The 55785-nt window shown below is 71.6% G+C and carries 50 protein-coding genes and 6 pseudogenes (1 of these 56 running past the window's edge); 29 read left to right on the top strand and 27 right to left on the bottom strand.

All coding sequences use genetic code 11. From position 1 onward, the window contains the following. Both ACEXOX_RS06700 and ACEXOX_RS06695 read left to right on the top strand, forming a co-directional pair. A pseudogene (locus tag ACEXOX_RS06700) lies at positions 1-1336 on the top strand (CDP-glycerol glycerophosphotransferase family protein); it begins 1516 nt to the left of the window's first position. After that, on the top strand, positions 1336-2553 hold the full coding sequence (locus tag ACEXOX_RS06695) for a glycosyltransferase (RefSeq protein WP_406519527.1): 1218 nt from the start codon (positions 1336-1338) through the stop codon (positions 2551-2553). The pseudogene ACEXOX_RS06700 and the gene ACEXOX_RS06695 overlap by 1 nt, the downstream one beginning before the upstream one ends. Before the next feature lie 127 nt (positions 2554-2680). Here ACEXOX_RS06695 and ACEXOX_RS06690 read toward each other — a convergent pair whose 3' ends face one another. Continuing rightward, the gene (locus tag ACEXOX_RS06690) at positions 2681-2959 is read right to left on the bottom strand and encodes a DUF6355 family natural product biosynthesis protein (RefSeq protein WP_030018699.1); all 279 of its coding nucleotides are present in this window, start codon (positions 2957-2959) and stop codon (positions 2681-2683) included. 314 nt (positions 2960-3273) lie between these two features. On the opposite strand from ACEXOX_RS06690, the gene ACEXOX_RS06685 reads away from it, so the two are divergent. Together ACEXOX_RS06685 and ACEXOX_RS06680 are read left to right on the top strand one after the other, a co-directional pair. Beyond that, positions 3274-3702 carry a nuclear transport factor 2 family protein gene (locus ACEXOX_RS06685; RefSeq protein WP_406519526.1) on the top strand — a complete coding sequence of 143 codons (429 nt, stop codon included), beginning with the start codon at positions 3274-3276 and terminating at the stop codon, positions 3700-3702. A gap of 210 nt (positions 3703-3912) precedes the next feature. Continuing rightward, positions 3913-5287 (top strand): annotated as a pseudogene (locus ACEXOX_RS06680) (S1 family peptidase). A 236-nt stretch (positions 5288-5523) separates the two neighbouring features. On the opposite strand, the gene ACEXOX_RS06675 reads toward ACEXOX_RS06680, so the two are convergent. The 6 genes from ACEXOX_RS06675 to ACEXOX_RS06650 all read right to left on the bottom strand — a co-directional run bounded on the left by ACEXOX_RS06675 (position 5524) and on the right by ACEXOX_RS06650 (position 11552). Next, the gene (locus ACEXOX_RS06675) at positions 5524-6504 is read right to left on the bottom strand and encodes a M20 family metallopeptidase (protein ID WP_406526250.1); all 981 of its coding nucleotides are present in this window, start codon (positions 6502-6504) and stop codon (positions 5524-5526) included. Between the two features lie 68 nt (positions 6505-6572). Further along, entirely contained in the window at positions 6573-6878 is a 306-nt protein-coding gene (locus ACEXOX_RS06670; protein WP_406526684.1) for a hypothetical protein, read from the bottom strand. 135 nt (positions 6879-7013) lie between these two features. Next, a complete protein-coding gene (locus tag ACEXOX_RS06665; RefSeq protein ID WP_406519525.1) occupies positions 7014-8312 on the bottom strand; it encodes a benzoate/H(+) symporter BenE family transporter in 1299 nt (432 codons plus the stop codon). Next, on the bottom strand, positions 8309-8464 hold the full coding sequence (locus ACEXOX_RS06660) for a hypothetical protein (RefSeq protein ID WP_406519524.1): 156 nt from the start codon (positions 8462-8464) through the stop codon (positions 8309-8311). Before ACEXOX_RS06660 ends, ACEXOX_RS06665 begins: the two co-directional genes overlap by 4 nt. A gap of 277 nt (positions 8465-8741) precedes the next feature. Further along, positions 8742-11009 (bottom strand): ATP-binding protein, encoded by a 2268-nt coding sequence (locus tag ACEXOX_RS06655; protein ID WP_406519523.1) that lies wholly within the window; start codon positions 11007-11009, stop codon positions 8742-8744. Between the two features lie 159 nt (positions 11010-11168). Continuing rightward, positions 11169-11552: a hypothetical protein gene (locus tag ACEXOX_RS06650; RefSeq protein ID WP_406519522.1), complete on the bottom strand. Its 384-nt coding sequence runs from the start codon at positions 11550-11552 to the stop codon at positions 11169-11171. A gap of 125 nt (positions 11553-11677) precedes the next feature. Here ACEXOX_RS06650 and ACEXOX_RS06645 point away from each other — a divergent pair, with 125 nt between their 5' ends. Next, positions 11678-12562, top strand: a complete 885-nt coding sequence (locus ACEXOX_RS06645; RefSeq protein WP_406519521.1) for an aminoglycoside phosphotransferase family protein — start codon at positions 11678-11680, stop codon at positions 12560-12562. A 132-nt stretch (positions 12563-12694) separates the two neighbouring features. Then, positions 12695-12985 (top strand): hypothetical protein, encoded by a 291-nt coding sequence (locus ACEXOX_RS06640; RefSeq protein ID WP_406519520.1) that lies wholly within the window; start codon positions 12695-12697, stop codon positions 12983-12985. A 93-nt stretch (positions 12986-13078) separates the two neighbouring features. On the opposite strand, the gene ACEXOX_RS06635 is transcribed toward ACEXOX_RS06640, so the two are convergent. From ACEXOX_RS06635 to ACEXOX_RS06615, 5 genes are all read right to left on the bottom strand, one after another. Then, positions 13079-13987 carry a glycoside hydrolase family 19 protein gene (locus tag ACEXOX_RS06635; RefSeq protein ID WP_406519519.1) on the bottom strand — a complete coding sequence of 303 codons (909 nt, stop codon included), beginning with the start codon at positions 13985-13987 and terminating at the stop codon, positions 13079-13081. 232 nt (positions 13988-14219) lie between these two features. After that, positions 14220-14483, bottom strand: coding sequence for a hypothetical protein (locus tag ACEXOX_RS06630; protein WP_406519518.1), 264 nt, complete (start codon positions 14481-14483; stop codon positions 14220-14222). 104 nt (positions 14484-14587) lie between these two features. Next, complete coding sequence (locus ACEXOX_RS06625) at positions 14588-15286, bottom strand: TNT domain-containing protein (RefSeq protein WP_406519517.1); 699 nt, start codon at positions 15284-15286, stop codon at positions 14588-14590. Between the two features lie 160 nt (positions 15287-15446). Continuing rightward, on the bottom strand, positions 15447-16073 hold the full coding sequence (locus ACEXOX_RS06620; protein WP_406519516.1) for a DUF5947 family protein: 627 nt from the start codon (positions 16071-16073) through the stop codon (positions 15447-15449). A 77-nt stretch (positions 16074-16150) separates the two neighbouring features. After that, complete coding sequence (locus ACEXOX_RS06615; protein WP_406519515.1) at positions 16151-18307, bottom strand: SpoIIE family protein phosphatase; 2157 nt, start codon at positions 18305-18307, stop codon at positions 16151-16153. 437 nt (positions 18308-18744) lie between these two features. On the opposite strand from ACEXOX_RS06615, the gene ACEXOX_RS06610 reads away from it, so the two are divergent. Together ACEXOX_RS06610 and ACEXOX_RS06605 are read left to right on the top strand one after the other, a co-directional pair. Next, a complete protein-coding gene (locus tag ACEXOX_RS06610; RefSeq protein WP_406519514.1) occupies positions 18745-19797 on the top strand; it encodes an NAD(P)-dependent alcohol dehydrogenase in 1053 nt (350 codons plus the stop codon). A 30-nt stretch (positions 19798-19827) separates the two neighbouring features. Then, complete coding sequence (locus tag ACEXOX_RS06605; protein ID WP_406519513.1) at positions 19828-20637, top strand: DeoR/GlpR family DNA-binding transcription regulator; 810 nt, start codon at positions 19828-19830, stop codon at positions 20635-20637. A 13-nt stretch (positions 20638-20650) separates the two neighbouring features. On the opposite strand, the gene ACEXOX_RS06600 is transcribed toward ACEXOX_RS06605, so the two are convergent. After that, complete coding sequence (locus tag ACEXOX_RS06600; protein WP_030018681.1) at positions 20651-20989, bottom strand: hypothetical protein; 339 nt, start codon at positions 20987-20989, stop codon at positions 20651-20653. Positions 20990-21207: 218 nt separating this feature from the next. On the opposite strand from ACEXOX_RS06600, the gene ACEXOX_RS06595 reads away from it, so the two are divergent. After that, entirely contained in the window at positions 21208-21348 is a 141-nt protein-coding gene (locus ACEXOX_RS06595; protein ID WP_406519512.1) for a lasso RiPP family leader peptide-containing protein, read from the top strand. A gap of 6 nt (positions 21349-21354) precedes the next feature. Continuing rightward, positions 21355-23181 (top strand): asparagine synthase-related protein, encoded by a 1827-nt coding sequence (locus tag ACEXOX_RS06590; protein ID WP_406519511.1) that lies wholly within the window; start codon positions 21355-21357, stop codon positions 23179-23181. A gap of 39 nt (positions 23182-23220) precedes the next feature. Here the strand turns inward: ACEXOX_RS06590 and ACEXOX_RS06585 are convergent, their stop codons facing one another. Beyond that, positions 23221-24132: a trypsin-like peptidase domain-containing protein gene (locus ACEXOX_RS06585; protein WP_406519510.1), complete on the bottom strand. Its 912-nt coding sequence runs from the start codon at positions 24130-24132 to the stop codon at positions 23221-23223. Positions 24133-24719: 587 nt separating this feature from the next. Between ACEXOX_RS06585 and ACEXOX_RS06580 the strand changes: the two genes are divergently transcribed. From ACEXOX_RS06580 to ACEXOX_RS06570, 3 genes are all read left to right on the top strand, one after another. Continuing rightward, positions 24720-25868 carry an acyltransferase family protein gene (locus ACEXOX_RS06580; protein ID WP_406519509.1) on the top strand — a complete coding sequence of 383 codons (1149 nt, stop codon included), beginning with the start codon at positions 24720-24722 and terminating at the stop codon, positions 25866-25868. Between the two features lie 211 nt (positions 25869-26079). After that, positions 26080-26406 (top strand): YkvA family protein, encoded by a 327-nt coding sequence (locus tag ACEXOX_RS06575; protein WP_406519508.1) that lies wholly within the window; start codon positions 26080-26082, stop codon positions 26404-26406. Between the two features lie 201 nt (positions 26407-26607). Next, a complete protein-coding gene (locus ACEXOX_RS06570; protein ID WP_406519507.1) occupies positions 26608-27462 on the top strand; it encodes a helix-turn-helix domain-containing protein in 855 nt (284 codons plus the stop codon). A gap of 57 nt (positions 27463-27519) precedes the next feature. On the opposite strand, the gene ACEXOX_RS06565 is transcribed toward ACEXOX_RS06570, so the two are convergent. Together ACEXOX_RS06565 and ACEXOX_RS06560 are read right to left on the bottom strand one after the other, a co-directional pair. Further along, positions 27520-27777, bottom strand: coding sequence for a substrate-binding domain-containing protein (locus tag ACEXOX_RS06565; protein WP_406519506.1), 258 nt, complete (start codon positions 27775-27777; stop codon positions 27520-27522). Beyond that, positions 27723-28592: a LacI family DNA-binding transcriptional regulator gene (locus ACEXOX_RS06560; protein WP_406519505.1), complete on the bottom strand. Its 870-nt coding sequence runs from the start codon at positions 28590-28592 to the stop codon at positions 27723-27725. Before ACEXOX_RS06560 ends, ACEXOX_RS06565 begins: the two co-directional genes overlap by 55 nt. 159 nt (positions 28593-28751) lie before the next feature. On the opposite strand from ACEXOX_RS06560, the gene ACEXOX_RS06555 reads away from it, so the two are divergent. The 8 genes and pseudogenes from ACEXOX_RS06555 to ACEXOX_RS06520 all read left to right on the top strand — a co-directional run bounded on the left by ACEXOX_RS06555 (position 28752) and on the right by ACEXOX_RS06520 (position 38302). After that, entirely contained in the window at positions 28752-29780 is a 1029-nt protein-coding gene (locus ACEXOX_RS06555) for an SIS domain-containing protein (protein ID WP_406519504.1), read from the top strand. An 85-nt stretch (positions 29781-29865) separates the two neighbouring features. After that, positions 29866-30699 carry a PfkB family carbohydrate kinase gene (locus tag ACEXOX_RS06550; RefSeq protein WP_406519503.1) on the top strand — a complete coding sequence of 278 codons (834 nt, stop codon included), beginning with the start codon at positions 29866-29868 and terminating at the stop codon, positions 30697-30699. A 35-nt stretch (positions 30700-30734) separates the two neighbouring features. Further along, positions 30735-32075, top strand: a complete 1341-nt coding sequence (locus tag ACEXOX_RS06545) for an ABC transporter substrate-binding protein (protein ID WP_406519502.1) — start codon at positions 30735-30737, stop codon at positions 32073-32075. 85 nt (positions 32076-32160) lie between these two features. Continuing rightward, positions 32161-33042 carry a carbohydrate ABC transporter permease gene (locus ACEXOX_RS06540; protein WP_406519501.1) on the top strand — a complete coding sequence of 294 codons (882 nt, stop codon included), beginning with the start codon at positions 32161-32163 and terminating at the stop codon, positions 33040-33042. Continuing rightward, positions 33039-33905: pseudogene (locus ACEXOX_RS06535) on the top strand (carbohydrate ABC transporter permease); the annotation flags it as partial. The gene ACEXOX_RS06540 and the pseudogene ACEXOX_RS06535, both read left to right, overlap by 4 nt. A gap of 104 nt (positions 33906-34009) precedes the next feature. Continuing rightward, positions 34010-35623, top strand: coding sequence for an ATP-dependent DNA ligase (locus tag ACEXOX_RS06530; RefSeq protein WP_406519500.1), 1614 nt, complete (start codon positions 34010-34012; stop codon positions 35621-35623). Positions 35624-35919: 296 nt separating this feature from the next. Then, complete coding sequence (locus ACEXOX_RS06525; protein WP_406519499.1) at positions 35920-36867, top strand: nucleoside hydrolase; 948 nt, start codon at positions 35920-35922, stop codon at positions 36865-36867. After that, positions 36864-38302, top strand: a pseudogene (locus ACEXOX_RS06520) (MFS transporter). Before ACEXOX_RS06525 ends, ACEXOX_RS06520 begins: the two are co-directional and overlap by 4 nt. 276 nt (positions 38303-38578) lie before the next feature. Here ACEXOX_RS06520 and ACEXOX_RS06515 read toward each other — a convergent pair. The 3 genes from ACEXOX_RS06515 to ACEXOX_RS06505 all read right to left on the bottom strand — a co-directional run bounded on the left by ACEXOX_RS06515 (position 38579) and on the right by ACEXOX_RS06505 (position 42412). Continuing rightward, entirely contained in the window at positions 38579-39682 is a 1104-nt protein-coding gene (locus tag ACEXOX_RS06515) for an alpha/beta hydrolase (RefSeq protein WP_406519498.1), read from the bottom strand. Positions 39683-39939: 257 nt separating this feature from the next. Beyond that, complete coding sequence (locus ACEXOX_RS06510) at positions 39940-40788, bottom strand: aminoglycoside adenylyltransferase domain-containing protein (RefSeq protein ID WP_406519497.1); 849 nt, start codon at positions 40786-40788, stop codon at positions 39940-39942. 133 nt (positions 40789-40921) lie between these two features. After that, entirely contained in the window at positions 40922-42412 is a 1491-nt protein-coding gene (locus ACEXOX_RS06505) for a selenium-binding protein SBP56-related protein (RefSeq protein WP_406519496.1), read from the bottom strand. A 371-nt stretch (positions 42413-42783) separates the two neighbouring features. Here ACEXOX_RS06505 and ACEXOX_RS06500 point away from each other — a divergent pair, with 371 nt between their 5' ends. Both ACEXOX_RS06500 and ACEXOX_RS06495 read left to right on the top strand, forming a co-directional pair. Continuing rightward, positions 42784-43368 (top strand): hypothetical protein, encoded by a 585-nt coding sequence (locus ACEXOX_RS06500; protein WP_406519495.1) that lies wholly within the window; start codon positions 42784-42786, stop codon positions 43366-43368. 232 nt (positions 43369-43600) lie between these two features. Next, complete coding sequence (locus ACEXOX_RS06495; RefSeq protein WP_406519494.1) at positions 43601-44185, top strand: dihydrofolate reductase family protein; 585 nt, start codon at positions 43601-43603, stop codon at positions 44183-44185. 400 nt (positions 44186-44585) lie between these two features. On the opposite strand, the pseudogene ACEXOX_RS06490 reads toward ACEXOX_RS06495, so the two are convergent. From ACEXOX_RS06490 to ACEXOX_RS06475, 4 genes and pseudogenes are all read right to left on the bottom strand, one after another. After that, positions 44586-45530, bottom strand: a pseudogene (locus ACEXOX_RS06490) (cytochrome c oxidase assembly protein); the annotation flags it as partial. A gap of 199 nt (positions 45531-45729) precedes the next feature. Continuing rightward, positions 45730-46755: a 6-phosphofructokinase gene (locus ACEXOX_RS06485; RefSeq protein ID WP_406519493.1), complete on the bottom strand. Its 1026-nt coding sequence runs from the start codon at positions 46753-46755 to the stop codon at positions 45730-45732. Positions 46756-46954: 199 nt separating this feature from the next. Further along, on the bottom strand, positions 46955-47683 hold the full coding sequence (locus ACEXOX_RS06480) for a type 1 glutamine amidotransferase (protein ID WP_030018655.1): 729 nt from the start codon (positions 47681-47683) through the stop codon (positions 46955-46957). 37 nt (positions 47684-47720) lie between these two features. Continuing rightward, entirely contained in the window at positions 47721-48959 is a 1239-nt protein-coding gene (locus ACEXOX_RS06475; RefSeq protein WP_030018654.1) for a MurT ligase domain-containing protein, read from the bottom strand. A gap of 211 nt (positions 48960-49170) precedes the next feature. On the opposite strand from ACEXOX_RS06475, the gene def reads away from it, so the two are divergent. Next, a complete protein-coding gene (def, locus tag ACEXOX_RS06470; protein ID WP_406519492.1) occupies positions 49171-49731 on the top strand; it encodes a peptide deformylase in 561 nt (186 codons plus the stop codon). A 13-nt stretch (positions 49732-49744) separates the two neighbouring features. On the opposite strand, the gene ACEXOX_RS06465 is transcribed toward def, so the two are convergent. Further along, a complete protein-coding gene (locus ACEXOX_RS06465; protein ID WP_406519491.1) occupies positions 49745-50473 on the bottom strand; it encodes a TetR family transcriptional regulator in 729 nt (242 codons plus the stop codon). Between the two features lie 186 nt (positions 50474-50659). Here ACEXOX_RS06465 and ACEXOX_RS06460 point away from each other — a divergent pair. Continuing rightward, positions 50660-51887: pseudogene (locus tag ACEXOX_RS06460) on the top strand (acyl-CoA dehydrogenase family protein). Between the two features lie 248 nt (positions 51888-52135). On the opposite strand, the gene ACEXOX_RS06455 reads toward ACEXOX_RS06460, so the two are convergent. The 3 genes from ACEXOX_RS06455 to ACEXOX_RS06445 all read right to left on the bottom strand — a co-directional run bounded on the left by ACEXOX_RS06455 (position 52136) and on the right by ACEXOX_RS06445 (position 54198). Next, on the bottom strand, positions 52136-53269 hold the full coding sequence (locus tag ACEXOX_RS06455; protein WP_406519490.1) for a tyrosine-type recombinase/integrase: 1134 nt from the start codon (positions 53267-53269) through the stop codon (positions 52136-52138). A 77-nt stretch (positions 53270-53346) separates the two neighbouring features. Then, positions 53347-53562, bottom strand: coding sequence for a hypothetical protein (locus ACEXOX_RS06450; protein ID WP_406519489.1), 216 nt, complete (start codon positions 53560-53562; stop codon positions 53347-53349). 105 nt (positions 53563-53667) lie between these two features. Next, entirely contained in the window at positions 53668-54198 is a 531-nt protein-coding gene (locus ACEXOX_RS06445; protein WP_406519488.1) for a helix-turn-helix domain-containing protein, read from the bottom strand. 257 nt (positions 54199-54455) lie between these two features. Between ACEXOX_RS06445 and ACEXOX_RS06440 the strand changes: the two genes are divergently transcribed. From ACEXOX_RS06440 to ACEXOX_RS06425, 4 genes are all read left to right on the top strand, one after another. Next, entirely contained in the window at positions 54456-54680 is a 225-nt protein-coding gene (locus tag ACEXOX_RS06440; protein ID WP_406519487.1) for a helix-turn-helix domain-containing protein, read from the top strand. Next, positions 54658-54996 carry a hypothetical protein gene (locus ACEXOX_RS06435; RefSeq protein WP_406519486.1) on the top strand — a complete coding sequence of 113 codons (339 nt, stop codon included), beginning with the start codon at positions 54658-54660 and terminating at the stop codon, positions 54994-54996. Before ACEXOX_RS06440 ends, ACEXOX_RS06435 begins: the two co-directional genes overlap by 23 nt. Positions 54997-55085: 89 nt before the next feature. After that, positions 55086-55310: a hypothetical protein gene (locus ACEXOX_RS06430; RefSeq protein WP_406519485.1), complete on the top strand. Its 225-nt coding sequence runs from the start codon at positions 55086-55088 to the stop codon at positions 55308-55310. Further along, positions 55307-55741 (top strand): HNH endonuclease signature motif containing protein, encoded by a 435-nt coding sequence (locus ACEXOX_RS06425; RefSeq protein ID WP_406519484.1) that lies wholly within the window; start codon positions 55307-55309, stop codon positions 55739-55741. The genes ACEXOX_RS06430 and ACEXOX_RS06425 overlap by 4 nt, the downstream gene beginning before the upstream one ends. Positions 55742-55785 lie beyond the last annotated feature (44 nt).

Raw genomic sequence — 55785 nt, 5'->3', positions numbered from 1 at the left:
TCGCCGACCATGTGCGCCCGCACGTGTCGGCCAGGGGGCATCTGGCGTTCGAGCTGGTGGGCGAGGATGCGGGCCGGGAGCGGGCCCGGGAGCTGATCGGCAAGTCGGTCGCGGGCCGGCCGGGGGCGCTGGCGAAGTCCGGCTACCGCCGGGCGCGGGCGCTGCGCCGGACGCTGACGTCGGGGGAGACCCGGCTGCGGGCCTATCGGGAGGTGTTTTCGCGGCTGCCGGTCAAAAAGCGCACGGTGGTCTTCGAAAGTCATCTGGGGCGTCAGTACAGTGACAGTCCGCGGGCGCTGTATGAGGAGATGCGCCGCCAGGGCCTGGAGTTCGAGGCGTACTGGTCCTACAGCGGGGATCCGGGGGCGTTTCCGGCCGAGGCGACGCTGGTGCGGCGCTGGTCGCTGCCGTATCTCAAGGCGCTGGCGCAGGCGGAGTTCTGGGTGGACAACCAGTCTTTCCCGCTGAAGCTGGACAAGCGCCCGGAGACCACCTATCTGCAGACCTGGCACGGGTCGGCGCTGAAGAAGATGGGCTTCGACCAGCCGGCGCAGAAGATGCTGACGCGGGCGCAGCAGGCCGAGCAGCAGCGGGCGCTGGACCGCTTCGACCGGTTCCTGGTGCGCTCGGAGCATGATGTGCGCACGCTGGCCAGGGCGTTTCGGCTGCCGGAGCGGGCCCTGCTGCGGGTGGGCTATCCGCGCAACGACGCGCTGGTGCAGGCCCGCAAGGCCGAGGAGGCCGGCGGGGCGCGGGTGCGCGGCCCGCTCGCCGCCGAGCTGGGCATCGCCGCGGACAAGCAGATCATCTTGTATGCGCCGACGTTCCGCACCAGCGGGGGCGCTCGCACCGCTTCGAGCTGCCCTTCGATGTGGAGCGGTTCGCCGAGCGGTTCGCCGACCGCTATGTGCTGCTGGTGCGCTCGCACTACCTCAACCATGTGACGCTGCCGCCGACGGTGGCGGGCTCGGTCATCGATGTCTCGGCGCACCATGACGTGGCGCCGTTCTTGGAGCTGGCCGATGTGCTGGTGACCGACTACTCGTCGGTGATGTTCGACTATGCGCTGCTGGACCGGCCGATGGTGTTCTTCACCTACGACTACCAGGCGTATGTGCACGAGCAGCGCGGCACCTACTTCGATCTGCGCGAGCATGCGCCGGGGCCGCTGGTGGAGAGCGAAGAGGCGTTCTTCGCGGCGCTTGAGGACCTGGGCACGGGCGGCCCGGAGTTCGCCGCGGCCCGCAAGCGCTTTGTCGCCCACTTCGGCGAGTACGAGCACGGCAACGCCGCCCGCACCCTCGTCGAGCAGTTCTTCTCCCACTGGAGCCGTTGATGACCGCCACCCCCACACCCGCAGACACCCACCCGGCCCCCGACACCGCCAGCACCTCCCAGGCCGATCCGGTGCGCGATGTCTTCTTCGTCTCCAACAGCGTCAACGAGCTGGGCGGCATCACCAGCTGGTCGCACCAGATGGCCGGGCTGTTCGCGGCCCGCGGCCACCGGGTGCACCTGATCGGCATCACCCCGCCGCCGCCCGGCCGCGCCCGCACCCTGGCCGACGACCTGCCGTATGCCACCACCACCCTGTATGACGAGCACCCGCCGCAGGTCCGCCCGGTGCGCACGCTCAAAGACCGGGCGAACTGGGCCGAGCACCGGCGCCGGGCGGCCCGCGAGGCCGGCATGCGCGCCCAGGCCGCCAAACTCACCCAGCTGTTCACCGCCGCCCGCCCGGGCGCGGTCATCATCGTCACCCAAATCTGGGCGATGGAATGGGTGGCGCTGGCCGGCACCGGCGGGCACACCGTGATCGGCATGAGCCACGAGTCCTTCGAGACCTGCCGCAAATCCTCCCGCTTCCAGCGCGTGAAGACCTACTACCGGGACGTCGACCGGATGCTGGCGCTGACCCGCGAGGACGCCGACGCCTGGATCCGCCAGCGCATGGACAACGTCGGCTTCATGCCCAACCCCCTGCCCTTCTACCCCGAGGTGCCCTCACCGCGCACCCACAAGGTGGTCGCCAGCATCGGGCGCCTGCACGAGGAAAAGGGCGTCGACCTGCTGCTGGAGGCCTGGGCCCAGCTCGCCGCCCGCCACCCGCACTGGACCCTGCGCCTGTACGGCGCCGGCGAGGAGGAAGAAGCACTGCGCAAGCAGAGCGCCCAGCTGGGCATCGCCGACAGCGTCACCTTCATGGGCCGCACCCACGACGTGCCCGGCGCGCTGCGCCAGGCCTCGGTGTTCGTGCTCAGCTCCCGCGGCGAGGGCTTCCCGCTGGCGCCGATGGAGGCGATGGCCACCGCCGTGCCGTGCGTGGCCTTCGACGTCGCCCCCGGCGTCCGCGAAATCATCCGCCACGGCGAGGACGGCCTGCTCGCCCCGCCCGGCAACACCAGCGAACTCGCCCGCCACCTGGAGGCCCTCATCAGCGACCAGACCCTGCGCGACCGCATGGGCGAGACCGCCCGCACCAACATCCAGCGCTACGCCACCGACGCAATCGTCCAGCGCTGGGAGAACCTCTTCACCTTCCTCCAACGATGAAGCGGTGAAGCACGCCAAAGGCTGATCAAAGGATGAACCGTCCCTCCTGGCAGCGGCCACCAGCCTGTCTTCGCGGTGGTCGCTGCCAGGGGCTCATCGGACCGTGCCGGTGGCCACTATGGACGGGTCAGCAGGTGCGCCCCACGTAGTGCGCGCCGTCGATCTTCCCGGAAGAGCCGAGCCAGGTGACCCCGGGGCCCACACAGCGCTCGTAGTTGGGACCGAACACCTCCACTTCGATGATCACGCGTGAGCCGTCGCTCGTGCAGTGGTGGTAGTACGCGTCCCTCGAAGTCTCGTAGAAGCCGCAGGGGTTGGCGGAGGCGCCGGGAGCGCCCGCGACGGACATGCCGAGCGCGAGGGCCGTGGCGCCGAGAGTCGCCAGCAGAGAACGGCGAAGGCTCATGTGCATGACTCCTTGTCGAGGTAGGAAGATGTCGACCTTCCGGTGCCGGGCGGGAGTCGCCTCGGCACGTGGAGAGCGTCGCTTCGGCCACCCGGGACCGTCAGGTCGTCTCACTCGTACGGGGATCGGAAACCACCGGTTCGAGTGCTGAGGCGGACCACGTGAGTTCGACGGGGCGGTGGCCGATGACTCAAGGGCGGCCCCCTCTATTCCGTACTAATCAAGCTTGACTAGTCGCTTCGTCGGGCGTACTTTCCTTCTGTGCGGCCACGTGGGGTGGGCGCGCGTCCGAGATCGATCGAGGGGAACCGCGCGTGACCTTTCTGCCCGACACCGGCTACATACCGACCGACGAGGACCGTGCGAGCCTGGACGCCTGGTTCGCGGAGTACGACGCCCGGAGCGCGAAGCGCGATGTCGCGCGCATGGCCGACATGGCCGTGTTCCCGCTCAACCTGGTGAGTGACGACTCGGCCGGCGACGGCCGTTCGGCGCAGTGGGACCGGGAGCAGTACGTCGCGACGATGACCCAGGTGATGGGCGAGGGGAACGAGGACATCACCTTCACCTCCACCCGGACGCCGGTCTTCCTCTCGCCCGCGATGGCCGTGGTCTTCACGGACTCGACCATGACCCAGGAGGGCCGGAGCCAGCAGCTGCGGTACGCCGACATCCTGATCCGACGGGACGGGCGGTGGGCGTTCCAGACCATGGTCCAGGGCGGCTGGGGCGACAACCTCTGAACCCGGCGCGGTCGCCGGTACGGCGCGCGAGCGGGGCAGTGTAAGGGGGCGGCGCACCGGGCGGGCGGAAATCATCGCGTTGCGCGGAGCGCTGAGTCGGTGCCTCTGTGCCCTCCGTAGAACTGGGTGACCACCGTGCACGGGGGCCACTGCGCCATCACGGCGTACGTCCCCGTGTGCTCCCCCGTGGCCCAGTTAGAGGTCGGAGAAGTGAGCCACCGATACGTGAGCGAGAGTCATCGGCATGTGAACAAGCGGACCGGCGTCCTCGTCGGCGGCGCGGCAACAGCCCTCGTGGCGGCGGCGATCGTGCTGCCGCAGGCCAACGCGAGCGCGGAACGGCCAGGCCCACCGCGCACCTTCTCCTCCGAGTCGGCCGCGCGGGTCGCCTCGTCCCTGAAGGCGGACCTCGGCGACGGCCGGACGGCGGGCTGGTACCTCGATGCCGGGCAGGGGCGGCTCGTGATGAACGTCCTGTCGGCGGACGACGCCGGGAAGGTCGAGGCGGAGGGCGCCGTGGCGCGCGTCGTACGCAACAGTACGAGCGAACTGCGCGCGGCAACGCGCGCCTTGCGTGACACCGCGGCCATCCCCGGGACCGCGTGGTCCATCGACCCCAGGACCAACCAGGTCTCGGTCGTCGCCGACCGTACGGTCACCGGTGCGAAACTCGCCGCTCTCACCGAAGCCGTCGAGAAGGCGGGCGGCGGTGGCATGGCGAGGATCGAGCGGACGGCGGGGGAGTTCCGGCGGTATCACGGCGGGGGAGCGCCGCGGGGGCGGCGATGGACGCCGGCGGTTCGGATGGCTCGGATGACTCCGGTGGTAGTTCGGACGGCTCGGGTGGCTCCGGTGGTGGTTCGGGCGGTTCCGGTGGCTCCGATGGTGGATCGGACGGCTCCGGCGGGTCCGGTGGCTCCGGTGGCGACGCGGCCGGAGAGGGCGGCGGAGGTACAGGAGCGCTGCCGGTCGGAGGCAGCGCCATCTTCGGGGGAACGCGCGCTGTTCGCTCGGCTTCAACGTCACCGTTCAAGGCGCTCCGGCCTTCCTGACCGCGGGGCACTGCGGCAAGGGCAGCGCGACCTGGACGGCCGATCAGGCGGGGGCGCAGCCGCTGGGTACGGTGGCCGACGCCCAGTTCCCCGAGAGCGACTTCGCCCTGGTGAGGTACGACGATCCGGCCGCCCGCCCGGACAGCGCGGTCGACCTGCGGAACGGCGGCACTCAGCGGATATCCCGGGTGGCGGAGGCCGCCGTAGGGATGCCGGTGCAGCGGTCCGGCAGCACGACGGGACTCTCGGAGGGGACCGTCACCGGCCTGGACGCCACGGTGAACTACGGCAACGGCGACATCGTCAACGGGCTGATACAGACGGACGTGTGCGCCGAGCCCGGGGACAGCGGCGGTTCGATGTTCTCCGGCGACGCGGCCGTGGGGCTGACCTCCGGCGGCAGCGGCGACTGCACGCAGGGCGGCGAGACTTTCTTCCAGCCGGTCACCACGGCACTCGAAGCGACCGGCGCCGAGATAGGAGCAGCCGACGGCGGCAGCAAGGCTGGCAGCGGCAGCGGCGTGGGGCGTTAGGCAGGACGGTAGTTCACCGCTCGTCTTGGCCGCCCGGTGCCGGGTGCCTGGTCCGGAACCTCGGCTCGTCCGTCCGAGCCTCGGGGGACCTCATCGCCGCGGCCGTCCGCGCGGAGCTGGAGCCGCCCGCCCCACCGGGCCGCCCCGGCCGTACCCGCCCCGGCGGAATGACCGGCCGTGACCGGCACCACCGCCGCACCAGGCCCGTACGGTGGAAGGCCACAGCCGTACCCCAGCTACGCCGTGAGGTAGGACAGGGCCACCGCGCCGTGCACGGCGGCGCCGACGGCGAGAGCCTGTTCGTCGTGCACGACCCGGCTGGAATGGTTGTCGGGCGCTTGGCCCGGGGTCTGCCCCGGCGGGCAGGCGCCGAGGAACGCCATGGCGCCGGGCACCCGTTCCAGGACGAAGGCGAAGTCCTCGGCGGCCATGATCGGGTGGGGCAGCAGCTGGACCTGCCCGGGGCCGAGGAGTTCCGTCGCCGCACGGGTGACCAGACCGGTGAAGCCGGGATCGTTGGCCACCACCGGCGTGACGTCCGGCAGTTCCACGTCGGCGGTCAGACCGTGCGCCGCCGCCACACCGTCCACCACCCGGACGATGCCGTCGCGGACCTTCTTGCGGGTGGCGTCGGACAGGGTGCGGAAGGTGCCGGCGATCTCCGCCGTGTCGGGGATGATGTTGGTCGCCGTACCGGCGGTGACGCGGGTGACGGTGAGGACCGCCGGTTCGAAGACATCGACCGTACGGGTCACCATCGTCTGCAGCGCCTGGACGATCTCGCAGGCCACCGGCACGGGATCGAGGCCCCGCTGCGGCGCGGCGGCGTGCGCGCCCCGGCCGTGGACGGTGATGGCCAGCATGTCGGCGGCGGCGGACTGCGGACCTGGCCGCAGATGGACGGTGCCGGACGGATGCCGGGTGGTGATGTGCAGGGCGAACGCCGCGTCCACCGCGCTGCCGTCCGGCGTCTCCAGCACGCCTTCCTCGATCATCGGCTGCGCGCCCCCGCAGACCTCCTCCGCAGGCTGGAACATGAACACCACCCGGCCCGCCAGCCGTTCCCGGCGGGCGGCGAGCAGGCGGGCGGCGCCGAGCAGCATCGCGGTGTGCGTGTCGTGTCCGCAGGCGTGCATGACGCCCGGCGTGCGGGAGGCGAAGTCGAGCCCGGTCTCCTCGGTCTGCGGCAGGGCGTCCATGTCGGCACGGAGCAGGATCGTCCGCCCCGGCCGGGTGCCGGTCAGCGTGGCGGTGACGGAGGTGAGCCGGTCGCCCGTGGTGACGGTCAGGGGAGGCCGGACAGTTCGCGCAGCACGGTCTGCTGGGTGCGGGGCAGCGCGGTCCCCAGCTCCGGTGCGCGGTGGATCTCGCGGCGTACGGCGGTGATCTGCGGCAGCAGCCGCCAGGCGTCCCGGAGGAGCGTGCCGTAGCGGGGGCCTCCCTCGGGCCCGCTGCCGTTTCCCTCGGACCCGCTGCCGTTCCGCTCGGGCCCGCTGCCGCCACCCGCCAGTCCCCTGCTGTCTCCCTCGGGCCCGTTGCTCTCTCCCTCGGGTCCGCCGTAGTCCGTCCTGGGCCCGCCGTCGTCTCCCATGGGCCCATGATGAGATCGCGGCGCCCGTACGGCCAGAGGGCGCGCCCCGGTTCCGGCCGAAGAGCCGCGGGGTGCGGAACCGGACTCCGACGGCGGCGTGCGAGCCGCCCGTACGGCCCGCGCACCACCCTCGGATCAGGCCGCCGAGGCCTGCCGGGAACGCAGCCGCGTCAGGACCAGGTGCGCCACGACACCGAACACCAGCCCCCAGAAGGCCGAACCGATGCCCGCGATGGTCACCCCGGACGCGGTGGCGAGGAACGTGATCAGAGCCGCCTCGCGGTCCTTCTCCTCCTTGACCGCGGTGGTCAGGCCGCCGGCCAGGGCGCCGAAGAGCGCGACTCCGGCCACCGCGGCGACCAGTTCCTTGGGCAGCCCGGCGAACAGCACGACGAGCGTCGATCCGAACGCGCCGATCAGGAGGTAGAAGAAACCGCAGGAGACACCGGCCACGTACCGGCGGCGCGGGTCGCGGTGCGCCTCGGGGCCGGTGCAGATCGCCGCGGTGATCGCGGCCAGGTTGATCGCGTGCGATCCGAACGGGGCCAGGGCCGTGGACGCCACCCCGGTGGAGCCGATGAGCAGCCGGTCGTCGGGCCGGTAGCCGGACGCGCTGAGCACGCCCATACCAGGCGCGTTCTGCGACGCCAGCGTGGCCAGGATCATCGGTACGGCGATGCCGATGAGGGAACCGGCCGAGAACGACGGCGTGGTGAACACCGGCTTGGCCAGCTCCACATGGTCGATGTGGATGTCCAGCCGTGAGGTGAGCGCGCTGAACAGCACACCGGCCGCCAGCGCCAGCAGTACCGCGTACCGCGCGATGAAGCGTTTGCCCAGCAGATATGCCACCAGGACCGCGCCGGCGATCCACGGCGCGGTCTTCAGCGACGTGAACACCCCGGTGCCGAAGGAGAACAGGATGCCCGCGAGCATCGCCGACACCACGGCCGTCGGTATCTGCCGCATCAGCCGCCCGAACACCCCCGTTAGCCCGACGAGCGTGATGACGAGCCCGGTGACGAGGAAGGCGCCGACGGCCTCGGCGTACGAGTACGCGCCCAGGCTGGTGACCAGGAGCGCCGCACCCGGGGTCGAGAAGGCCGTGATGACCGGCATCCGGGTGCGCAGGCTGAGCGCGACGCAGGTGACGCCGCTGCCGATGGATATGGCCCACACCCAGGAACTGGTCTGCCCCTGGTCCAGATGCCCGGCGTGGGCGGCCGCCAGCACGATGACCAGTGGCCCGGAGTACGACACGACGACGGCCACGAAGCCGGCCAGCACGGCCGACAGCGAGACGTCGCGGAACAGCCCGGGCCGGGTCTCCGGCGAACCGTCCGTTGGTGTGCCCTCCGGGAGGGGGCCGACCGGGGGCTCCGGCGGGGGAGGGGTGCCGGTCGGCTGGATGTTGCTCGTGGTGTCCGAACTCAACGGTCTTCCTTTGCGGCGCGTTCCAGTGCCTGCTCCAGGTCGGCCACGAGGTCGGCCGGATCTTCGAGCCCGATGGACAGGCGGATCATGTCCTTCGGGGAAGTGGTGCCCGGCCCCTCGAAGGTGTAGCGGTGTTCGACCAGACTTTCCACCCGCCCAGATACGTGGCACGGATGAGGAGTTCGCAGTGCTGCGCCGTACGCGGGGACCGCTGCCAGCCCCCGCTGACGTGCAGGGACAGCATCCCACTGAAGTCCTCGCCCAACTGCCGGACCGTGACCTTGTGACCGGGATCGCTCGGCAGCCCCGGGTACGCGAGACCCGGTTGACGTGAGCATGGTCAGCGACGTGGCCGGCCAGCGCCTGCGCGGTGGCCGATATCTGCCGCATCCGCGGGAAGAACGTACGGATGCCGTGACGCCGTCCGGCCTATTCGTGCGGAAGGCCGTCGGGAGGACGTGGAGCGTTTTCCGGCGACAGCGGCTCGCCTGCCCCCGGCTCGCCTGCCTGCTCCCGCCCCTGCTCCCGCTCGATCAGCTCGGACAGCTGGACTTGCAGGCCCCTGGCCTCGCCCGACCGGTGCTGGCTCCGGTACAGCTCCAACGCCTGCTCCCACGCCTCGCGGGCCTGGCCGAACCGGCCCAGGGCGGCATGCGCCTGGCCGATGCCGTGCAGCAGAACGGCTTCGTGGTAGGTGTTGCCGATGTCGCGCAGGAGGCCGAGGGCCTGCCGGCCGTGTTCCAGGACGTCGGCGTACCGGCCCGTGCACAGGCCCAGATAGGCGTAGATGCCCAGCGACAGCGCCTCACCGTTGCGGTTGCCGTGGCCGCGGTGCAGGAGCAGGCCCTTCTCGCAGTAGGCCTGCGCCTGCTCGAAGTGGCCCAACTGCGCGGAGTACCACGCCGACTGGTTGAAGCCGCGGGCCTCCCACTCCTGGTCCTCCACCGCCTGGAACAGGGCGAGGGAACGGGTGGCGTGCTCCAGCGCGGACCGGGCCTGCCCCTGCTGCCCCCAGGCCCAGGCGAGGACGCGGTGGGTGTGCGCCTGGCTCCGCACGTCGGCGGTACGTTCGGCGAGGGCGAGCGCCTGGTGGAGACGGTCCATGGCCTCGGTGTGCCGGCCCGTCAGGGCGCACGCTTCGGCGAGGAGGCGGTGCGCCGGGGCCTGGGTCGCCTCGTCCCCCAGCTGCCGCGCGGCGGCCAGCCCGTCGCCCGCGACGGCGACCTGATGGGAGAGCAGTCCGCGCCGCCAGTGATAGGTGTGCAGCGTCGGTGCCAGCTGCCACACGGCCCGGTGCCACCGCCGTTCCACGGCCAGCCGCTGCGCGGCCATCAGACAGGGATGCTCGGCGTCCAGCCAGGCCAGCGCCCTGGTCTCGTCCGGCAGCGGCTGGGGTCGGCAGCCCGGCCGGGGCGGGGCCGGCGCCACCGACTCGCGGTGCGGATCCAGCGCCTGGTCACCGGCGTAGGCCGTGTGCAGGTAGAAGTCCACCAGCCGCCGCAGCGCGTCGTCACGGCTGTCCGCCGTCTGGTGGACGTGGGCCTGCTCGGAGGCGTAGAGGCGGATCAGGTCGTGCATCCGGTAGCGGCCGGGGGACGGCTGCGAGACCAGGTGCGCGGTCTCCAGCTCCCGCAGCAGCGCGCGGGTCCGGGGCACGGACAGCCCGGCGAGCGAGGCCGTGGCCGGCAGGCCGATGTCCGGCCCCGGCGCCAGCCCCACCAGCCCGAGCAGGACGGCCGCCTCGGAAGTCAGCGCCTCGTACGAGGACGAGAACGCCGCCCGCAGGTTCAGCGGAATCTCACCGGCGTCCAGCTCGTCGAGCCGGGTGGTGTGGTCGCGCAGTTCCTCGGCGAGCAGACGCAGCGGGAAGCTGGGGTGAGCGGTGGCGCGGGCGGCCACGATGCTCAGCGCCAGCGGCAGCCCGCCGCAGCACTCCAGGAACGCTTCCACCGCCTCCGGCTCCGCCGCGACCCGTGCATCCCCCAGATGACCGGCCAGCAACTGGCGGGCCTCGGCCGCGGGGAGCACGTCCAGGTCGAGCGGGCGGGCGCCGTGGGTGGTGACCAGGCCGGCCAACTGGCGGCGGCTGGTCACCAGCACCGTGCAGGCCGAATCGCCCGGCAGCAGCGGGGTCACGTGCGGGGTGTCGCGGGCATTGTCCAGCACGATCAGCAGACGCCGGTCGGCGACCAGACTGCGGTACAGTCCCACCTGCGCGTCGAGGTCCGTCGGCATCCCGGCCGGGTCCACCCCCAGGGCGCTGAGGAAGCCGCGTACCGCTTCCGCCGCCGTCACCGGCTCGCCGACGGGCGTGAAGCCCCGTAGGTCGACGAAGAGCTGGCCGTCGGGGAACCGGTCGATGTGCTGGTGCGCCCAGTGCAGCGCGAGCCAGGTCTTCCCGATGCCTCCGGCGCCGCCGAGCGCCGAGATCATGACCGTGGCGCCGGTCTCCGCCGCGTCGTCGAGGGCGGCCGTCAGCGCGGTCAGTTCACCGGCCCGGCCGGTGAACACCCGTGGCGCGGCGGGCAACTGGTGCGGCACCACCGGGCGCTCACGTCCGGCGTGCAGGTGCACCCCGCCGTGCACCACACCGGCCTGCACCACGTGGCCCTCGACCGGCGCGGACACCTCGTTGCGTACCTCGCTTACGTCCGCTCCGAGCAGCTCGCGGCCCTGGCTGTCGTGTTCCGTCGTCACCGCCTCCACCTTCCGACCCGGCACTCCGGTCCGTCGAGTGTCCCGCGCAAGCGGAAGCGGCGGCGGGAGCCGGGGACAGCTCCACTCCCGCGAGTGAAGATCGGTTCGGCGGGCGGCCGGGCCGGGCCGTCGACCGGGAGCAACCCGGCCGGAAGAGCCTCAGCCCCGCGCGAGCCGCGCCACTTCGGCGTCGTACTGCCCGGCAGCGAAGTGGAAGTCCGGCACGTCCGGGCCGTCGGAGTCGTTCTCCCAGTCCGTCCACAGCACGTAGGGACCTTCGCGGCGGATGGTCACCCGGACGCTGCCGCAACACGACATGCTGCACTCGGGACCGGCCAGCACCACCTGACGGGCCGTCTCACCGGCAGCCAGCGCGTCCCCTTGCAGCGACTCCCACAGATTGGTGATCCCCAGGTCGAAGACCTCGTCGAGGACATCCCGTCCGTCGATCAGGGGGCGGATCTCCCCGGGGGCGAAGTAGCCGTCGTCCGGCGCGTCGGGGTCGACGCAGAGGAAGGAGATGGTGCTTATTTCAGGTGTCATCAGGTCATTGTGGGTAATGCCAGGCTTTCATGCCAATGCATTTGGCGCCGCCCCGGAAAGCGTTTGACGTCGGTCGATGCGGGGCGGTCGGATGGCGCCCCATGAGTGCCGAGCGGAGGCAGCAGATGCATGACTCCCAGCAGCCCGTGGACGACGACCTCGTACGGCGGCTGATCGCCGGGCAGTTCCCCCGATGGGCGGGTCTGGCCGTGCAGCGGTTCCCGTCGGGCGGCACGGTCAACGCCATGTACCGGCTGGGCGACAGCATGGTCGTCCGGCTGCCGCTGGTCGCGGGAGGGGCCGGGGACGTACTGCTGGAGCGGGAGTGGCTGCCGCGCCTCGCGCCCCGGCTGCCCGTGGCCGTACCCGAGGTACTGGAAGCCGGGGAGCCCGCCGAGGGATATCCGTGGCCGTGGTCGGTGTACCGCTGGCTTCCGGGCGGGAACCCCGAGGAGGGGGCGCTGAGCGACCCCGTGGCGCTGGCCGGGGACCTGGCCGGGTTCGTGGCGGCGATGCGGAGCGTCACCCTGCCGGGCGCGCCGACGGCCCACCGGGGCGGGCCGGTCGCCGCGCTCGACGCGGCGACCAGGGCGGCGATCGAGGAGCTGCGCGGCATCCCGGAGGAGGGCGTCGACTGCGACGCGGTGACCGCCGTGTGGGAGGACGCGTTGCGGGCCCCGGAAGAGGACGGGCCGCCAGCCTGGCTGCACGCCGATCTGATGCCGGGCAACCTGCTGGTGGACGGCGGCAGACTGTCGGCAGTGATCGATTTCGGGTGCACGGGCATGGGCGACCCGGCCTGTGACCTCTTCCCGGCGTGGAATCTGCTGCCGTCCGACGCCAGGAAGGTCTTCCGCGAGGCGCTCGACGTGGACGACGCGACCTGGCGCCGAGGCCGGGGACGCACCCTCTCCCAGGCGCTGATCGCGCTGCCGTACTACCGGCACACGAACCCGGCGATGGCGCACAACGCCCGGCATGTGATCCGGGCGGTGCTGGGGGAGGGATGAGCGCCGGGGTGGCGCAGCCCGGCACCGTACGGGCTGCGGCTGCTGTACGTGCTACCGCTGCCGTACGGGCTGTCGCCGAGGACGGCCTGGTTCGTCATGGCGGTCTTCCGCGGCCCGGGGAGACAATGCGGCATGACCGAACGGCGCCGTACGCCTTGGGACAGTGGGCTGCTGCCCGGCCCCGACGGGGTGCTGTCCGCGGCCCGCGAAGCGCGGATGCGTCGGCGAGGTGCGGAGCTTGCCCAGGACGGTGCCCTTGCTGTCGAAGAGGCGCGGGCGGCGATGGGTGAACTCCTGCTGGAGATCGATCGCCTGAGCGGTCTGGTCGCCTTGATGGACGGGGATGACGGGGAGGACAGCGGACCAGGGGCCGACGGGGACGGCCAGCCCCCGGGCGCGCCGCTGCCGGACGACCGCTGCTGAGACCGGCCCCGGATCGTCGTCACCCGTCGAGGTGCGCGATCCGGGGCCGGCTTCCGCGTGCGGACTCAGCTGCTCAGCCCGCGGAGGCGGGGGTCAGCAGGTCAGGTTGCCGCCCGTGGAGGTGCCCAGGATCTGGGTGAACTTCTTGAAGTTGTCGACCCGGCTCTGGACCTGGCCGGGGTTGTTGCCGTTGCACTCCAGGCTGCCGTTGATGCTGCGGATCGTCTCGCCGAAGCCGCGGTCGTTGACGATCGCGTCGTGCGGCGTCATCGTGCCCGGGCCGCGCTGGGTGTTCCAGTACCAGAGGCCGGTCTTCCAGGCGACGGCCGAGTCCGTCTGGACCAGGTTCGGGTTGTGCAGCAGGTCGATGCCGAGCGCGTCGCCCGCCGCCTTGTAGTTGAAGTTCCAGCTGAGCTGGATCGGCCCGCGGCCGTAGTACGCCGCCTGGCCCGCCGGGCAGCCGTACGGCTGGTTGCGGTCGCAGTAGTGCGGGTAGTTGGCGGTGTTCTGCTCCACGACGTGGACCAGACCGCCCGTCTCGTGGCTGACGTTGGCGAGGAAGGCGGCGGCCTCGCGCTTCTTGATGGTGTCGCTTCCGGTGTTGGCGAACCCGGGGTAGGCGCTCAGCGCGGCCTTCAGACCGTTGTACGTGTAGAACGGGTTTCTGTTCGGGAACATCTGGTTGAACTGCGCCTCGCTCACCACGAAGCCGGACGGGTTGGTGCCGCCGCCACAGTTGTACGGCTCCCAGAACCACGTGCTGATGACCGGGTCGTAGCCCGGGTTGTCGTGCGTGGCGCGGTAGTACTGGCCGTTCGTGTACTTGACGATGTCGCCGGTGCGGTACGCCTTGCCGGCGGTCCAGATGGAGAAGTTGCAGCTCGCGGCGGGTGCCGCGGGGCCGGAGGAGGGTGCTGCCGTGGCGGTGGGCGCAGCGACGGTGAGGGTCGCGGCACAGGCGGCGGCGGAGAGCACGGCGGCTATACGCTGCTTGAGCAACATGTGATCACTCCTCAGTGCGGCAGGGCCGCGTTCGGTCGGCGACGGACGGTCCGGCGCACGACGAGGACCACGGACCGCGCTCCGGTTCGCAAGCGCGATCACAGGTTGGTTGGTACTCAACTCGCTTGGTCTGTACCAGTCAAGATGGCACAGGTCCAGATTCCGGATCGGACAACAAGCGGTCACCGGCTCGGGCGAAACGGGCAGGACGGACGCCCGACCGGTGGTGCGGTCAGGTGAGCAGACGGAACAGATGGGCGCAGGCCGCCGCCTCGGTCGGATGGCGGCCGATGACGTGCGGGGCGCCGCGTTCGTACGCGCCGGTCTCCCACGCCCCGTCCGGGGCCTGGCGCAGGAACAGGAAGTCCGGAGGCGTGGGGACCGGTTCGTGCACCCCTTCGATGCGGTAGTGGCCGTCGGCGACCCCTGCCGCGCGCAGCGCGGTGCGCACCGCGCGCCGGTCCCGGGGAGCGTCCATGCCCATGGAGGAAGCCATGCCGGTCACTTCACCACGAGGTTCCTGCCGTCGTGGCTTTGCGTCACCACGATGGTCCGCCGTCGTGGCTCCCAGCCACCACGATGTTCCCGCCGCCATGGCGTTCAGTTGGCCACACGGGTGAGGAAGTCGTGCTCGACGAGCCACTTCACGTTCAGCCGCTGCCCCTGTCCCGGGTCCAGGAACACCGCGTCCAGTTTGATCTGCTGTCCGCCGCCGGGCTGCTCGAACCACGGGGCGATGCTGCCCTGCCACACCCAGAACGGCTTCGCGACCTTGTAGACGTGGTAGTCGCACGGCGCCGCGGGCTCGCGCGTGTTGAGGTTCTGCGGCGGCAGGGAGCGTTCGGCGTACGCGTCGCCCGCCGGTGCCAGGAAACCGCCGAACTCGGAGCCGAACCGGTCCAGCCGCTGGCCCGTGCGCAGCTTCGCGGGTTCCTTGTCGACCGTGCCGTTGGCCTCGCCGAAGCCGTCGTTGGGCGGGTACTTCCAGCCACCCGTGTCCGCCGGCCCCGCCCAGTACTTCTTGAGGAAGGCCGGAGCCGGCAGCTTCCCGGTCCGCTGGTAGCCCTTGAGCAGCGGGCCCACGGGTGCCTGCTGCCTGCCGGGCAGCCACTTCGGCCCGAGCCGGGCGTCACCGTGGTGCGCCCCCGTGCAGGGTTCGGGCTCGTGCCGCGACGCCGCGGCCGGTGCGGTGGCGGGCCGGTCGTCCGGCTGCGGCGCGGCGCTCGCGGCGGGCGCCGCCAGCAGACCGGCGGCGAGGCCGAGAGCGGCGCATATGGTGCGTATGCGATGTGGGTTCATGCGGGGATTCCTTCACGCGCCGATGATCCATCAGGACGGTCCGCAGAGTAGACGTACCGTCTCGGGGCGTGTCATGCGCGCGTCGCCTTCCGGCCAGGGGCGGGCTCCTCCGCGCTGACCGGCCCGCACCGCCGTCGCGCCACGTTCCGCCCCCGTGGGGTCAGCCCTGTCCCCCGCAACCCGCCGGACGGGCCCGCAGAGCGGCGAAGAACGCGTCCAGTTCGCCCCGCACCCGATCCCCGCCGTCGAAGCCCTGCCAGTACGGCCGCATCCGTCCCACCAGGTCGTAACACGTGTCGATGGGGACCAGATGGCACTCGACCCGCTCACCGTGGCGGCGCAACAACAAGCCCTCCACGTCGTCGGCCAGGTCGGACACGGCCGGGTTGACGGCCATCACTCGCTCCCAGGCGGCGTCCGGCAGCAGCGACTCGGTGGCGCCGCCGGGGCTCGGGTAGAACACCACGTAGCGGCCGAGGCGGGAGTTGCGGAAGCTGAAGACCACACCGACCGGCAGTTGCAGCGCTTCCCACTGCATCGGGCCGAGCACGAAGTCCCGTACGTGCCGGTAACGGTCGGGCACGCCGAGGTAGCGCCCGGCGGGCACACCGCTGTGTGTGTGCAGCGTCCGGCACGCCGGGCAGACACACAGCAGACCACGGTCGTCCAGATCGACCACGTGCCCGTGCGGGCCGGTGCCGAGGGCCGCTGAACACAACACGCAGCGCGCGCCGGACGGGCTGCCGGCAGGTTCGCGGAAGCGGCGCAGGCCGTGGCCGGTGGTCATGCCCGCGCCCGGCGGCCGACGGGTACGGGGCGCCACGCCCGGGCCGGGACCCGGCGTGTGCTGGCGGGCATCGTCGTTCAACTCCCCACGTGGAGGACGATGACGCAGGTGTCGTCCTCCGGATTGATGTGCAGGACGGACAGCAGGGTCTCCAGGTGCTCCTCGGGGGTGTCGGCAGCCCCTCGGCGGGCGGTGGCCAGCAGCAGGTCCTCGCGATCGCCGGCCCGGTCGGCGCGACGCTCGACCAGGCCGTCCGTGTAGAGGATCAGGCGGTCACCGGGGGCCAGGGAGAGCGTCTTGCAGACGTAGCCGGGGTCGAGGCTGGCGCCGAGGGTGGTCCCGTCGCCGTTGACCAGTTCGGTGGCGCGTCCGTCGCGTACGAGCACGGGCGGCGGGTGACCGGCGCGGGCCCAGGACAGCGTGCGCCGTACCGGATCGAAGTGGCCGACGGCGGCGGTCGCCGTCAGCGACTCGGCGTGGCCGTGGAAGGCGACGAGGTTGAGGCATTCGAGGACGCGCGCCGCGTCGGCACCGGTGTACGCGATCCCGAGCAGCGCGTTGCGCAACTGGGCCATTCCGGCGGCGGCCTGGAGCCCGTGCCCGAGCACGTCGCCGATGGCGATCAGCACCCGGCCGTCGGGCAGCGGCGTGGCCTCGAACCAGTCACCGCCCACACGGGCGCAGTTCTCGGCGGGCAGATAGCGGATGGCCGCCCGCAGGCCCGGCAGGGTGGTGTGGGCCCGCGGCAGCAGGGCCAGTTGCAGCTCCTCCGCCATCCGCAGCTGCCGCCGTTCGGCTTCCCGCCGGGAGGCGTCCAGCGCCGCCTCCACCCGCCGGACGCGGGAGACGTCCTGGACGACTCCGCGCAGCGCCACCGGGTTGCCGAGACTGTCGCGTACCAGCTCGGCGTTGACACTCACGTGGCGCAGCCTGCCGGAAGCCCGCGTACGGATCTCGAACCACACCGGGCCGTGGTCGCGGGAGAGCGACTGCACGGCCCGGACGACGGCGGGCAGATCGTCCTCCACGACGTACCCGGAGAGCGCACCGAGCGACAACGGGCCGCTGTCCGGGGCGAGGCCGAAGATGTCGTACATCCGCCGCGACCAGGTGGCCTCGCCGGTGGCCAGGTTCCACTCCGCCCAGCCGAGGTCGGCCAGCCGTTCGGCATCGTCGACGCGGGCCGTCAGCCGCGCCTGCTCGTCGTGGAACTGCCAGCTCACCAGCAGCCCGCCGCCCACCCGCCGGGCGCGCACGCTCACCACGGCCGGACGCAGGACGCCCCGCAGCGGCTCCTCGTACGGGAACGGGTCCCGGTCCAGCGGCACTCCGGTCTCCAGGACCGCCACACAGGCGTCGAAGATCCCCGAGAGGAACATGCCGGGGAAGACGTCGAGCAGGCGGCTGCCGGTGATCTGCTCGGGCGTACGGCCCAGGAGGCCGGTGGCGTGCGCGTTGCAGCGATCGACGGTGAACTCGACCACCCGGCCGAGCGGGCCGCGTACCGGGAAGAGCAGCGCCGCCGGTACGGGGATGGCGTCGAGGACCGCGCCCAGCCAGGCCGCCCGCACGTGGTCGTCCGGCAGCCCCAGGGCGGCCAGACCGCGCAGCCGCTGCCCGGCGCAGTCGGTCAGCTCCTCCAGCCGCCTCCGGGCCGCAGGGGTCCGGGGCGCGGAGTCCGGCCGGGTGACGCTGACCATGCAGACCGCGGCGGCGCGGGGCGCGCGCGGCGCGTCGCTCCTGGCCGAGATCCAGGTCAGCGTCTGGCCGCCGTCCTTGTCGTCGAGCCACACTTGGTGGTCCGCGCCGGCCGTGCGGGCCGGCGGGAGGATGCGGTGCAGGGGCATCTGCGACCAGTCGCAGTCCGCCTGGGCGGCCGGGCCGGCGGCTCCGCTCATGCGGAGCATGCCTTCCGTGTCGAGGACGGCCAGCAGTACCGCCGTGGCGCCCCAGGGTTCGGCCCGTTCGTACAGCCGCTGTGCCAGCTCGGCCGGGCCGGGAGCGGAGGCGAGTTCCATGGCGCCGTCGGGCGGGCCGGGGGTGGGGGCCGGGCCGGTGCCGGGGCGGCGCGTGGCCCCTCCCCGCGCCCCCGCGTCGCGCACCGCCTCCCCGGCCGTCGCTCCGGGAGTCTCGAGCAGCCCGCTCGCGCAGGCACGGGCCTGCGCCGCGTCGCATCCGAGATGCCTGACGAGGAGCTCCGTGACGCGCGCGGCACTCGGCGCATCCCCGGGCACCGGACCGCTCCCCCGTGGGGGACCGCCCTTGCCCGGCCGGGAACCGGCCACGCCGCTGTCACACCGGACCATGGCACCTCGTCGCCTTCGAAGGCACCCGCGCCCGCCCCACGGTTGCCGCGGACGGCGCACGGAAGGCGCGCGCACGCGACCGGCCGGGAGAGTCTGCCTCATGAACGGCTGATATCTAACAGTTCGCGTCCGATCACCGTGAGAAGTGACTGGTAATGACCCATCCCCTTTGCCGTACTGCCCCCAAGAGGAAGGAAGTGAGCGGCCGCTGACCGCTGCCGATCGGTACGCCGAGGGCGGGTGCCAGGCCACCTCTCCAGCAACTTCACGCAATATGTGTTAACAATGCAGGGAACTTCTGCTAAGAATGCCGTCCACCGTCTTCCGCGCGATGACACCCGCCGACTCCCGAGGGGCGCCCGCCCATGCCCGCTCCGCTGCCCGCCCACGTACCCGCGACCATGCGTGCCGCCGTACTGCACGCGCCGAAGGATCTGCGGATCGAGGAGCGGCCCGTGCCGGTCCCCGGGCCGGGTCAGGTGCTGGTCCGCGTCGAAGCCGTCGGCATCTGCGGCTCCGACGTGCACTACTACGAGCACGGACGGATCGGCGACTTCGTCGTCCGCGCCCCGATGGTGCTCGGCCACGAACCGGGCGGCACCGTCGTCGCCCTCGGCCCCGGTGCCACCCTGCGCCGGCCGGGACAGCTGGTCTCGCTCGAACCCGGCATTCCGTGCGGTACGTGTACACAGTGCCGCCATGGCCGCTACAACCTGTGCCCCGAGGTGTCCTTCTACGCGACACCGCCGGTCGACGGCGCCCTGTGCGAGTACGTCGCCATCGACGAGCACTTCGCCCACCCCGTGCCGGACCCGCTGACCGCCGAGACCGCGGCCCTGCTGGAGCCGCTGTCCGTCGGCGTGTGGGCGGCGCGCAAGGGGCGGGTCGGCACCGGCTCGCGGGTGCTGGTCACCGGCGCCGGGCCGATCGGCCTGATCGCCGTCCAGACGGCCCGTGCCTTCGGCGCCACCGAGGTCGTCGTCACCGACATCGCGCCCGAACGCCTCGATCTGGCGCGGGAGTTGGGTGCCACCGGCACCGTCGACGTACGGACCGCCCGGCTCGCCGACACCGGGTACGTCCCCGACGTGCTCCTGGAGTGCTCCGGTGTCCCGGCCGTCGCCGACGAGGGCATCCGGGCCGTCGGCCGGGCCGGCCGCGCGGTGCTGGTGGGAATGGGCGGGGACACCGTGCCGCTGCCGCTCGCCCATGTGCAAAACTTCGAGATCGAGGTCACCGGCACCTTCCGGTACGCCAACACCTGGCCCGCCGCCATCGCCCTGGCCGCCTCGGGCGACGTACGGCTGGACCGGCTGGTCTCCCACCGGTACGGCCTGGAGCAGGCGGAACAGGCGCTCACCGCGGCCGCCCGTGACCGTACGACGATCAAGCCCGTGGTGTGTCCGCTGCCCAGCTGACCGCCGTGGGCGCGGAGGAAGGAACGCCGGATGTCCGCCAAGGCACGGCTGTCGCAGGCCGCCGTCGAGCAGCGGCGGCAGGCCGTCCTGCGGTACGTCGCCGACCACGGCGCCCTGCGCATCGACGCGCTCGCCGACCGCTTCGGCGTCAGCCTGATGACGATGCACCGCGACCTGGACGACCTCGCCGGGCGCCATCTGCTCCGTAAGGAGCGGGGGCGGGCGGTCGCCTTTCCCGCGCTGACCATGGAGACCGCCACCCGCTTCCGGGAGTCCGCCGGCCTGGCGGTCAAGACGGCGCTGTGCGCGGCGGTGGCCGACCGGATCACACCCGGCAGCACCCTGCTGATGGACGACTCCACCACCCTCTACCCGCTGGCCGGAATGCTGGCCCGGCAGGACCGGACCGCGCGGCTCACCGTGGTCACCAACTCCATCGGCCTGGCACAGCGCCTGGGCGCGGCACCCGGCGTGGACGTCACCCTGCTGGGCGGCCGGTACCAGAGCGAGTTCAACTCCTGCACCGGCCCGGAGGTCACCCGTGGCCTCGCCCGGCTCCACGCCGACCTGGCGCTGATGTCCGCCACCGCCGTCCTCGACGGGCGCCTCTTCCATCCGCTGCGGGAGTATGCCGAGGTCAAGGAGGCCATGCTGGCGGCCGCCGGCCGGGCCGCACTGGTGGTGGACAGTTCCAAGATGGGCAAGCGGGCCACGTACGAATACGGCACCGCCGCCCGCTACGGAACGGTCGTCACCGACACCGCGGCCCCCGCGGCGGAACTCGCGGCCCTGCGGGCCACCGGCGCAGCCGTCGAGGTCGTGGAGCCCGGCGCGGGGTGACACCGGGGCCCGGTCAGACGCCGTCCGGAGGGAGGGCGGCGACCGTGTCGAGCAGGCGGTCGACGTCCGCCAGGGCCTCCCGGCCGGTGTCGGAGTCGCGCTGAGCGGGGTCGTCGAGGAAGTCGGCGGTGCAGGCCAGCAGCTGGTACATGGCGCCGATGGGCTTCAGGCCCCAGGAGGCGCTCAGCAGGATGTGGGTGATGACGGGGGCGGTGAGCCGGCCGCCGTTGTCGTCACGGGCGAGCACCAGGGCCAGGGCCAGATTGCGGTCGGCGTCGTCCGGCTGCCACGGACCGCCGAGGTCGCGGGCGAGGGTGGTGGCCTGGGACCGGATGTCGGATGCCGCGTTCATGGTCCGACGGTGCCACACCGCGCCCCGCTTCCGGCGGGGGCGCCACCGGACCCGGCGCGCGCGTTTCGCGTGCGCCCCCGGCCGCGTCACTCCGCCGGGTGAAGACGGCCGCCGTCCGGCGTACGGCGGTGCGGCGTTGGGCAGACCCTGGGCGCGCAGGGCGTGGCGGTCCCGAAGCGGTCGGGAAGCCGGGGCCGCCGCGCGGAGAGGGGAGCGCCGTGGAAGCGGACATCGTGTACGAGCCGCCCGTGGTGGAGGAGCTCGGCGACTTCGCCGAGCTGACGCTCGGGTCGAGCACCGGCACGTTCTTCGAGGGCGGCTATGCGCCCTGGTACTGGCAGATCCCGCCGACGGGCTGACCGGACTTGACCGACGACGTGTGGTTCACGGTCCTCCCCGACGGCGAGAACGGACTGGCCGCGGCGAGCGTGCTGCGGTCCGGCGCGACCGAGGTGGTCTCCCACCACTCCGGCCGCCCGTGGCTGGTGGGCAGCTGGCCCGCCGGTCAGCTGGTGACCGCCGCGGTGGGGGCGGCGCGGATGGTGGTGATCGGGCGCTGCCCGGTCACCACCGACGCGCTCACGGACCGGCTGCGCCGGGTCCGGGACATGACCGGCGCCGAGGGCGCGCTCACCGGCCTCGCGGGAAGCTTCCACGCGGTGCTCTCCGCGGGCGGCCGGGTCCGGGTGCGCGGCAGCGCCTCGGCCGTACGCCGGGTCTTCCACGCCCGGGTCGGCGGTGTGACGGTGGCGGCGAACCGCGCCGACATCCTGGCGTCGGCACGCGGCGCGCCCGTGGACGAACGGCAGTTGGCACTCCGCCTGCTGGCGTCGCCTCCTCCGTACCCGCTCGCCGACGGCGGCTGCCTGTGGCGCGGGGTCCACGCCGTACCCGACGGCCACAGCCTGCTGCTGGAAGCCGACGGCCGGGCCACGGCCCGGCGCTGGTGGACCCCGCCGGGCCCCGAACTCCCGCTCGCACAGGGGGCGGACGCGGTACGGCGGGCCCTGGCCGCCGCGGTGGACTCCTGCACCGCCGAACGCAAGACCGTCAGCGCGGACCTTTCCGGCGGGATGGACTCCACGAGCCTGTGCTTCCTCGCCGCCCGCGGCCCGGCCCGCCTGGTCACCTTCCGCTGGGAGAGCGTCGACCCGGCGAACGACGACGCCGCCTGGGCCGCCCGGGCGACCGCCCGGCTCCCCGGCGCCGAGCACGTACTGCCCGGCCGCGCCGGAGCGCCCCTGTGGTTCAGCGGCATGGACAGCCTGGACGGGGCCGGGGACGAGCCCGGTGTCTGGGTCCGGGACAGCGCCAAACTCACCACACTCGCCGGGCTGATGACCGCGCGCGGGTCGGCGCTGCACCTGTCGGGCGGCGGCGGGGACGAACTGTTCGCCGCTCTCCCGCCGTATCTGCACGACGCCCTGCGCAGCGACCCGCGGACCGTACCGGGCCGCATACGCAGACAGCGGGCGGTCCGCCCCCAGCCCCTGTTGCCGCTGCTGCGCGGCCTGGCGGACCGCAGCACCTTCAGCCGGTGGCTGACCGCCTGGGCGGACCACCTCGTCCCGGACCCGGCGAAGCCGCCTCCCGCACGCTTCACGTCCGGCACGGCCTGGGGGACGTTCGCGGCCATGCCGCCGTGGGCCACCCCGGCAGCGGTCAGCGCGGCGCGGTCCGTCCTGCGCGAAGCGGCCGCCGACGCCCCCGAGGCGCTCGCGGCGCAGCGGGGCCAGCATGCCGCGCTGGCCGGTGTGCAGATGTGCGGCCGCGCGTTCCGGCAGGTCGACCAGGCCGCGACCGGGCTGGGACTGCCGCACGCCGCGCCCTTCCTGGACGACAGCGTGATCGAGGCCGCGCTGTCCGTACGGGTCGCCGACCGCGGTGCCCCCGACCGCTACAAGCCGGTCCTGGCCACCGCCATGCGGGGCGTCGTCCCCGACGACCTGCTGGCACGGACCACGAAGGGCGAGTACACCGCCGACTTCTACTTCGCCCTGCGCCGTAACCGTGCCGCCCTCGCCGAGCTGTTCAACGAGTCGCGGCTGGCCCGCGCCGGGCTCCTGGACACCGCGGCCCTCGCCGCCGGGCTGGCCCGGCCGCATCTGCCGCCCGCCGTGATGCGCGCCCTGGACAACACCCTGGCCTGCGAGGTCTGGCTGCGTCACGCGATCAGGCCGCCCGGCGGGTGACCGCACCGGCGGGCACGCGAGGCGCCCGCCGGTCCAGGGTCACGGCTTGGGCAGGACGCAGCCCGGCCGCCCGAGGTCGAGCTTGTTGCCGGTGCCGAAGCACTTGGGTATCTCGTACGTCTCCTGGGCGTAGCCGATGCCCCGGCGGACGCTCACCTGGCCGTTGGCGTCCACCTCGCACGGGTTGTTCATCGTGCAGCGCTGGCCGCTCTCATTGATCGTGTTGTTGACGGCCGCCACCTTGCCGGAGGCCACGTCGATCACCGGTGACCCGGAGGTGCCGCCGATGACCTTGCACGGGGCGGTGTAGCGGACCGAGTCCTTCCAGGTCCAGTCGCCCTCCTTCAGCCGGTAGGCGAAACCGTCCACGTTGCAGTTGTAGGTCTTCTTCCAGTATCCGGAGACCACGCTGATCGCGGCACCCTTGACGGGGTGCGTGGTGGCCATGTCCAGCGCCTTGATGCCGTAGCGCTGCTTGATCTGGGCATAGGTGGAGGAGAGTTCGTAGACCGAGACGTCGGTGTCGGTCATCGTGCCGTATGCGATCTTGGTGGCCCGTACCGTGCCGAGGTTGCCGGCCGAGGTGCTGAGCACCGTGAAACTGCGGCTGGAGGGACGGTCGACGACGACCTCGCCCGCACCGGGCATTCCGGTCTCCAGGCAGTGGCCGTTGGACATGACCAGGGCCGGGTCGTTGTCGGCCGAGGTGGGCATCCGGACGATCGACCCCGAGCAGTTGCTCAGGGCCACGGTGCCGGCGAAGGACACCGCCCGGGGAGCCGCCGCATCGGCTCCGCTGAGCGTGACGTCCGCCGTGCGCTGGAGCGAGGGCGCCGCCGTGTGCCCGGCGGCGTCCTGGGGTGTGGCAGCACCGGCGGTTCCGGCGGTGCCCACGAGCGCGGCGGTACCCAGGACGGCCGCGGCCAGGGCACCGACGAGAGGGCTTCTCATGTGGGGGTCCTCTCACAATCTGTGGCCGAAGTTCCTTCGGCTTTGACGTGCGCATTGTTGGAGCAACAGAGGCTGCTGGCAACAACTTCGCCGTAATCGGTGGGAAGTTGTTCGAATTTGCGAGGGGTAGGAGGGGTAGGAGGGGGCGGCTGGGATCTGGGGGGAGGGCAGGGGACGAGGACAGGGGGCGTACGCCGGGCGCGTGCTCCGTCCGCGCGCCCTCGCCGCGGCACCCGCCAGTCCGCTCCCGGCCGCGCCGCCCCGGGGCCGGGCCGCCGGTCCCGACACCTTCCGCATCCGAACGGTTGGCTGCCGCCGCTCTTTCTCATGCATTTCTCACAAAGACGGGCGGTATCGCCCGGGGATACCTCGGCGATACCCCGTTGACCTGCACCGCAGTCGAAGTCCAGGAAGTTCGCGGACGTTGTGGACATGAGGCAGGTGAGGTGTCGTACGCTGCACTCCGCGATCCGTTCGCGCATTTTCCGCTGTTTACCGTAAAACTCGGACAGGTTGCCGCCGCACCGTCGTTAAGGACCCGGATGCTTTACGCTGCGCCCCATCACCCTCCCGGCCCGCAGGGAGAGGTGCGGCGGCCCAGACTGCGTGTCCTCGACGGGCTGCGCCTGCTGGCCGCCCTGATGGTCCTGGCGTATCACTACATCACCCTCCGCGACGGCTGGGGCGACGATCCGCAGGCATTCTCCCCGCTCGTCCACCACCTGTCGGAGTACGGGTGGCTCGGTGTCGAAGTCTTCTTTCTGATCAGCGGGTTCGTCATCTGCATGAGCGCGTGGGGGCGGTCCCTCGGCGATTTCGTGACATCCCGCGTCTCCCGCCTCTATCCGGCCTATTGGGTCGCCGTGCTGCTGACGGCGGCGGTCCTGACGGTGTGGCCGAACGTCCGCAGCGCGGACAACTGGGAGACGGTGCTCACGAACCTCACCATGCTCCAGCAGGGGCTCGGCGTGCCCGACGTGGACGACGCGTACTGGACGCTGTTCATCGAGCTGAAGTTCTATCTGCTGTTCGCGGTCGTGGTCTTCCGCGGGGTCACGTACCGCCGTTGCGTGCTCTTCTGCGGCCTGTGGACCGTGGCCGGGGTGGTGGCGCTGAAGTCCAACAGCGATCTGCTCTCGGTGTGGGCGATCGCGCCCTACTCCCCGTACTTCATCGCGGGCATCGCCTTCTACCTCATGCACCGGTTCCGGCCCACCGTCCTGCTGTGGGCGATCGTGGCGGTCTCCTTCCTGCTGGCCCAGCACTATCTGCACGGCCGGCTGGTGATGAATCTCGGTGCGAAGGCGGAGCTGGCACAGGGCTGGCCGGTGCGGCTGGCCGTCCTGGCGGCGTTCGCGCTGATGGCCGCCATCGCGCTCGGCTGGTTCGACAGACTCCAATGGCGCTGGCTGTCCACGGCCGGGTCGCTCACGTACCCGCTCTATCTCCTCCACATGTACGTGGGTTTCACCCTTATCGACCTGCTGCGCGACCGTGTTCCCGCTCTGGCCCTGCTGCCGGGGATCGTCATCCTCATGCTGGTCCTTTCCTGGCTGGTGCACCGCTTCGTGGAACGGCCGCTGGGTCGCAAACTCCGGACATCCATGCAGAAAAGCGTGGAGGAAATGCGCTTCCACTCGCGAGGGAAAGCGACCGGTGCAGCCGCCGCGCCGGCGGAGAAAAGCAGGGAAATCGTGCGCGAGGAACGGAAACCGGACGCGGAATTGCTGCACTGACCGCCTGGGGTGATCGCGCCGCCCGCGCGGAACTCCCTTCCCGCCCGTCCCGTACGTCCTCCCCTGCACCTTTTCGCATGCACCGTTTCGTTACGCCGCTTCGTACGCATCGTTTCCTTTCGCCGCTCGTTGAAGCGGATGCCGACGGCGCCGGACGAAGAATGCCGGTGCCGACGGGCATTGCCCACGCGACGGAGGGAAGACGTCAGGGATGAGCGGTGAGATGTGGGCGATCGTGGTGATTCTGGCGGTCCTGCTCGCGGCGATGGTCGGCGCGGCGATCGTGCTCCTGGTCAAGGTGGTCCGCGCGCGCCACGCCCTGCGCGACGCGGGCGTACCGCTGGAGAACAAACTCGCGTACTGGGGAGCGCTGCTCTACGTGATCTCCCCGGTCGACCTGCTGCCGGACCCGGTCCTGCTCGACGACATCGGCGTGCTCCTGCTGGCCCTCCGGTCGTTGCAGGCGGCGGCCGACGCCTCGGGCGTGGGCAAACGGAAGAGGTCCGCGACGGCGCCGGAGGTGGAGGCGGAGGCCTGAGACGTGGCGGTGCGGACCACAGGCGTGGCGCTGCGCGGCCGGGACAGCGGCCACTGGCCGGGACAGCGGCCCCAGCCAGGACAGCGGCCACCAGCCAGGTCACCGGCCACCAGCCAGGTCACCGGCCACCGGCCGGGACGTCCGCTGCCTGGGTGCGGCACACCCAGGCAACACACCGGGCCCCCGCCTAACCTTGCCCTCATGGACGACAACCACCTGGGAGATTTCCTGTGCGCACGCCGTGCCGGCCTGCGGCCGGAGGACATCGGTATGGCGCGTTACGGGACCCGCAGAGTCGCCGGGCTGCGCCGCGAAGAAGTCGCCGTCCTGTCCGGAATGAACGCCGACTACTACACCCGCCTGGAACAAGGACGCGAGCGCAACCCCTCACCGCAGGTGCTGGACGCCCTCAGCCGCGCGCTGCGTCTCGAAGCCGACGCCCGGACCCACCTGTACGGGCTGGCCGGGGCCGCCCCGGCGGGCCGGCCTTCTCCGTACCCCTCCCCGCAGGTCACCCCCGCCCTGCGCCAGTTGCTGGACGGGTACCCGAACACCCCGGCCTTCGTCCTCGGCCCGACCCTGGACCTCCTCGCCGTCAACGCCCTGGCCGAGGCCCTTTTCGTCCCGTTCCGGCCGGCGGACAACCTGGTCCGTATGGTCTTCGCCGACCCCGCGGGCCGGAGCTTCTACGCGGACTGGAACCGGGCGGCCGAGGCCACCGTCGCCAACCTGCGCCAGGCGACGGGCCAGGACCCGGACGACCCACGGCTGCGCGAACTCGTCCGCACCCTCACCGGACACAGCCCGGACTTCGCCCGCCTCTGGGCGGCCCACGCCGTACGCGGCAAGACCCGGGACGCCAAGCACCTCCTGCACCCGGACGTCGGCCCCCTCGCCCTCACCTATCAGGCTTTCGACGTGCGCGACGCCCCCGGTCAGCAACTCGTCATCTACCACGCCGAGCCGGGCAGCCCGAGCGCCCAGGCCCTCAGCCTGCTCGGCACCCTGCACGCCACCCGCCACCGGGCCGAGCCGCGCGGTCACACCTGCTCCTGATGGACCGCGGCCCCGGTGGGTGCGCGGTCGCGGACGGCCCACCGGACCTGTCGTGCTTCATGGCCTCTTCCTCGCAGGTGCGACCGACTCCCGCGCGATGAACTCCGTCGGCAGTGTGGTGTGTTCGGGAGGGTGCGTGCCGCCCTGGACGCGGGCGATCAGGGCGTGGACGGCCTGGGCGCCCAGTTCCTGGACGGGCTGGGCGACGACGCTGATGCGGGGGCGTACGGCACGGGCCCAGTCGGTGTCGTCGAAGGTGATCACGGACAGGTCTTCGGGGACGCGCAGGTCCAGTTCGCGTGCGGCGGACAGCACGCCCAGCGCGACCAGGCTGTCCGTGGCGAAGACGGCGGTGGGCGGCTCGGGGAGTCCAGCAGGTCGCGGGCGAGGAGGGCCGGGTCCTGGCCGTGGAAGGCGCCGGTGCGCAGGTAGGCCGCGGCGTCGTCGATGCCTGCTTCGCGGAGGGCGGCGCGGTAGCCCGCCATGCGCGCGAGGCCGGTGGAGCCGGGGTCCACCGGGTCGTCGGTGGCGTCGTTGCCGACCAGGCTGACCAGGGCGATGCGCCGGTGTCCTACGGCGAGCAGGCGGCGTACCGCGTCCTGCGCCGCGCCGTGGTTGTCGACGGTGACGGAGTCCAGGTCGAGGCGGGGCACACGCCGGTCGAGGAGGACGACGGGGCAGCCGCCGGTGTGCGCGGCCGTGAGGTGGGCGGTGTCCGTGGTGGAGGCGGGGGAGACGATCAGGCCGTCGACGTGCCGGTCGCGCAGGGTCTTCACGGCGGCCCGCTCGGCCGCCGGGTCCTCGTCGGTGTTGGCCAGCAGGATCTGGTAGCCGGCGGCGCGGGCGGCGTCGGTGATGCCGCGGGTGACGCCCGCGAAGAACGGGTTCTGGATGTCGGCGACGACCGCGCCCAGTGTGTGCGTACGGCCGGTGATCATGGACCGGGCGAGCTGGTTGGGGCGGTAGCCGAGTTTCCGCGCGGCGGCCCGTACGCGTTCGCGGGCCTCGGGGCTGACGGAGCCGTAGTCGGCGAGGGCCCGGGAGGCGGTGGACCGGGAGACGCCCGCCTCGCGGGCGACGTCGGGGATCGTGGCGGGCCGGTGCGGGCCGCTGCGTCGGTTCGTCGTCATGGCCTCGCCAGGCTATCGGCTGTGCACGGGTATTGACGCCCCGCCAAGAGCGGTGGGAAGGTTCCCGGCATTCCCTGTGGGAACGTTCCCAACTTCTGCGTCCCGGGGCGCTCCCGACCTGCTGTGGGAACGTTCCCAACCTGCTCGGAGAGGATCCGCGTGACCACCGCAACCCTGCCCCTCAAGCCCATCACCGAGGACTTCAAGGAGGCCGTGGCCTTCGCCCTGAGCCAGCACGGGACGGCCCGCGCCTTCGTGGACGAGGTCGTCGCAGCCGGTCTGCGCAATGTCTTCCTGGTCGGCTGCGGAGGCTCGCTCACCGCCTCCTACCCGGTGCACTTCCTCCTGGAGACCCGCGCCGGATTCCCGGTCTTCCACATGAACAGCGACGAGTTCAACCTGCGCAAGCCCGCGCTGCTCGGCGAGGGCTCCCTCGGCCTGGTCTCCTCGCACACCGGCACCACCAAGGAGACCGTCGCCGCCGCCCACTACGCCCGCTCCACCGGCGCCAGGGTCGCCGCGCTCACCCGCGACGCCGACAGCCCCCTGGCGCTGGCCGCCGACATCGCCTTCACGTACCGCAGCGAGGAAACCGTCGTCGCCCCCAAAGGCGTCCTCTTCGGCCAGCTCGCTTACGCATTGTTGGAGAGGACGGGCGTGGAAGGCGACTACGCGGCCGTCCGCACGGCGTACGAAGCGCTGCCCGACGCCCTCTACACCGCCCAGGAGGAGGGCGAGGCGCTCGCCCACTCCATCGCCACCGCGCTCGCCGACGAACCGGTGACGTACGTGCTCTCGGCCGGCCCCAACTACGGCGCGGGCTACGGCTTCACCATGTGCTACCTGATGGAGATGCAGTGGAAGCACGGCGGCAGCTACCACGCCGGTGAGTTCTTCCACGGCGCCTTCGAGGTCGTCACCGAGGACCAGCCGGTGATCCTCTTCCTCGGCGAGGACGCCACCCGCCCGATGGCCGAACGCACCAAGACGTTCCTCGACAAGTACACCCGCAAGGCCCACTACGTCGACTCCCGGCTCTTCTCGCTGCCCGGCGTGCCGGAGGCGGTACGCGGCGACATCACGCCCATCGCGCTGGACGTCTTCGGCACCCGGCTGGCCCGGCACTACGAATCCGTACGCGGCCACGACCTCGACAAGCGCCGCTACATGTTCCAGGTCGAGTACTGAGTCCGCGCCGCCGCGGCCGCCCGGCCCGGTGCGCGTCGGCGCGCCGGGCCGGCCCCCACCGGAGCCAACTGGAGGAAAGAGCGGTATGCGCATCTGCGGACTCGGCGACAACGTCGTCGATCGCTACCCCTGCCGCGGGCTGATGTACCCGGGCGGCAACGCCCTCAATGTCGCGGTGCACGCGGCCCGTTGCGGTGCCGAGGCCGCGTATCTCGGCGTCACCGGTAGCGACGCGGCCGGCCGGCACGTACGGGCGGCGCTGGCGGCCGAAGGCGTAGCGACGGAACGGTCCCGTATCGCCGAAGGGCCCAATGCCTACGCCACCGTCCACCTCGACCGCGACGGGAACCGCACCTTCGGCGACTGCGACGAGACGGTCTCCCTCTTCACCCCGGACGACGCCGACCTGCACTGGCTGCGCGGCTTCGACCTGGTGCACACCGGAGACTGCAGCGGGATGGAGGAGCAGCTGCCACGGCTGGCCGCCGCCTGCCCGGTGAGCTTCGACTTCTCGGACCGGCCCTGGAGTTACGCCGAACCGCTGCTGCCCTACGTGCGCGGCGCCGTCTTCTCCCGGCCGGACGCGGACGACGCGGAGGCCGCCGGGCTGACGGCCCGCGCCCACCGTCTCGGCGTGAAGCTGGCCGTGGTGACGCGCGGTGCCCGGGGCGCGTACCTGTCGTACGAGGGCACCACGCACCACCAGCCGGTGGTGCCCGTCCGCGCCACCGACACCCTCGGCGCCGGCGACTCCTTCATCGCCGCCCTGCACCTCGCCCTCCACCGGGGCCGCCCCCTCACCGACGCGGCCGGGTACGCCGCCACTTACGCGGCGGCCGTGTGCACGCTGCCCGGCGCCTTCGGCCGGCCCCTCGCCCTCGACGGCGCGGACCCCCGCGACCCGTCCCGATGTCCCTGACCGCCTCGCCCGAACTCCCCGCCAGGAGAGAGCCGATGCGCCGCACCCCCGCCACCGTCACCGGCTGTCTGCTCGTCACCCTGCTGACCCTGCTGGTCAGCGGGTGCGGGCAGGCCCCCGTCCGCGTCACCCCGAACGCGTTCGCCCTCGACGGGCCGCCGCGCGGGCACCTCACCGTCCTGGAGAAGTGGGCCGATCCGGAGTACGCCCCGTACTTCAAGGAGGCGGTCCGGGCGTACGAGCGCCGGAACCCGGGCGTCAGCATCGACCTCCAGGCCGTCGGCGACCAGCCGTACAAGGACCGCATCGCGGTGCTGGCCGCGTCCCGGGAGATGCCCGACATCTACTTCGCCTGGCCCGGCCGGTACGCGCGGAAGTTCGCCGACGGCAAGCTCGCCGCCGACCTGTCGGAACCCCTCGAAGGCACCGCGTGGGGGCGGTCGTTCGAGGCGGACGCGCTGGACGCGTTCACCTTCGACGGGCGCCGGTACGGGGTGCCGCTGAACATGGACGCCAAGGTCTTCGCGTACAGCAAGGAGATCTTCGCGCAGGCCGGGGTCGCACGGGAGCCGCGTACCTTCCCCGAACTCCTGACGGCCTGCGACCGGATCTCGGCGACGGGCCACACCCCGCTCGCCTTCGGCAACCAGTACGGCTGGCCCGCCGGGCACCTGCTCACCCAGTTCAACGCGATGGAGGTACCGGCCGCCGTCCTGGCCAGGGACTACGACGGCGACGGGGGCCCGGAGGCCTTCAGCCACCCCGGCTACGAGCGCGCTTTCGACGGCCTCGCCCGGCTCAGGAAGCACTGCATGGGGCCGTCCGGTACGAGCATGAGCCACGAATCCGCGCAGACCCGGCTGCTGTACGGCAAGGCGGCCATGCAGTACCTGGAGACCCTGGAGTTCTCCTACCTGAGCACCAAGGGCGGCGCCCCGGAGAAGTTCGCGGCGGGCTGGGCCTTCTTCACCATGCCCGCCGTACCGGGCGCCGCGGGCGCGGCCGGCGCCGTCGCCGGGGGAGCGGACGGGCTGCTCGTCGCCAACTCCTCCCCGAACAAGGCGCTCGCCGTCGACTTCCTGAAGTTCCTCACCGACCCGGAGCAGGCCCGCAAGGTGGTGCGCGACCTGGGCTGGCTCAGCGCGGTCAAGGGCACGGCGGGCGCGGCGCGCTTGAAGGGGCTGCCCGAGGCGCAGCGCATGTTCGCCGGGAAGGACATGGCGCTCTGGCTCGACACCCGCGCCGACGACAAGATCGTCAACCCGTACCTCTCGGCGGCCGAAGCCGTCCTCGGGGGCCGCAGCAGTGCCGCACAGGCGGTGCGCCAGGTACGCGAGGGCGCGCGGCAGGCCCACCGGTTCCGCGTCCGCGACTGAATCCCGTACGCCCGTAGCCCCGTACCCCCCGTGCCCTCAGCCCCGTACGCCCGACTTCCCGCTTCTCGAAGGAGGTGCCGCCGTCATGCAGCGACGCCGATTCCGCCACGCCCTGTACGCCGCCCCCGCCCTCGCCCTGATCGCCCTGTTCGTCTACTACCCGATCGTCGAGAACATCCGGCTCAGCCTCTTCAAGTTCAGCGTCTTCCAGCCCGGCATGCGCTACGTCGGCCTGGAGAACTACCGGCAGGCCCTCCAGGACCCCGTCTTCTGGAAAGCCCTCGCCAACAACCTCGGATACGCCGTCACCTCGGTGATCTTCCAGGTGGGAGCGGCGCTGGTGCTGGCCGCGATCCTGGAAGGGCTCATCGGGCGGCGGCTGCGCGGGCTGCTGCGCACCGTCTACTTCATCCCCGCCGCCGTCTCCATGACGGTCGCGGGCCTGCTCTTCCAGTTCCTGTACCAGCCTGACGCGGGCCTCATCAACAGCGCGCTGGAAGCCATGGGGCTCGGCCGGTTCGCGCACGACTGGCTGGGCGACCCGGGCACCGCCATCTGGGGCGTCGTCACCATGAGCCAGTGGCAGTCCTTCGGTTACACCACGATGCTGCTGACCGTCGCCGTCCAGCGGATTCCGCGGGAGCTGTACGAGGCGGCGACCGTGGACGGTGCGGGCCGTATCCGCACCTTCTTCGCCGTCACCGTCCCGATGGTCCGCGAGATGACGACCCTGCTCGTCATCCTCACCGTCTCCGGCGCGTTCCTCGTGTTCAACGAGGTGATGGTGATGACCGGCGGCGGACCCTCCAACTCCAGCCAGACACTCGGTACGTGGCTGTACTCCAGCGCCTTCACCGGGGACGACATGGGGTACGCCGCGGCCATCGGCACCGTCATGTTCGCCATCACCTTCGTGGCGGGCGCCGTCCAGCTCCTCCACTCGCGCCGGAAGGCGGTAGCGGTATGACACTGGCCCTGCACGAGCCCGCACCGGTGAAGGCCCCGCCGGCCGTGCCCGGCGAGCGCCGCGGCAGGCCCGCCCGGTCCGGCTCGGTGGTGCTGCGAGTCCTCACGTACTGCGGACTCGCCGCGCTCGCCGTCGCGGTGGTCCACCCGCTGTGCTGGATGGCCCTGTCCGGCCTCAAGACGAACGGGGAGATCTTCTCCGACCCGTGGGGGCTGCCCGCCCATCCCGGCTGGGGGACGTACGCCGACGCGTGGCACCAGGGGGTGCTGGGCTACCTGCTCAACAGCGCGCTCGTCACCGCCGCCAGCGTCCTCGCCGTCGTCCTGATCAGCGCCTGGGCCGCGTACGGGCTGACCCGGCTCGCCCTTCCGTTCTCGCAGCCGGCGCTGCTGCTCGTCCTCGGCGCCATGATGCTCTCGCCGACCGTGGCGCTGGTCCCGCTGACGCAGCTCCTTCAGGCGCTGCACATCTACGACACGTACTGGGCGCTGATCGTTCTCTACACCGCGTTCAAGGTGCCCTTCACCACCTTCCTGATCCGCGCGTACCTGCTGGGGCAGCCGGTGGAGGTGGAGGAGGCGGCGCTGATCGACGGGGCGAGCCGCTGGCAGACCTTCTGGCGGGTGGTCGTCCCGATGGCGCGGCCGATCCTCGTCTCCGCGGCGCTCCTCCAGGCGCTCTTCTCCTGGAACGAATACGCCTTCGCGCTCGTCTTCATCACCGACGACCACCTCAAGACGCTGCCCGTGGGGCTCGCCGACATGGCCGGGCGCCTCAACTCCGACTGGCCGATGCTCTTCGCGGGCCTGACCATCGCCGCGCTGCCGATGATCGTGATCTTTCTGGTCGCCCAGCGGCACTTCGTGCGCGGGCTGTCCGAGGGATCGGCAAGTGAGCGGGGGAGGTGCGGCGGGCCGTCGGCGCCGGTGATCGTGCGGGTGCGGCGTGGCCGTTGCAGGATGGCTGCATGCTGCTGGCCCGTCTCGCCCATGTGTCCGGGGAGGTCGCCGCCACCTCGGCGCGGTCCCAGAAGATCAAACTGCTGGCCGGACTGTTCCGCCGGGCGGAGCCCGACGACGCGCCGGTGGCCATCGCCTACCTGGCCGGGCGGTTGCCGCAGGGCCGTATCGGGGTCGGCTGGAGCGTGCTGCGGGACCCGGTATCGGCCGCGGGGACCGCCACGCTGACCGTGCTCGGCACCGACGCGGCCCTGACCGCGCTGGCCGCCGTCGCCGGGCCCGGCTCCCAGGCCGAGCGGCGCCGCCTCGTACAGGAGCTGCTGGGTGCGGCGACCGAGGAGGAGCAACGTTTCCTCATCGGGCTGCTGACCGGCGAGGTACGGCAGGGCGCGCTGGACGCCGTGGCCGCCGAGGCGATCGCCGCGGCGGCCGAGGTGCCCGTCGCGGACGTACGGCGGGCCGTGATGCTGGCCGGGTCCCTGGAGGAGGTGGCCCGCGGCCTGCTCGCCGAGGGGCCCTCGGCGCTGACCGCGTTCCGGCTGACCGTGGGGCGCCCCGTCGGGCCCATGCTGGCGCACGGCGCGAAATCCCTGGCCGAGGCCGTCGACAAGGCCGGACGGTGCGCCGTCGAGGAGAAGCTGGACGGCATCCGGGTGCAGGTGCACCGCGACGGCGGGGACGTACGGATCTACACCCGTACCCTCGACGACGTCACCGACCGGCTGCCCGAGATCACCGAGGCCGCCCTCGCCCTGGAGGCGCCGTGCTTCGTCCTGGACGGTGAGGTGATCGCGCTCGGCGACGACGGGCGCCCGCTGCCGTTCCAGCGGATCGCGGGCCGGTTCGGTTCACGGGTGGACGTGGCCGCCGCACGGGCCGCGCTGCCGCTGTCCCCGGTCTTCTTCGACGTCCTCGCCGTGGACGGCCACGACCTCCTGGACCTGCCCGGCGACCGGCGGCACGCGGAACTGGTCCGGCTCGTCCCGGAGGAGCGGCGGGTGCGCCGGACGGTGGTCGACGACCCGGCCGACACCGCGGCGCGTCAGGAGGCCGAGGACTTCTGGGCCGAGACGCTGCGCCGCGGCCACGAAGGTGTCATGGTCAAGGCGCTGGACGCGCCGTACAGCGCGGGCCGCCGGGGCGCCGCCTGGCTGAAGGTCAAGCCGGTGCACACACTCGACCTGGTGGTGCTGGCCGCCGAGTGGGGGCACGGCCGCCGTACTGGCAAGCTCTCCAATCTCCACCTCGGCGCGCGCGGCCCGGACGGCACGTTCGTCATGCTCGGCAAGACCTTCAAGGGCCTCACCGACGCCACCCTGGCCTGGCAGACGGAACGGCTGCGGGAGCTGGCGGTGGAGGAGAGCGGGTACGTCGTGACCGTACGCCCCGAGCTGGTCGTCGAGATCGCGTACGACGGCTTGCAGACCTCGACCCGCTACCCGGCGGGCGTGACGCTGCGCTTCGCCCGGGTGCTGCGCTACCGCGACGACAAGACGGCCGCCGAGGCGGACACGGTGGAGACGGTCCTCGCCGCGCACGACCGGGCGGGGGCGGACGCGGCCACCGGGCCGGGGGCGGGGAAGGCGCCGGACGCCCCGGAGGAGCCCGGCGCCGCGGGCTGAGCGGCGCGCGTACCGCCGGGCCCGGTGCCCCGGATGTCCGCCGTGCCCGCCTGCTCTGGCACTATGACAGGACAGGGCCTCGACTGCTGGTCAGGGCCCCGTGTGAAGGCAGCGCCTTCATGAAATCGATTTCCCGATCCGTGTCGAAGGGGAGGTGTCCGGTGGCACCAGCCGCGGTCGGCCTCGCCCGCCCGGTCGGCGCACCGTCGTCCGTCCGTGCTCTCCGGTAACAGCCCTTCTGCTGTGCACCCCAGGATCCACTTCAACACCTTCAGCTGAGCAAAGGGGCTCTTCCGTTGGCCAGAAAGATCATTCTCGACTGCGACCCCGGGCACGACGACGCCATCGCCATGCTCCTGGCGTACGGGAATCCCGACATCGACCTGGTCGCCGTGACCACCGTGGTCGGCAACCAGACCCTGGAGAAGGTCACCCGCAACGCGCTGTCCGTGGCGCGCATCGCCGGTATCACCGGTGTGCCCTTCGCGGCCGGCAGCCCGCGGCCCCTCGTCCGGACCATCGAGAACGCGCCCGAGATCCACGGCGACACCGGACTGGACGGCCCGGACCTGCCCGAGCCGAACTTCGAGCTCGACCGCCGGCACGCCGTCGACCTCATCATCGACACGGTCATGTCGCACGACCCGGGCGAAATCACCATCGTCCCGACCGCCGGCCTGACCAACATCGCGCTCGCCGTGCGCAAGGAGCCCCGGATCGCCGAGCGCGTCCGCGAGGTCGTCCTGATGGGCGGCGGCTTCCACGAGGGCAACTGGAGCGCGGTCGCCGAGTTCAACATCGTCATCGACCCGCACGCCGCGCACATCGTCTTCAACGAGCGCTGGCCGGTCACCATGGTCGGCCTCGACCTGACACACCAGGCGCTGGCCACCCCCGAGGTCACCAAGAAGATCGCCGACGTCGGCACCAAGCCCGCCCGGTTCGTCCTGGAACTGCTGGACTTCTTCCGCGACGCCTACCGGGAGAACCAGGGCTTCGAGTTCCCGCCGGTGCACGACCCGTGCGCGGTCGCCTATGTCATCGACCCGGACGTGATGACCGTACGCAAGGCCCCGGTGGACATCGAGCTGACCGGCGGCCTGACCATGGGCATGACCGTCACCGACTTCCGCTGGCCGATCCCCGAGGACTGCCGCACCCAGGTCGCCGTCAAGCTCGACCACGAGCGGTTCTGGAACCTCGTGGTGGACGCCCTGGAGCGCATCGGCGACGTCGAGGCATGAGCGCGCCGCACACCGCCCGGCCCGCCGAAGTGACGGGCCCAGGGCGTTCCGTACGGATCGGCGTGCTGGTCACGGCGCTGCTGACGGCCTGTGTCGCCTTCCAGCTCAACGCCAGCATGCTCAGCCCCGCGCTGAAGAGCATCGAGGACAGCCTCGGCGCCACCTCGGCCGAGATCGGGCTCACCCAGACCGCGTTCTTCACCTCCGCGGCGCTGTTCTCGCTGTTCCTGCCGCGGCTCGGTGACATCGTCGGCCGCCGCAAGGTGCTCGCCGGGATGATGGCCCTGATGGTCGTCGGCTGCATCGTGGCCGCGCTGGCGCAGAGCGTGCCGATGCTGTTCGTCGGCCGCGTCATCCAGGGCGTGTCCGGGCCGACCGTCCCGCTGTGTCTGATCATGCTGCGGGTCGAGGTCACCGAGCCCAAGCGGTACGGCACGCTGCTCGGCGTGATCACCGCGGTCAACGGCGGCATCGCCGGCATCGACTCGCTCGCCGGCGGCTACCTCGCCGACCGGCACGGCTTCGCCGCGGTCTTCTGGGCCATGGCCGTCGTCGCCGCGATCGCCGCCGCCCTCGTCGCCGTCATGGCGCCGGAGTCGAAGGCACCCGACAGCCACCGGATGGACTGGCCGGGCGTCCTGCTGCTCGTCGTGTCGGTCGGTTCGCTGCTCGTCGCGCTCAACGAGGCGGGCAAGCTGGCCGCCGCGAACTGGCCGCTCATCGCGGTCCTGGTGGTCGTCGCGGCAGCCGCGTTCTGGCTGTTCTGGCGTACGGAAGACCGCTCGCGGCACCCCTGGTCGCCACCCGGCACCTGCGGCAGCGCTCGACCTGGGCGACGCTGCTGACCACCATGCTGACGATGACGGGCGTGTTCGCCGTCATGAACGGGCTCATCCCCGCCTTCGCGCAGGACGCGCAGGCCGGGCTCGGCATGTCGGCCGAGCAGTCCGCCTGGTGGACGCTCACGCCGTACGCCATCGCGGGCCTGGCCATGGGCCCGATCGCCGGCCGGCTCGCGGCGACGTTCGGGTACGGGCGCATCCTGCGGCTGGGCCTCGTCGGCGCGGCGGCGACCGTCGTCCTGATGATCGTCACGCTCTCCGCCCACTCCAAGGGGCTGCTGCTGGCCGCCTCCATCCTGGTGGGCATCACCTACGCGGGTGTGGCGAACATCGTGCTCAACGGGCTCGGCATCGTGCTGTCGCCCAAGGAGAACCCGGGCTTCCTGCCGGGGCTGAACGCCGGTGCCTTCAACCTCGGCTCCGGCCTCAGCTTCGCGGCCCTGTACGCGGTCAAGACCGCGATGCCGGCCGACGACCCGTCGTCCGCCTCCGGCTACACGGCCGGAATGATCGCGGGGGTCGTCATCATGGCCGTCGCCCTGGCGGCGTCGTTCCTGATCCCGAAGCCGGTGGAAGCCGAAGCGCATGAGTGAGCGCCGCTGAGCGGCACCGGACGGCCCGGTCTCCTTGTTCGAGGGGAGACCGGGCCGTCCTCTGTTTCAGCGTGCGGGGAGGCGCGCGTGTGGAGTGCGTGGCCGGCTCGGTGCTTCTACAGAGAGGTGAGGTCCGAGCGCATGGCTTGCCGAAGGGCCTCCAGCGCCTCACTGAGCGCTGTTTGAGTCGTTGACCAGTCCGGATCTCTGTTCACGTCAGGCTCGTCGAAGCGATCCCGTAGGCGTAGCAGCCTTCGGAAGGCGTGCACGGCTACGTCATCGAGAGGGTCGGGCGCCATGATGCGCATCTGGTAGAGCAGTTGGAAGGCGTTGGCGGCCCCGAGGATTTCTCCGGACCGCTCGCGGCGCTCCTCCCTGGTGAGCTCCGTGTTTCGCTGAAGGTCTCGAAGCCGGTGCCTCGTGAGCCAGAGCGCCGCGAGGTATTCGCTGTACAGCTGTTGCTTCGCGGCCCGTTCGCGGGACGTGTTCTCCCGATGCCAGCGCGACCGTTCGCCCAGGAGGGTCGTACTGACACCGAGAAGGGCACCGAGCGCGGTGCCCGCGAGAGTCCCCCAGTCCACGGGCACATCGTAGGGACGGCGTGCCGGTGGGCCCAGAGCGCGGTGTCCGTGACGCGAACCCGCTGAGCACCGTTCCGCGAACCTCAGGCGCGCTGCCCTGGGACGACGGCGGCGATCCGCCCGAGCAGGGCGGCCAGCTCGGCGGGTGCTGCCAGGAAGGGGAGTGGCCGGTGCCGAGCCGTTCGACGCGGGTGGCGTTCGCGGACATCTTCGTCTGCATCGCGGGCTGGAGCGCCTGGTCGCCCTCGCAGATCACGTACGTGGAAGGCACGGTCCGCCAGGCCGCGCGGGTCACCGGCTCCTGGAAGGACCGCCGGCTCTGCTCGACGAGGTGGCCGACGGCCCGCTCGGCCACCTCGGCCGGCACGTCCCCGTACAGCGACGCGCGCGGGTCCTCGAAGATGGACGGCTGGACGCCGTCGAGGTCCACGCCCTTGGACGCGTCACGGCCGTGCAGGCTGCCGAGCGACTCGCCTTCCGCCGGCATGTACGCGGTGAGGTAGACGAGGTGGGCGACGTGGGCATGGCCGGTGGCGGCCTCGGTGACGGGGATGCCGCCGTAGGAGTGGCCGACGACGACCACCGGGCCCTCGATCTCGCGCAGTCGCGCGGATATCGCTTCGGCGTCGTCGTACACACCGGCGGCGGGCGTGCCCTGCGGGCCGGAGCTGGGCAGGTCGACGGTGTGCGACTCGAAGCCGTCGGTGGCGAGGGCGTCCTGCAAGGCGGACCAGCACGTGGACCGGTGCCAGGCGCCGTGGACGAGGAGGAAGGACGGGCGGGCCGCGGTGGTGGACATAGGGGGTCAGACTCCTGATGGTCGGACGGAGGGCGAAGGCCGCACGGGATGGTGCGGAGGACGGCCGACGCGGCGGCTTTACGGCGTACGTGGTCACGGGCCGACCCGGCCGGTGAGCGAACTCCCGCTCGGCGCGGCCCTTTCGTACGATCATGGAACACGACGCGCGATGCCCCGCGCCAGCGCCTTTCGTCTGCTCGGATCCGACACCGGGCACACCCTGGCCCGTCCTTTTCGACACACCGGCCGTCACCGGCTCAGCGCTCCGCCCTCGCGTCCTCGACCACCATCGCGACGAAGTCCGTGGTGGCTCTGCGGCGGGCGAAAGGATTGCGCAGGGAGCGGGAGGGCGCGGCCGGGGGCGTGGTGACGGAGCCGTGCAGGCGGAGTGCCTCTTCGATCACGGGGTGCCATTCCGGAGCGAACGTCTCCAGCGCGTAGCGGCCGGCGTCGCCCTTCGAGATGATCTCCCCGGTGGCCGCCGTGTGATGGAGACGGCTGACACCGAGCACTCCCCAGGCCGGCGCCCAACCGCCCAGTGCGGCCAGCCCTGTCAGGGACAGCGTCTTGCGGTGCGCGGTGTGCCAGCGCCGCCAGTAACTGTCGAGGTTCCCCAGCGTCCACTCGTGCAAGGAGGCCCGGTCCACCCCGACTTCGAAGCCGCCGGGCACCGGGCCGCGTGCCGGTACGGCGTTCTTCGCGAGGACGGCCCAGGTCACCGGGTTGACCTCGAAAGCGTCGTCCGTACGGAACCTCCCCAGCAGCGTGTACGGAACGGCGGGGCACGCGGCGTAGCCCGCGGCGAGGTCCTGCCAGGTGACGTGGACACCGTCGAAGTACGGGCGCGCGTGCTGGGCGCGCGTCTCGGCGTGCGCCTGCCGCAGGGCCACGACGTCCTCCGCCGTGGGACGCCGCGCGGTGACCGCGACGAAGTCGACGTCGCTGCGCCCCAGCCGGAAGTCGCCCAGAGCGATCGACCCGGTCAGATACAGCCCCTCGACCAGGCCGGGACGCGTCCGGTCGACGCTCGCGAGGAAGGAACGCACCACGGCTTCCACCGCAGGGTGCACCTTGCGTCTGCGCGCGCTGCCCGATTCACCGTGCATGGCCCTGTGTCCTCCCGTCCGCCGGCCGCCGCGGCGGTGGTCCCGGTCGAGTGCCCCGTGTCCCGTGTCACGCGTGTGACGGGCGAACGGTTCCGGTGCGGAATCCGTCCGCCCGCCCACCGGCCGGCCGCGGTCAGCGATAGCAGTACGAGTCGGACGACGCGTCACCGCCCTGCAAGCGCGTCTGGTGGACGCGCAGCCCGCGGAAGTCCTCGCCGTGCGGGAAGAAACGGGGGTCGGGGGTGAGGCCGCCGTGGTCCGGGTCGGCGTCGAGTTTGGCGAGCCAGGGGTGGATGCCGTCGGGGTAGAACTGGTCGTCCCACGAGCCGTACAGGGAGTTGGTGAGGTACACCCGGCGTCCGTCGCGGCTCAGTTCGACCATCTGCGGGCCGCCGGTCAGCGGCAGGCCCGGCGCGGCCGGGTGCGGCTGCCGGGCGGTGATGCCGCCGAGCCGTACGGACGCGGCCTTACGGGGGTGCGCGGGGTCGCTCACGTCGTACTGGTGGAGTTCGCCGGTGCCCCAGGCGGACACGTACAGCCAGCGGTCGTCCACCGACAGGTTGATGTCGGTGACCAGCGGCGGCACCGCGCCGAACGGCTTGAGGACCGGCGGCAGCGCGTCCTTCTCGGCGGGCTCCGCCGGGAGCGTGATGACCTTGTGCGCCGTGAACCGGCCGTCGTCCTCGCGGCGCCACATCCATACGGACGCCGACAGGTCCGCCACGCTCACCACGACGCCCGCGAAGCCCCACGTCGCCGCCGGGTCGTGCGCGGGCCGCAGTTCCAGCACCATCTGGTGCTCGTCGCCGAGATCGACGCGTTGCAGGTGGCGGCCGGAGTCCAGCTCCCAGAAGTGCAGCGCGTGGCCGTAGGCGCGGCCGAGCAGCAGCTCGGGATCGACGCCGTTCTCGACCATCGACGGGGTGCCCCACTCGCTGGTCACCGCGATGTCGTGCTGGAGGTGCCACCACACGTCGTAGGCCAGGCGCTGCGGGCCGCGGTCCGTCTCCCAGGCGCGCAGGACGTCGAAGGTCTCGTGGTCGAGCAGCGCGACGCCGCCCGGGCCGTCGGCGCCGTGCGCGCCGCCGAGGCAGGAGAGCAGGACGCCGCCGGGGCCGCAGTGCAGGGTGTGCGGCCGCGAGTAGCCCGCCGCGTCGGCCAGTTCGGCGGCTTCGATCACCTTCACGAGGCGGGGGCGGGCCGGGTCCGGACGGGTGTCGAACACGTGCAGCCGGGAGGAGCGGAGTCCCGGCACCAGTAAGTAGCGCCGTTCGGGCTGGTGGTGTCCCTCGTGGGCGAGGGCGCTGGAGCACGCGTTCCACCCGAAGTGGTGGAGTTCGTCCCCCAGGCCGGGGACGTCGGCGAGGTGCAGCACCCGGCCGTACGAACTCGACGCGGGATCGGTGTCCACGACGATCAGCGCGTCCGGGCGCCGGGCGGAGCGGTCGAAGCCGACGAGGTAGGCGAGCTTCTCCGGGGGAGCGGCGACGGCCTCGGAGGGCGTGCGGTAGAGGGTGGGGTCGGGGCGGCCGGAGTGGTGCGCGTCGGCGGTGTGACGGGTGTGGTCGGTGCCGTCGGGGTGCGCGGTGCGGGAGGTCCGACCGGCATGATCAGAAGCAGTCATCTTGTGGCTCTCCTCGGCTCCGTGGCCGGCTCCCTGGCCCTGCCTGCCGACCGGGCCGGAAACCGCGCCGGGCTGTCCGTGACAGGCGGCCGTATCGGCATGGGTACGAACCGGGGCCGGCGGGGCGGCGCGCCCGGGCCCGGCTCCGCGATGGCTGCGAGCCTGGCACAGGGCCCGCGCGCCGCCAAGGGCACACCGGCCGCGGACGGCCGGAGGGTGGCCGGAAGTCACCGGCCCTGATGTCCGATTGTCAGACCCGTACGCGATGATCGCCTGTACGGACCGGCCGGAACCCACCGGCCGGGCCGGTCAGTGAACGGGCCGCCGGCATCCGGCGGTTGCCGTCCGGGCAACGAGATACGGGGTAATTGATGCGACGTTTGGGCACTGTGCTGACCGCGGCCGTGCTGGCCGGCGCGGCGATGTCGGCGACGGCGGTCTCGGCGACGGCCGCCCCGGCGACGGGGGCCGCACCGGCCGCCGCGCCGTCGGCCGCGTGTGACACCGGCGGCTGGGGGAGCGCCCTGAAGTCCGCCGACGCGCGCGACCACCAGCCGCTGAAGCAGATCAGGGCCGGGCGGCACGCCTGCTACGACCGGCTGGTCTTCGAGGTGCCGACCGCGGGCGGCAAGCCGGTCGGCTACCGGGTCGGTTACGTGAAGGAGCTGCACCAGGACGGTTCCGGCGACCTCATCAAGGTCGGCGGCGGAGCCATTCTGGAGATCAGGGTGGCGGCGCCGAGCTACGACCCAGGGACGGGCAAGTCGACGTACCCGGGCAAGGCCGGCAAGCCGCTCCCGGGGGTCGACATCACGGGCTACAAGGCCTTCAAGGACACCCGGTTCGGGGCCAGCTTCGAGGGGGACACGCAGATAGGTCTGGGGGTCGCCAAGCGGCTCCCGTTCCGCGTCACCCAGCAGAAGAACCAGCTCATCGTGGATGTCGCCCACTCCTGAGCTGTGACCGGCGCGCGCGCCGCGCCGGTGATCCGGGCCTGAAGGCCGGCCGGCCGGTTGACCGACTGACCGGTTGGCCGGCCGGCTCGCCCGCGAGAAAAAGGGTTGCGTAACCACTACGCCTGGAGCACTCTATGTGAAGTGGTTGTGGCGCGTGGCAGGTCCGCGCGTCCGCACGGCCGACCCTGACCGCGACGCGCCCACCGCGTCGTCGGCGGAAAAGAGGACCATCTTGCGCAAGCTCACCTACTTCGTCGCCTGCTCGATCGACGGCTTCATCGGCGACCCGAGCGGTGACGCGTCGTCGATGATGCGGTACGTGGACGAGGAGTTCCTGGAGTTCCTCAAGACGGAATACCCGGAGACCGTCTCCGCCGAGGGCCGCGCCGTCCTGGACTTCCACGACGCCGGGAACCAGCAGTTCGACACGGTGATCCAGGGGCGCGGCAGCTACCAGGTGGGCCTGGACGCCGGTGTCACCAGCCCGTACGGCCATCTCCGCGAGTACGTGGCCTCCCGCAGCCTCGGCACGTCACCCGACCCGAACGTGCACCTGATCACCGACGACCTCGTGGGCACCGTCCGGGCCCTCAAGGCGGAGGAGGGCGGCCTGGGCATCTGGCTCTGCGGCGGCTCGCAGCTCGCGGGCGACCTGCTGGACGAGGTCGACGAGCTGGTGATCAAGACCTACCCGCAGGTGTACGGATCCGGCATGCCGATGTTCGGCGCGGACTTCAGGGCGACGGACTTCACCCTGGACTCCGTCCGCACCTTCGGCAACGGCGTGCTCGTACGGAAGTACAGCCGCGCGCGCTGAGCCCTGGCGTACGGGCACACGGGCAGGCAGGCGTACGGGCGCGTACGGGCGCCCGTGGCCGGTCCGCCGAGCCTCAGGACGGCCGTGCGGCCCGCCGGGCTCAGGACGGCCGTGCCGTCACGATCCCGATCGTGACCAGGGCAAGCACCACCCAGGAGAACCAGAGCCAGCCACTGCCGCCCAGCGCCGCGGTGTAGGCCGTCGCCATGACCAGCCCGCCCACCGTGATCGCCGCCATCGCCTTAGCAGATCCGGGCATCCCCGCAACCTCCTCACGGCGGCCCGGCGGCCCAACGCCACGGGCCGCGGCCTCAAGGACATCGTCCCCGGCCGCGGCCCGTACCGCTACCTGTCGTGCCTGACCTCCGGTCAGTAATCGGTCACCCCGCGCCGCCCCTTGGCCACGGGCCTGGAGGGAGGCCAGGTACGCGTTGTAGGCCGCCAGCTCCTGGTCGCCGTCCCGGGCCGCCGCGCGGTCCTTGCGCTGGTTCTGCCGCTCCTCGGACTTGTACCACTGGTAGAGGAGGGCGACGAGGACCAGTACGGACGGGATCTCGCTGAAGGCCCAGGCGATGCCGCCCGCCGCGCTCTGGTCGCTGAGCGCGTCGATCCCCAGCGAGGCCGGCGGGTTCTCGAACGTCTTGATCATCGTCTCGGTGCCCATCATCAGCGCGATGCCGAAGAACGCGTGGAAGGGCATCCCCGCGAACAGCTCCAGCATCCGCATGACGTAGCCCGGCCGGTGCGGCCCGGGGTCCACGCCCATGATCGGCCAGAAGAAGACCAGGCCCACCACCAGGAAGTGCACCATCATCGCGATGTGCCCGACCCGGTACTGCATCAGGAAGTCGAACAGCGGCGTGAAGTACAGCGCGTACAGGCTCGCGATGAACATCGGGATGGTGAACGCCGCGTGCGTGATCACCCGCATGTACCGGCTGTGCAGCAGCGCCACCAGCAGCTCACGCGGCCCCTTGCGGCCCCGCCCGGCCGCCGGCAGCGCGCGCAGGGTCAGCGTCACCGGCGCGCCGAGCAGCAGCAGGATCGGCGACAGCATGCTGATCACCATGTGCTGCACCATGTGCACGCTGAACATGGCCATGCCGTAGTCGTTGAGTTTGGTGCACATCACCAGGGCCACGGTCAGCACACCGATGACCCAGGCGACCGTCCGGCCCACCGGCCAGTGATCGCCGCGCCGCCGCAGCCGCAGCACCGCCCACCCGTACAGAATCAGCCCCACCAGGCAACCGACCAGGAAGAACGGGTCTCCGCCGAACTCCATGCCGCGCCCCAGCGTGAACGGCGGCAGATCCATGTTCATGCCGTGCCCGCCGTGATCCATCCGCTCGCTCCTGATTCGTACCGATACTCCGCGACCAGACTAGAACCGCCCCCGGCCGGTGCGTCGGCCGGGGGCGGTCGTACGGCCGCATGGCACCCGTACGCGCGGTCGGGGGCGCCGTGCGGCACCGGTTCGGGCTACGGGACTTCCGGCTACGGGACTTCCGGCTACAGGACTTTTGGCTTTACCGGGCTTCCGGCTACAGGACGCACTCCGTCTCGGCGTACCGCTCCCCGGGCACCGTCTTCAGCGTCTCCACCGCCTCGGCCAGCGGCACCAGCGTGATGTCCGTGCCGCGCAGCGCCGTCATCATCCCGAACGCGCCGCGGTGCGCCGCCTCCACCGCGTGCCAGCCGAAGCGGGTCGCCAGCACCCGGTCGTACGCGGTCGGCGTGCCGCCCCGCTGCACATGGCCCAGGATCACCGCGCGGGCCTCCTTGCCGAGCCGCCGCTCCAGCTCCAGCGACAGCTGACGGGCGACCCCGGCGAACCGCTCGTGCCCGTAGACGTCGGTGCCGCCCACGTCGAAGGCCATGGTGCCCTCGCGCGGCTTGGCGCCCTCGGCGACCACCACGATCGCGAACTTCTTGCCCGCCTCGAACCGCTCACCGACCTTGCGGGTCAGCTCCGCCATGTCGAAGGGGCGCTCCGGGACGACGATGGCGTGCGCGCCCGCCGCCATCCCGGAGTGCAGGGCGATCCAGCCCGTGTGCCGTCCCATGACCTCGACGATCAGGACCCGCTGGTGCGACTCGGCGGTGGTCTTCAGGCGGTCCAGGGCTTCGGCGGCCACCCCCACCGCCGTGTCGAAGCCGAAGGTGACATCGGTCGCGGCGATGTCGTTGTCGATGGTCTTGGGTACGCCGACGATCGGCAGTCCGGCGTCGGACAGCAGCCGGGCCGCCTTCAGTGTCCCCTCGCCGCCGATCGGGATGATCGCGTCCAGCCCCAGCTCGGCGACGTGGCCGCGGGCCCTTTCCACGCCGTCCCGCAGGTGTGCGGGCTGCACCCGGGAGGAGCCCAGGATGGTGCCGCCGCGCGCCAGGATGCCGCCGACGGCGTCCAGGTCCAGCTTGCGGTAGTCGCACTCCAGCAGGCCCTTCCAGCCGTCCCGGAAACCGATCACCTCGTCTCCGTGGTCGGCGGTGGCGCGGTGGACGACGGAGCGGATGACGGCGTTCAGACCGGGGCAGTCGCCGCCGGAGGTGAGTACACCAATACGCATGTTTTCGCAGACCCTCTGCACATCGGAGCCCGCCCTCCGGACCACGGCCGGGCGCGGGCGCGGGCTCTCGACCGGACGCCCGGACTCCGTCGTCCGGCTGGATGGCGCTCACCCTACAAGCGCAAGGGCCCCGCGGTACACGTACGCCCGCAGTGCGGACACTGCGGGCGTACCCGGTCGTACGGTGTTCGGCGAATCGTTACGCGGGCTGCGTGGCCGCGGCGATGCGCTCCTGCCGCAGGGCCTCGTACCAGCGGTCGTCGGCCGGCGGCAGTGCGTTCACGTCCAGCGCCAGCTTGATCAGCAGGTCGGCGATGTGCGGGTTGCGCGCCATGACCGGGCCGTGCATGTACGTGCCGAAGACGGTGTCGTTGTACGCGCCCTCGTAGCCGTCGCCGACGCCGTTGCCCTTGCCGAAGCGGACCCGGGCGAACGGGCGGGCCGTCTGCCCCAGGTGGGTCACGCCCTGGTGGTTCTCGAAGCCGGTCAGCGGCGGCAGGTTCAGCTGCGGGTCGATGTCGGCCAGCACGTCACCGACGCACCGCTCGCCCTCGCCGCGGGTGCTCACCACGTCCAGCAGGCCCAGGCCCTGCTCCCGCTCCCCGAGGTCGTTGATGAACTCGTGGCCCAGGATCTGGTAGCCGGCGCACACCGAGAAGACGATCGCGCCGTTGGAGACCGCGCGGTTCAGACCGCCGTCGCGGCGCAGCCGCTCGGCCGCCAGCCGCTGCGGCCGGTCCTCGCCGCCGCCGATCAGGTAGATGTCACCGGAGGTGGGGATCTGCTGGTCGGAGCGGACGTCGAGGCGCTGGACGTCCAGGCCGCGCTGGCGGGCCCGGCGCTCCACCACCAGGGCGTTGCCCTGGTCCCCGTACGTGCTCAGCAGGTCCGGGTAGATCCAGACCAGCCGCAGGCTGTTGTCACTCATGCTCGCTCGTCCTTGTCGGGAAGGTCGCTGGTTCACGTCAGTTCCCCACTCGCCGGCGGAGGTCCTGGAAGGCGGTGTAGTTGGCGATGACCTCGATACGGCCCGGAGGCGCCGACTGCACCGCCTCGTCCACCGTGTCACACACCCGGAAGTCCAGGCCCGCGACCTCCAGGCGGACGGCCAGGTCCAGCTTGCGGTCGCCGATCACGAAGATCGGGTGACCGGCCAGCCGGGTGTAGTCGACGTCCCACAGCCAGGAGGTGTCCGTACCGTCCGCGCCGCGTGCGTTCACCGACAGGATCACCGGGGTCGGCGGCGGGTCGATCAGCGAGAACGTCTCCAGCCAGCCCGCCGGGTTCTTCGCCAGCAGCAGACGCAGGTCGCGCTGCAGGAACGAGACCACGTCGTAGCGGCCCGCGACGGCCTGGACGGAGTACATCCGCTCCAGGGCGACCTGCGGCGGCACGCCGAACGCCGCGGCGACCGCCGCCGACGTCGTGGCGTTGGCCTTGTTCGCCCGGCCCGGCAGCTGGAGCCGGATCGGCCAGGCGCTGCCGTGCGGGTCGAGGACGTGGTCGCCGGAGAGCGCCCAGCTCGGCGTCGGCCGGCGGAAGCCGCACTCGCCGCAGAACCAGTCGTCGCCGGGGCGCTGCATCACACCGCCGCAGGACGGGCAGGACCAGGCGTCGTCCTTCCACTCCTGGCCCGCCGCGACCCACACCACGTTCGCCGACGAAGAGGCCGCCCACACGATCAGCGGGTCGTCGCAGTTGGCGATGATCAGCGCCTTGGAGCCGGCCAGCCCCTCCCGCCAGTGCTCGGCGAGCATCCGGGTCTCCGCGGCGCGGTCGAGCTGGTCGCGCGAGAGGTTCAGCAGCGCTATGGCCTTGGGCGTCACGTCCCGCGCCACGCCCGCCAGGTACTTCTCGTCCACCTCGATGACGCCGAAGCGGGCGTCGGAGCCACCGGCCAGCGCGGAGGTGATGCCCGCCGGCATGTTGGCGCCGAGCGCGTTCGAGACGACCGGGCCGCTGGCCCGCAGCGCCTCCGCGATCAGCCGCGTCGTGGTCGTCTTTCCGTTGGTCGCCGACACCAGCACCACGTCCAGGTGCCGGGCGAGCCGGGCCAGCAGGTCGGGGTCGAGCCGGAGCGCCACCTTGCCGCCGATCACCGATCCGCTGCCGCGGCCCGCCGCGCGCGACACCGCCGCCGCGGCCTTGCCCGCCGTCACGGCCAGCTTGGCCCGCGGCGACAGCGGCTCCGTGTTGCCTGCCATCGTCCTTGATCCTCCTTGCATCCGGCGCCCTCCCGCCCTTGGGGCTGCCGGTGGAACGCCTCCTCCGGAGCCGATGACCGGCCGGAGGCTTCGGTCGGGGATCAGCCTATCGAGATCCGGCGGCGGCCCCGAATCCCGCCACCCGTGCCACGGCCTTCGCACCCCGCGACGACCTGCGTCGTCACACGTTCCAGAACGTACGCTTACCCTCATGCGTTCCCGCTCGATCCCCGGCAGCTCCGGCCGCCCGCGCCCCTTGCGCCTGCTCGGCGACCCGGCCCTGGCCGCGGCCTGCCGGGACGTCACCGACTTCGACGCCGGGCTCGCCACGCTCGTCGAGGACCTGTTCGCGACGATGTACGCGGCCCAGGGCGTCGGCCTGGCGGCCAACCAGGTCGGCGTACCGCTGCGGGTGTTCGTCTACGACTGCCCGGACGACGACGACCGGCGCCACCTCGGACACCTCGTCAATCCGCGCCTGGTGGAGGCCGACGGCGTCGTGGTGCGCGGCCCCGAGGGCTGTCTGTCGGTGCCCGGCATCGAGGCCGGCACCCCGCGGTACGACCACGCGGTGGTGGAGGGGTTCAGCGTGACGGGCGAGCCGCGTACCGTGTCCGGCACCGGCTTCTTCGCCCGCTGCCTCCAGCACGAGTGCGACCATCTCCAGGGCGGCCTCTACCTCGACCACCTCACCGGCCTGCGCCGCCGCCGGGCCCTGCGGGCCGCGTCCCGCGCGTCGTGGGCGGGACGGGAACGGGTCGCGGGCTCGTGATCGGGCCCGGTCCTCAGAACCCGGGCCCGCCCAGCTGGTCCCCGGCCGCCGCCAGCCGCCCCCACAGCAGATCCGCCAGGTGCTGCACCAATTGCGCGCGCGAGCAGGGGCGTTCGCGCAGCCACCAGTCGCCGGCCGCGTGCATCATACCGACGATCCCGTGGCCCCACACCCGGGCCAGCTCCTCGCCGCCCGGCCCCAGGTCCAGCCGCTCGCCTATCACCTGGGCCAGTTCCTCGCCGAGCCGGCGCAGCAGCGGCGCGGAGTGCCGGCCGACGTCGAAGCCGGTGTCCTTGTCGGCGCCCTGCCCCTCGTCGGAGGGGTGCATCAGGAACCGGTAGACCTGCGGGCGGGTCTCGATCGCGGTCAGGTAGGTGTCGAGCGTCGCCTCGACGCGGTCCCGGCGCGGTACGGGGGAGTCCAGTGCCGCGCGCAGTCCGTCCAGCAGGGCGTCGGTGTGCCGTACGGCCAGGGCCCGGTAGAGCCCGCCCTTGTCGCCGAAGTGCCGGTACAGGATCGGCTTGGTGATGCCGGCCTCCGCCGCGATGGCGTTCATCGAGGCGTCCGGGCCGTCGCGCAGCACCACCCGGTCCGCGGCCTCCAGCAGTTCGCGGCGCCGCCGCTCGGTGGCCGTCTGCTGCCGCCGTACCGTGTGCGGCGGGCCCGCCGCGGCGCCGTGCCGCGCGGCGGGCTGCTCCACCGCGGTGGCCTGCTGCCGGCCGTCGTGCTGGGTGTTTTCCATGTCCCACTCCCCGCCCTTGTGAATCCGTGACGCTCGCGCAACGTAACACCCGCACTGCGGGGTGATGGGGGGCCCGGGGGAGTTGACATCCCTTACTGATGGGTAACACACTCATGTTACCGCAAGTAACACGCGACGTGGCACTGCCCGGAGTCCGTCCCGGGGAACGCAAGCGCTGGAGGGGTCATGGCCGAGTTCACCATGGAGCTGAGCGACGAGCAGAAGGAGGTCAGGGACTGGATCCACGGCTTCGCCGCCGACGTGATGCGCCCCGCGGCCGCCGAGTGGGACGAGCGCGAGGAGACCCCTGGCCGGTGATCCAGGAAGCCGCCAAGATCGGCCTGTACTCGCTCGACTTCTACGCCCAGCAGTTCTTCGACCCGACCGGCCTCGGCATCCCCATGGCCATGGAGGAACTGTTCTGGGGCGACGCCGGTATCGGCCTGTCCATCGTCGGCACCGGCCTGGCCGCCGTCGGGGTACTGGCCAACGGCACCGAGGAGCAGATCGGCACCTGGATCCCGCAGATGTACGGTGACGCCGCGGACGTGAAGGTGGCCGCCTTCTGCTCCTCCGAGCCCGACGCGGGCTCCGACGTCTCCGCGATGCGCACCCGCGCCGTCTACGACGAGACCAAGGACGAGTGGGTGCTCAACGGCACCAAGACCTGGGCGACCAACGGGGGCATCGCGAACGTCCACGTCGTCGTCGCGGTCGTCGACCCGGACCTCGGCAGCAAGGGCCACGCCTCCTTCATCGTCCCGCCGAAGACCCCCGGCCTGTCCCAGGGCCAGAAGTTCAAGAAGCACGGCATCCGCGCCTCGCACACCGCCGAGGTCGTCCTGGAGGACGTGCGCATACCCGGCCACTGCCTGCTCGGCGGCAAGGAGAAGCTGGACGAGCGCCTGGCCCGGGCCCGCGAGCGGGCCAAGAATCCGGGGGCGAACGCCTGAAGAACGCCGCGATGGCCACCTTCGAGGCGTCCCGCCCGGCCGTCGGCGCCCAGGCCGTCGGCATCGCCCGCGCCGCGTACGAGGTCGCCCTCGACTACGCCAAGGACCGCGTCCAGTTCGGCCGCCCGATCATCGACAACCAGGGCGTCGCCTTCCAGCTCGCCGACATGCGCACCCAGATCGACGCCGCCCGCCTCCTGGTCTGGCGCGCCTCCTGGATGGCCACCGCGGGCAAGCCGTTCACCTCGGCCGAGGGCTCGATGTCCAAGCTGTTCGCCGGCGAGACCGCCCAGAAGGTCACCGCCCAGGCCATGCAGATCCTCGGCGGCAACGGCTACACGCGGGAGTACCCGGTCGAGCGGATGCACCGCGACAGTTCCATCTACACGATCTTCGAAGGGACGAGCGAGATCCAGCGGCTGGTCATCGCCCGGACGGTGGCGGGAGTGCCGATCCGCTAGGGCATGACACCTGCAAGACGCGCGTAGATTCGCACAAAGCAAAGAGCCCCACCCAAGTCGCGGATGGGGCTCTGGGCTGCCGCAGAATCAGTGCGCGACTGCTTGTGGGAGATTTTTGGGAGATCGTCTGCAACGGAAGGGAACGAACGGAGGGAACGGCCCGTACTCACGGCGGTCGATGACCGGCCGGAGGGAGTCTTCCCACAGACCCTGCAACTGGTCTGCGATCTTCAACTCCATCGGAAGCGTCACGTGCGAATATACGCCTTCCACGCCCTGCAGCACATGCCCCATCCGTGCCTCAACCGCGACCCGCGGGTGCCCGCCCTCATCGAGCCAGACCTTGTGGCTGTGCCGAAGGCCGTGCGGCACCATCCCTGCGATACCCAGTACCGGACGAATGCCCGCCCGGGACTTGGCCCCGCGGACCACCCCCGGGGCGCGCGCCCGTCGACGAGCGGACGCCACGTCTCCGCGTACCAGTCACCGCCACGGGTCAGCCGGCCGCCCTTCGGGCCGGTGAACACCCAGTCAGAAGGGCGGGAGTCGACCAACTCCTGCAGCAGCTCGGCGAGGAAGCGAGGAATGATCAACCCACGCCCGGAGTCGTACTTCGGGCCGATTTCAGTGAAGACGCCGCCTACATACTGACTCTGCTGAGTGGCGTGGATGCGAGGCCCCCGCTTCCCGTCCTTCAGGGTCAGCTGATCGCGGTGCACACCGGCCAGCTCGCCGATCCTCAGGCCGGTGTACGCGGAGGCGAGGACGATCGCGTACTCATTGAGGCCGCGCATCTCCAGCGCATTCCTGGCGACCAGCAGCGCCTGTCGAGGGGTCGCGATGACCTTCTCCTCTTCCTGCTTGGGCTGATAGCGGCCGCGTCGGCGGCTCTTGCGGGCGGTGACGGGGTTCTCGCGGCGAAGCCCTTCACTGACCGCGTCGTCCATCATCGTGCGGAAGACGCTGATCACGCCGTCGGCGTAGTTCTTGCTCAGCCGACTGCGCAGAGCCTTCTCCCAGGCGGCCACGGTCGTGGCCGAGAGGTCGCCGATGGCGACATTGCCCCACTCGGGAAGGATCTGATTCCTCAGTCGCAGGCGGTACTCCTTGTCCGTGAGAGGGCCAACGTCGATGGAAGGCAGCCACCTTTCCGCCCACTCCTGGACAGTCAGCTTGCCGTCGCGTGGATTGATGAACGTCTTGCGGCGTACATCGGTTTCGAGACCGTGCGCGTACTGCTCGGCGGCCCTCTCGGTGTAGAAGGGGCGCCCGTCGTCATCCTGCGACACCGAGCCGTACCGGCCGTTGGGCAGCTTGTAGCGGCCGCGGTACCGCCACTTGCGGGCGGCCTTGTCGTAGTTGCGTTTCTCGGCGTAAGCCATGGCTCACCTCACCGGTGTCGGATTGAGAGGCCGGCCGCCTCCAAGGTGGGGGAGCGAAGCGGCCGGCAACAGCTCGATCAGCCTGTGTGGACCCGGAGCCGAGGCTGCCCCGTAGGGCTCTCGGCCCGCCTCCAGTACTTGGTGAGCGCCGTCAGCGCCTCAGAGATCGCTTCCTCCGCCTCGGCTTCTCCGAGAGCCGTATCGACGTAGATCATGACGCGACCGGGTCGGTCGTCGACGAACACCTGCACGTTGTGCGGCATACCGGAGACGCGCTGTATCTGGACACGCATCGGTCCCCCAACCATCCGAGCGTGGCCCCCTCGACGGTATTTGATTATGGAATCACACCGACAGGTCAGATGTGGAGATGTCGGAGTGACGCAACGAGCGATCTGTTACCCCTCGTTGACCAAAGCGGTCGGATCGTCGTCGTCGCCTAGAGTCTGCAGGCGCTCCTGGGCGCGGGCCCATGCCAGCAGGTCGCGGCGGATCTGCTCCGGCGAGGCGTCCGTCTCGCCCTTCACGACCACGATCATCCGCGCGCTGGATCCCAGCGGGGTCAGGTCCATGACCTGAGTATCCAGGAGAGGGCCGTCCGCGAGTTCCTGCACGATCCGCAGCGGCAGGTCCGACACGGCGGCCTGGTTGTCCCGAGCCGCCGGGGCGGCTGCGTCGACGACGGCCATCGGGACGCGAGTGGGCTCGCCGCCTTCCAGGACGGTCTTGCCGGAGCCCGGCGCCCATCCGATCACCGGCTCGATCTTCGCGAGGGATGGAGGGAGCCGGGTCCGGTCGATGCCCGACTCCAGGTTCTGCACCGTCGACTCGCTGACGTCGGCGGCATCGGCGACCTCGACCTGCGTGAGGTTGCGCTCCTCGCGAGCCGTCCTGATGGCTTCGGCGAGCCTCTTCCAGTCCCTACCCATGGGGCCATCATGCCTGAGCTGGAGGCAACGCGCACCCAGCCAAGCACGTAAACGACCAGTATTAATCGGTGCATGGGGAGCATTTTTGTTGCCTCTTGAAGCACAGAGGGGCGCATGGAGGCGGGAGCGCGAAGCCGGGCATCGCCGAGCCCAGAGGGTATCCGCCAGTCGTAGAGCGGTGCAGCACCCAAGGAAAGCCCTAACAATCCGGCGCAGCCCCATTGCATCCGGCCTTCGTTGGGTCTACGTTGGGTGTTGTGACACCGAACGGAGCCGCAATAAGAGCCATCCGTGAGGCACGCGGAATGAGCCTGAGGCGGCTCGCGCACCTCATCGGCGTCGACGCCAGCTACCTCTCTCGCATCGAGACCGAGGAGCGAGGGGCCGCCGACGAAACCCTCCACAACATCGCTTCGGGGCTCAGCGTCCCAACAGAAGCCATCACAAGGGAGAAGCCCTGTGACCACGAACGACCTGGCTAAGCCCCCCACCGTGGCCGGGCCGCCCATCGACCAGGCACTGCTGGAGCGGCTGACCGCAGCTGCCGAGCATCTGGCCAAGGCGGTGCCGCTGCAGACCGTGGCCCCGGACCTCAAGTGCTACACGCCGGCTGAGGCCGGGCACCTGCTCGGTAAGACCGAGAACTGGGTGACCGAGGCCATCCAGGACCGTCGCATTCCCTTCACCTACGTCGGCAAGAGCCCGCGCATGACGGCGGCGCATATCCGGTGGGTGCAGGAGAACGGCGAAGTGCTGCCCAGCAAGTTCACCCGCCGCCGTACCCCCGCCGCCGCGTAGCGGTATGCGGCCCCAACCGCCGGGCTCTCACACACCGGCAGCCGGGGCCTACGCACCACCCCGAGAACGGATCAAGAAAGGGGAGGCACGTGACCTCCATCTTCCCATCTGGCACTCCCGTCCCGGTACCGGCGGCGGTCGACTGGTTCAAGGCCTGCGGCCTCCCGCAGCACGTCAAGGACGCCGTCCGCGCCCAGGCCGCTGCCGTGTACGCCGAGGGCCGCGAGGTACAGCTGGCCCGTATCGCCCGCGCCAACAAGGTGCTCGCCACAGTCCCGGCCCGCGGGTCGCTGGTTGTGCGAGGTGCGGTATGAGTGCCCGTCGCCTGTCGGCCAGCCCCCTGGAGCGCGTATTCGCTCGATCCGTGGCCGGCCCTAGTGCCTGCATCCTCTGGTGTGGCGCAAGGACTCCTCAGGGCTATGGGCAACTCTACGTGTCCGGGCGAAACCTGTCGGTACATCGCATCGCGTATGCGGAGTTCGTGGGCCCCATTCCCGGAGGGCTGGAAATTGACCACCTGTGCCGAGTACGGCACTGCGTGAACCCGCATCACCTCCGCGCGGTTACGCACGCGGAGAACACGCGACGTGCGATCCGCTCGTCGCTCGTGATCTGCCGACGCGGCCATGCACTCACCCCCGAGAACGTCTATCTGCACAAGGACGGAATCAGGGAGTGCCGGGTTTGCAAGCGGGCCCGTAACAACGCGTACAGCGCCCGGCGTAGGGCGGCGAGTCATGACTGAGTCGATGCCCCCGGCCGCCGCGCCGAGATCGACGACCTGCTGTA

The sequence above is a fragment of the Streptomyces sp. Ac-502 genome (genome assembly GCF_045222935.1).
GTDB lineage: Bacteria > Actinomycetota > Actinomycetes > Streptomycetales > Streptomycetaceae > Streptomyces > Streptomyces monomycini.
The sequence above is the reverse complement of the archived record's forward strand: the minus strand, read 5'-3'. Positions and strand labels throughout refer to the sequence as shown.

Excerpts from the sequence above, each read along its gene's own strand:
- ACEXOX_RS06695 (WP_406519527.1), top strand. The coding sequence starts at position 1,336 with ATGACCGCCACCCCCACACCCGCAGACACCCACCCGGCCCCCGACACC.
- ACEXOX_RS06690 (WP_030018699.1), bottom strand. The coding sequence starts at position 2,959 with ATGAGCCTTCGCCGTTCTCTGCTGGCGACTCTCGGCGCCACGGCCCTC.
- ACEXOX_RS06670 (WP_406526684.1), bottom strand. The coding sequence starts at position 6,878 with ATGGGAGACGACGGCGGGCCCAGGACGGACTACGGCGGACCCGAGGGA.
- ACEXOX_RS06650 (WP_406519522.1), bottom strand. The coding sequence starts at position 11,552 with ATGACACCTGAAATAAGCACCATCTCCTTCCTCTGCGTCGACCCCGAC.
- ACEXOX_RS06645 (WP_406519521.1), top strand. The coding sequence starts at position 11,678 with ATGCATGACTCCCAGCAGCCCGTGGACGACGACCTCGTACGGCGGCTG.
- ACEXOX_RS06640 (WP_406519520.1), top strand. The coding sequence starts at position 12,695 with ATGACCGAACGGCGCCGTACGCCTTGGGACAGTGGGCTGCTGCCCGGC.
- ACEXOX_RS06635 (WP_406519519.1), bottom strand. The coding sequence starts at position 13,987 with ATGTTGCTCAAGCAGCGTATAGCCGCCGTGCTCTCCGCCGCCGCCTGT.
- ACEXOX_RS06630 (WP_406519518.1), bottom strand. The coding sequence starts at position 14,483 with ATGGCTTCCTCCATGGGCATGGACGCTCCCCGGGACCGGCGCGCGGTG.
- ACEXOX_RS06625 (WP_406519517.1), bottom strand. The coding sequence starts at position 15,286 with ATGAACCCACATCGCATACGCACCATATGCGCCGCTCTCGGCCTCGCC.
- ACEXOX_RS06620 (WP_406519516.1), bottom strand. The coding sequence starts at position 16,073 with ATGACCACCGGCCACGGCCTGCGCCGCTTCCGCGAACCTGCCGGCAGC.
- ACEXOX_RS06610 (WP_406519514.1), top strand. The coding sequence starts at position 18,745 with ATGCCCGCTCCGCTGCCCGCCCACGTACCCGCGACCATGCGTGCCGCC.
- ACEXOX_RS06605 (WP_406519513.1), top strand. The coding sequence starts at position 19,828 with ATGTCCGCCAAGGCACGGCTGTCGCAGGCCGCCGTCGAGCAGCGGCGG.
- ACEXOX_RS06600 (WP_030018681.1), bottom strand. The coding sequence starts at position 20,989 with ATGAACGCGGCATCCGACATCCGGTCCCAGGCCACCACCCTCGCCCGC.
- ACEXOX_RS06585 (WP_406519510.1), bottom strand. The coding sequence starts at position 24,132 with ATGAGAAGCCCTCTCGTCGGTGCCCTGGCCGCGGCCGTCCTGGGTACC.
- ACEXOX_RS06575 (WP_406519508.1), top strand. The coding sequence starts at position 26,080 with ATGAGCGGTGAGATGTGGGCGATCGTGGTGATTCTGGCGGTCCTGCTC.
- ACEXOX_RS06570 (WP_406519507.1), top strand. The coding sequence starts at position 26,608 with ATGGACGACAACCACCTGGGAGATTTCCTGTGCGCACGCCGTGCCGGC.
- ACEXOX_RS06560 (WP_406519505.1), bottom strand. The coding sequence starts at position 28,592 with ATGACGACGAACCGACGCAGCGGCCCGCACCGGCCCGCCACGATCCCC.
- ACEXOX_RS06550 (WP_406519503.1), top strand. The coding sequence starts at position 29,866 with ATGCGCATCTGCGGACTCGGCGACAACGTCGTCGATCGCTACCCCTGC.
- ACEXOX_RS06545 (WP_406519502.1), top strand. The coding sequence starts at position 30,735 with ATGCGCCGCACCCCCGCCACCGTCACCGGCTGTCTGCTCGTCACCCTG.
- ACEXOX_RS06540 (WP_406519501.1), top strand. The coding sequence starts at position 32,161 with ATGCAGCGACGCCGATTCCGCCACGCCCTGTACGCCGCCCCCGCCCTC.
- ACEXOX_RS06530 (WP_406519500.1), top strand. The coding sequence starts at position 34,010 with ATGCTGCTGGCCCGTCTCGCCCATGTGTCCGGGGAGGTCGCCGCCACC.
- ACEXOX_RS06515 (WP_406519498.1), bottom strand. The coding sequence starts at position 39,682 with ATGTCCACCACCGCGGCCCGCCCGTCCTTCCTCCTCGTCCACGGCGCC.
- ACEXOX_RS06510 (WP_406519497.1), bottom strand. The coding sequence starts at position 40,788 with ATGCACGGTGAATCGGGCAGCGCGCGCAGACGCAAGGTGCACCCTGCG.
- ACEXOX_RS06505 (WP_406519496.1), bottom strand. The coding sequence starts at position 42,412 with ATGACTGCTTCTGATCATGCCGGTCGGACCTCCCGCACCGCGCACCCC.
- ACEXOX_RS06500 (WP_406519495.1), top strand. The coding sequence starts at position 42,784 with ATGCGACGTTTGGGCACTGTGCTGACCGCGGCCGTGCTGGCCGGCGCG.
- ACEXOX_RS06485 (WP_406519493.1), bottom strand. The coding sequence starts at position 46,755 with ATGCGTATTGGTGTACTCACCTCCGGCGGCGACTGCCCCGGTCTGAAC.
- ACEXOX_RS06480 (WP_030018655.1), bottom strand. The coding sequence starts at position 47,683 with ATGAGTGACAACAGCCTGCGGCTGGTCTGGATCTACCCGGACCTGCTG.
- ACEXOX_RS06475 (WP_030018654.1), bottom strand. The coding sequence starts at position 48,959 with ATGGCAGGCAACACGGAGCCGCTGTCGCCGCGGGCCAAGCTGGCCGTG.
- def (WP_406519492.1), top strand. The coding sequence starts at position 49,171 with ATGCGTTCCCGCTCGATCCCCGGCAGCTCCGGCCGCCCGCGCCCCTTG.
- ACEXOX_RS06465 (WP_406519491.1), bottom strand. The coding sequence starts at position 50,473 with ATGGAAAACACCCAGCACGACGGCCGGCAGCAGGCCACCGCGGTGGAG.
- ACEXOX_RS06455 (WP_406519490.1), bottom strand. The coding sequence starts at position 53,269 with ATGGCTTACGCCGAGAAACGCAACTACGACAAGGCCGCCCGCAAGTGG.
- ACEXOX_RS06450 (WP_406519489.1), bottom strand. The coding sequence starts at position 53,562 with ATGCGTGTCCAGATACAGCGCGTCTCCGGTATGCCGCACAACGTGCAG.
- ACEXOX_RS06445 (WP_406519488.1), bottom strand. The coding sequence starts at position 54,198 with ATGGGTAGGGACTGGAAGAGGCTCGCCGAAGCCATCAGGACGGCTCGC.
- ACEXOX_RS06425 (WP_406519484.1), top strand. The coding sequence starts at position 55,307 with ATGAGTGCCCGTCGCCTGTCGGCCAGCCCCCTGGAGCGCGTATTCGCT.